The 57,671-nt window shown below is 35.2% G+C and carries 34 protein-coding genes (1 of these 34 running past the window's edge); 8 read left to right on the plus strand and 26 right to left on the minus strand.

The window, feature by feature from the left end; all coding sequences use genetic code 11:
• The coding region (locus Q0505_RS09190; RefSeq protein WP_299211808.1) for a cupin-like domain-containing protein at window positions 1-593 on the plus strand (593 nt) is incomplete at its 5' end.
• A gap of 118 nt (window positions 594-711) precedes the next feature.
• Here Q0505_RS09190 and Q0505_RS09195 read toward each other — a convergent pair.
• Window positions 712-1,521 carry a S24 family peptidase gene (locus Q0505_RS09195; RefSeq protein WP_299211811.1) on the minus strand — a complete coding sequence of 270 codons (810 nt, stop codon included), beginning with the start codon at window positions 1,519-1,521 and terminating at the stop codon, window positions 712-714.
• Window positions 1,522-2,335: 814 nt separating this feature from the next.
• On the opposite strand from Q0505_RS09195, the gene Q0505_RS09200 reads away from it, so the two are divergent.
• The 5 genes from Q0505_RS09200 to Q0505_RS09220 all read left to right on the plus strand — a co-directional run bounded on the left by Q0505_RS09200 (window position 2,336) and on the right by Q0505_RS09220 (window position 9,998).
• The gene (locus tag Q0505_RS09200) at window positions 2,336-5,836 is read left to right on the plus strand and encodes a hypothetical protein (protein WP_299211814.1); all 3,501 of its coding nucleotides are present in this window, start codon (window positions 2,336-2,338) and stop codon (window positions 5,834-5,836) included.
• Window positions 5,837-5,997: 161 nt separating this feature from the next.
• Window positions 5,998-8,367 (plus strand): hypothetical protein, encoded by a 2,370-nt coding sequence (locus tag Q0505_RS09205; RefSeq protein ID WP_299211817.1) that lies wholly within the window; start codon window positions 5,998-6,000, stop codon window positions 8,365-8,367.
• A gap of 1 nt (window position 8,368) precedes the next feature.
• Entirely contained in the window at window positions 8,369-8,785 is a 417-nt protein-coding gene (locus Q0505_RS09210) for a hypothetical protein (RefSeq protein WP_299211820.1), read from the plus strand.
• A 346-nt stretch (window positions 8,786-9,131) separates the two neighbouring features.
• The gene (locus tag Q0505_RS09215; protein WP_299211823.1) at window positions 9,132-9,491 is read left to right on the plus strand and encodes a hypothetical protein; all 360 of its coding nucleotides are present in this window, start codon (window positions 9,132-9,134) and stop codon (window positions 9,489-9,491) included.
• A 156-nt stretch (window positions 9,492-9,647) separates the two neighbouring features.
• Complete coding sequence (locus Q0505_RS09220; protein ID WP_299211826.1) at window positions 9,648-9,998, plus strand: hypothetical protein; 351 nt, start codon at window positions 9,648-9,650, stop codon at window positions 9,996-9,998.
• Between the two features lie 223 nt (window positions 9,999-10,221).
• Here the strand turns inward: Q0505_RS09220 and Q0505_RS09225 are convergent, their stop codons facing one another.
• Entirely contained in the window at window positions 10,222-12,414 is a 2,193-nt protein-coding gene (locus Q0505_RS09225) for a T9SS type A sorting domain-containing protein (RefSeq protein ID WP_299211828.1), read from the minus strand.
• A gap of 755 nt (window positions 12,415-13,169) precedes the next feature.
• On the opposite strand from Q0505_RS09225, the gene Q0505_RS09230 reads away from it, so the two are divergent.
• Together Q0505_RS09230 and Q0505_RS09235 are read left to right on the plus strand one after the other, a co-directional pair.
• A complete protein-coding gene (locus Q0505_RS09230) occupies window positions 13,170-16,955 on the plus strand; it encodes a T9SS type A sorting domain-containing protein (protein WP_299211831.1) in 3,786 nt (1,261 codons plus the stop codon).
• A 377-nt stretch (window positions 16,956-17,332) separates the two neighbouring features.
• Entirely contained in the window at window positions 17,333-18,097 is a 765-nt protein-coding gene (locus Q0505_RS09235) for a patatin-like phospholipase family protein (RefSeq protein WP_299211834.1), read from the plus strand.
• A 194-nt stretch (window positions 18,098-18,291) separates the two neighbouring features.
• Here the strand turns inward: Q0505_RS09235 and Q0505_RS09240 are convergent, their stop codons facing one another.
• The 24 genes from Q0505_RS09240 to Q0505_RS09355 all read right to left on the minus strand — a co-directional run.
• Window positions 18,292-19,641, minus strand: coding sequence for an ATP-binding protein (locus tag Q0505_RS09240; protein WP_299211837.1), 1,350 nt, complete (start codon window positions 19,639-19,641; stop codon window positions 18,292-18,294).
• Between the two features lie 53 nt (window positions 19,642-19,694).
• Window positions 19,695-22,283 carry a hypothetical protein gene (locus Q0505_RS09245; RefSeq protein ID WP_299211842.1) on the minus strand — a complete coding sequence of 863 codons (2,589 nt, stop codon included), beginning with the start codon at window positions 22,281-22,283 and terminating at the stop codon, window positions 19,695-19,697.
• Window positions 22,284-22,441: 158 nt separating this feature from the next.
• The gene (locus tag Q0505_RS09250; RefSeq protein WP_299211845.1) at window positions 22,442-23,077 is read right to left on the minus strand and encodes a hypothetical protein; all 636 of its coding nucleotides are present in this window, start codon (window positions 23,075-23,077) and stop codon (window positions 22,442-22,444) included.
• Window positions 23,078-23,080: 3 nt separating this feature from the next.
• Entirely contained in the window at window positions 23,081-27,400 is a 4,320-nt protein-coding gene (locus Q0505_RS09255) for a DUF4157 domain-containing protein (RefSeq protein ID WP_299211849.1), read from the minus strand.
• 57 nt (window positions 27,401-27,457) lie between these two features.
• On the minus strand, window positions 27,458-28,189 hold the full coding sequence (locus tag Q0505_RS09260) for a hypothetical protein (protein WP_299211852.1): 732 nt from the start codon (window positions 28,187-28,189) through the stop codon (window positions 27,458-27,460).
• Between the two features lie 14 nt (window positions 28,190-28,203).
• Window positions 28,204-32,295 (minus strand): hypothetical protein, encoded by a 4,092-nt coding sequence (locus tag Q0505_RS09265; protein ID WP_299211855.1) that lies wholly within the window; start codon window positions 32,293-32,295, stop codon window positions 28,204-28,206.
• 112 nt (window positions 32,296-32,407) lie between these two features.
• Window positions 32,408-32,731: a hypothetical protein gene (locus tag Q0505_RS09270; protein ID WP_299211858.1), complete on the minus strand. Its 324-nt coding sequence runs from the start codon at window positions 32,729-32,731 to the stop codon at window positions 32,408-32,410.
• Window positions 32,732-32,742: 11 nt separating this feature from the next.
• Window positions 32,743-33,198 (minus strand): hypothetical protein, encoded by a 456-nt coding sequence (locus tag Q0505_RS09275; protein WP_299211861.1) that lies wholly within the window; start codon window positions 33,196-33,198, stop codon window positions 32,743-32,745.
• Window positions 33,199-33,211: 13 nt separating this feature from the next.
• Window positions 33,212-33,664, minus strand: a complete 453-nt coding sequence (locus tag Q0505_RS09280; protein ID WP_299211864.1) for a hypothetical protein — start codon at window positions 33,662-33,664, stop codon at window positions 33,212-33,214.
• A gap of 107 nt (window positions 33,665-33,771) precedes the next feature.
• Window positions 33,772-35,889 (minus strand): DUF4157 domain-containing protein, encoded by a 2,118-nt coding sequence (locus Q0505_RS09285; RefSeq protein WP_299211867.1) that lies wholly within the window; start codon window positions 35,887-35,889, stop codon window positions 33,772-33,774.
• A gap of 61 nt (window positions 35,890-35,950) precedes the next feature.
• Entirely contained in the window at window positions 35,951-37,789 is a 1,839-nt protein-coding gene (locus Q0505_RS09290; RefSeq protein WP_299211869.1) for a contractile injection system tape measure protein, read from the minus strand.
• Window position 37,790: 1 nt separating this feature from the next.
• A complete protein-coding gene (locus tag Q0505_RS09295; protein WP_299211872.1) occupies window positions 37,791-43,553 on the minus strand; it encodes a PKD domain-containing protein in 5,763 nt (1,920 codons plus the stop codon).
• An 11-nt stretch (window positions 43,554-43,564) separates the two neighbouring features.
• Window positions 43,565-46,561 carry a hypothetical protein gene (locus tag Q0505_RS09300; protein ID WP_299211875.1) on the minus strand — a complete coding sequence of 999 codons (2,997 nt, stop codon included), beginning with the start codon at window positions 46,559-46,561 and terminating at the stop codon, window positions 43,565-43,567.
• A complete protein-coding gene (locus Q0505_RS09305) occupies window positions 46,552-49,854 on the minus strand; it encodes a baseplate J/gp47 family protein (protein ID WP_299211878.1) in 3,303 nt (1,100 codons plus the stop codon). The genes Q0505_RS09300 and Q0505_RS09305 overlap by 10 nt, the downstream gene beginning before the upstream one ends.
• 6 nt (window positions 49,855-49,860) lie before the next feature.
• On the minus strand, window positions 49,861-50,274 hold the full coding sequence (locus Q0505_RS09310) for a GPW/gp25 family protein (protein ID WP_299211881.1): 414 nt from the start codon (window positions 50,272-50,274) through the stop codon (window positions 49,861-49,863).
• 3 nt (window positions 50,275-50,277) lie between these two features.
• Entirely contained in the window at window positions 50,278-50,568 is a 291-nt protein-coding gene (locus Q0505_RS09315) for a PAAR domain-containing protein (RefSeq protein ID WP_299211884.1), read from the minus strand.
• Window positions 50,569-50,631: 63 nt separating this feature from the next.
• Window positions 50,632-52,377 carry a type VI secretion system tip protein VgrG gene (gene vgrG, locus Q0505_RS09320; RefSeq protein ID WP_299211888.1) on the minus strand — a complete coding sequence of 582 codons (1,746 nt, stop codon included), beginning with the start codon at window positions 52,375-52,377 and terminating at the stop codon, window positions 50,632-50,634.
• Window positions 52,378-53,097, minus strand: coding sequence for a LysM peptidoglycan-binding domain-containing protein (locus Q0505_RS09325; RefSeq protein WP_299211891.1), 720 nt, complete (start codon window positions 53,095-53,097; stop codon window positions 52,378-52,380).
• 6 nt (window positions 53,098-53,103) lie between these two features.
• Window positions 53,104-53,268, minus strand: a complete 165-nt coding sequence (locus Q0505_RS09330) for a DUF5908 family protein (RefSeq protein ID WP_299211894.1) — start codon at window positions 53,266-53,268, stop codon at window positions 53,104-53,106.
• Window positions 53,269-53,272: 4 nt separating this feature from the next.
• On the minus strand, window positions 53,273-53,713 hold the full coding sequence (locus Q0505_RS09335) for a phage tail protein (RefSeq protein ID WP_299211897.1): 441 nt from the start codon (window positions 53,711-53,713) through the stop codon (window positions 53,273-53,275).
• A 1-nt stretch (window position 53,714) separates the two neighbouring features.
• Entirely contained in the window at window positions 53,715-54,155 is a 441-nt protein-coding gene (locus Q0505_RS09340; protein WP_299211901.1) for a phage tail protein, read from the minus strand.
• A gap of 63 nt (window positions 54,156-54,218) precedes the next feature.
• Window positions 54,219-56,363 (minus strand): phage tail sheath C-terminal domain-containing protein, encoded by a 2,145-nt coding sequence (locus tag Q0505_RS09345; protein ID WP_299211904.1) that lies wholly within the window; start codon window positions 56,361-56,363, stop codon window positions 54,219-54,221.
• A 24-nt stretch (window positions 56,364-56,387) separates the two neighbouring features.
• Window positions 56,388-57,428, minus strand: coding sequence for a hypothetical protein (locus tag Q0505_RS09350; RefSeq protein ID WP_299211907.1), 1,041 nt, complete (start codon window positions 57,426-57,428; stop codon window positions 56,388-56,390).
• 2 nt (window positions 57,429-57,430) lie between these two features.
• Window positions 57,431-57,671, minus strand: the 3' end of a protein-coding gene (locus tag Q0505_RS09355; protein WP_299211910.1) for a DUF4255 domain-containing protein. 332 nt of this gene lie beyond the right edge of the window; 241 of the gene's 573 nt are visible here — the last part of the coding sequence; its start codon lies off the right edge, out of view — the gene reads right to left on this strand; its stop codon occupies window positions 57,431-57,433.

The raw sequence follows: 57,671 nt of genomic DNA on the forward strand, positions 1-57,671 counted from the left end.
CTACCAATTATCGTATTTTTTTATATAATTTGATGAAAGAAGTACCTGCATTAAAACATGATTTTAAATTTCCTAAAATAGGACTTCGATTACTAAAGCAACTCCCCATGCTATTCTTTGGGGGAGAAAATAGTAAGGTATTTATGCATCATGATATTGATTGGGCAAATATCTTACACTTTCATTTTGAAGGGAAGAAACAATGTATTCTTTTTCCCCCTAGTGAGACCAAAAACTTATATAAAGTCCCTCACAGTTTGATCACAAGAGAAGATATAGATTTTGATCATCCCGATTATGAGAAGTTTCCTGTATTAAAAAAAGCAAAAGGCTATATATGTCATCTCAACCATGGAGAGACGTTGTATATGCCAGAGGGATACTGGCATTTTATGAAGTATGAGACGCCTGGATTCAGTATGAGTTTACGTGCGCTTCCGCGAAAGCCAAAACACCTCCGATATGCGCTGTACAATGTCTTTATTATGCGCTATTTTGATAACTTTATGCGTCATCGAAAAGGGCAAGCTTGGATTGATCAGAAAAATGAGGAGGCTATTAGAAATACGCACAAACTACATGGGTTGATATAGAGACTGTTGTAAAATATATGTGTAATTAGTACTTTTTGAGTATATGCTTCTGTCTGCCGAAAGGCAGGTTCGCGAAAGCGTACATAGAAATACATTAATAATTATAGTTCACATACAATTAATTTAAAAGCTTTTGTTGCAGATTTTCTTCTAGGTCTACCACTTTACTTTCTAACTCATGAAGACGATGGTAAATATCTACAGGTTCTGGCATTTGCTTGGATGCATACATTGTTACATACCATACTTCCATAATATCTTCGGCATTCATGGTGTAGGTAGGATAATTTCCATCAGTGTTATCACTCTTTAAAATAAGCTTTCCTCGCTCTGCAATTCTATTAATGGTACGTTTTAAGACAATGCCATCGTTTTTACTCACAATCACATACACACGACCGTCTTTAATATCGTTTAAGTCTTCTACATATTTGCCAAAAACAAGATCTCCATCAAAAAAAGTACGAACCATAGAGTTTCCATGTACTTCAAAACAACGGTAGGTGCCGTTGGTAAGATGTGGCATGTGAAAGGTAGGAAGTGTTTCGATATATTCTGTATCTCCATATCCATCTAGATAGCCTGCTCTTGCTTTTATAGGAACATATACAACATTCTCCTCGCCTGATTGATTTACGGCTACTACTTGAGGCATTCCAGAATATGTTTGAATTTTTGAAGTATTTTCTTTAAGCATGATATCGCTTTGCCCAAAGAGATAATCAGGATTGATTTTAAAGGTTTCTATAATGGACAATAGCACATCATAGCCAGGCTTTGTTTTTTTTCGAGAGCCATCAGACTGAGGTCTACCATTTACAATGCTGTCTACAGTTGTTCCGGTAACGCCAATCTCTTTTGAAAAGGAAAAATTGTTGAATCCAAAATGCCGGATAATGTTTTTTATCTTATCATTTATAGTTTCCATAGGGGCAGTTTTTTATTTTGCATTTTGCGAAAAAAATAACACAAATGTTTGTTTTAAGTTGCAAAATGTTTTATATTTGTACGGTAGTTAGCGCTAAATTACAAAAAAATGTCGAATAATTAAACATTTGTAAAATATATTTGACATTATACAATAAACAGATGGTAGCAAGAACCTAGGAGTTACGAGTGATTATTGTAGAATATATGAAAATGAAGAACACTTTTCAAGCACCACTTTAAGAAAAGCGTTTATAAGATCCTCAAGTGAGGATGGGTATGAACTTAATAACTTTTTAAAAGCTGTGAAAAAATTAATGATCCTTTAGTAAACTCTTTTTTAGGGACAGTATGCAAGGCATATTGACATCCCTTACATACTAACAGTCCTATTTGTATAAAGAGCGTATCTTTTAAGAACACGCTTTAAAAAAAGAACGATATTCCATAGTTTTCTAACATATGTGATGCTTTTTTTAAGAAGTTATTTTTATAAAAATAGAAAAAATCTAGGCGTATATTAAAACTTCATGTTGAGGTAATAATAAATTGACATTATACCTGTCAGCATGGGATTCCTATGCCCACATGTAACTGTAGCAAACGATAGACAATAAGCCTACAATAGGCTATCATCATCTGGTTTTAATACAACCCACTAGATCTGTATGGAGTGCTTTTAAATAAAAGCCTCTTGACCTTTACACAATGCTAACGCCTAGCATTTGTGATCATCTTACCAAACACCTCCAAAAAAACGAGACCATAATCTCAATAGGACACCTATGTCCAATTTTAACTTTAAATAATAAAAAATGAATAAGAAACCTTCAAAAGCAAACCTGTTTAGGTTTGTCACTTTAAGAAACCCGCAACTAGTAGATGAAAGTACCAATACGATAGGGTTTGTCTTTCATCCGGATACAACTCAAAGTAATTTTATTACAGTGGCAGAGACCAGTGATGAGGCATCAAAAAAATTAAATTTAAAGGCAGCTCATACAGCCTATACTGCTTTTCAAAATAAAAGCGAGATTCGGAATCAGAATCAAAGTTTGTATGATTTTTCGTCTTGGCTAATGCGTACTAAGAATGTGTTATCCTATGCTAGTATTTATGATAATAAAAAAACAGCCGTTGAGTTAACAGAAACTCAAGAGTTATTGATTTGGGAAAATCTTTTATATCAAGCTTTTGAAAATACAGCTACTCATGTGCGAAATGCCTTAATTCAAGTACTCGTTGCAAACCAATTTTTAAAGGCATTTGAAACGTTCAGGGCAGGGTCTACAGAAGAAATTACCTTTACTGAAGATCAAGTAGAAGAGTTTGTACGAAGAGCAAATGCAGTAGTTGTGATTCCAAGAGTTTTAACACAATTAGAGTCAATAAAATCTAATGGGATACACCGTAAACCTCTTAATAAAGAAGAGGCAAAAAGAGATAATACAGTAAAACGTGTCCTTTTAGAAAGAGAAGTTGAAAACTATAAACAAGTACGGTCAGAAATAGATAAAATAGAAACCTTATACGATAAAGAAAACAAACGTGCTTTTAAAGAAGCATTAGATCTATTTAACAAACGAGTAGATGATGTGATTGCTGATAATCCCAATAAAGGAGAACCTGAAGGAGACACCCCTGCGACAGATAGGAGTGCTGATTTAGTCGCTATGGATAGAGAAACATTTACATTTACACCCGTAGATCCAACAGGTGCTTATTTAACAACTAGGTTGTCAGATAAAGCCTTAGGATTTATGACTTCTCAAAAGCTAGTAGAAGAGCTTCCTTTGTATGACACTTTAGGGGAAGTTAACGAAGCCATAGGAAGACGCATTCAAGAGCGTAAGCAAGAAATAGGAACATTAACACCACTGTCACCTCAACCTAAAAACATCCGTATTGCAGGAAATGTTGTGCCTTTGGAAACAAGAGCAGAAGCACAAGACGGGGACTATGATTATAACTTTATACCACTACATGAGCAAACTAATGATGGAACTCGTAATATAATCTTACAAATTTTTGATCATGTGACAGGTTCTAATATTACAGGTGCTGATTATAGCATTTATTTTCCTCAGACAGAAGATAGTTTTCAAAGTGTATCTTTTGAAATACTGAATGATGGAGATTTTTTAACGATAGCATTATTTCCAGAAGGTATCGTTTTCCCAGAAGGGGCAACTTATTATTATTTAGAAGGGTCTTTAGAGGTTATAGGCGGGGAGTTTAATATAGATAGAAACATCTATGTTAATAGAGCTACTTATGGTTATTTTGATGAAGTAACTCCACAACCCAGCACAACACTCCCAGACAAAAAAGTCTTCGGTTTAACAAGTCTAGGAATTGCAGACTTTAGACGTGTAGAACAAGAAATCTTGTGTTATGTTCCTGGAGAAGTATCGCATATAGAAAATATTCTTGCACGCGAGTACAAAGAACGTAGTACCCGAAGCCTTACTAGTTTACAAACAGAGACAGAGACAACAAGTGAACGTGAAGTAGAAAATTTAACAGACACGACAACTACAGAACGTAGTGAGTTACAAACAGAAGTATCTGCGGTCATCAATGAAGACGAATCTCAAAACTATGGAGCTACTGCAAATTTTAGTTACAGTCCTAAAGCAACAGGAGTTTCTTTTAATCTTGGTGCCTATGCAGATTTTTCTTCCTCTACCTCTACGTCAAATTCAAATTCTCAAGCACAATCGTATGCGCAAGAAGTAACTGAGCGTGCTTTAGAGCGTGTGGTGCAAAAAGTAAGTACACGTCGTACGTCTATTATGTTACGAGAATTTGAAGAAAATAATGTGCACGGTTTTGATAATACGTTAGGTGATCAGCATATTACGGGTGTATACAGATGGGTTGACAAAATCTATAAAAACCAATTGGTGAATTATGGCAAACGACTCATTTATGAATTTACCGTTCCAGAACCATCACGTTTCTTTAAAGAGGCCATAAAAAAGCGTCTTGAGGATGGAGATACTAACACAAATGATATGGTGGAGCCTATACCACCAGTAACCTTAGAGAGTCAGAATATAAATAGCCCAGTAGATCTTGATGCTGAAAACTACCAAGATGCTGCAGCATTATATAATGCCGAGGTAAATGCATATCTGGCTCCTCTTTTAAGAATAGGAAAATCCTTTAGTCATAAATTTTTTGGAGAAGAAGCGCAAGGACATGATAGCTTTAATAGAAACGCTAAAGATTATGAAATGGAACTTCCTGAAGGCTATAGATGTAGTGCGGTAGATATACGGGGGAACATTATAAGAGAAGGAAACGGAGGTACTGCTAGTGCAGCTATTTACATAGGAGATAATAAATTTTCATTTGGTACGACTAGTAGTTGGAAAGATATTGAATATGATAATGCCCCTCTCAATAATCTGATCACAGGGGTACTTCCTATCTCTATCGCAACAGAAGACGTAGAACCTATTAATTTTAATATTGTAGCGCATTGTTACCTTAATTCTGAACCAAAGCAACAATGGCAGAACGAAACCTATAATGCCATTAAAACAGCGTATCAAGAGCGTCTTGCTGAGTATAAAGATGCGAAAGCTATTTTTGATGCGCCAGTAACTGAAACTACAGAGGATGTTAGATTTAACCCGTTGTTTAACAGAAGTCTTGAACAAAAAGAATTAAAGCGTCTTTGTATCGAGCTGATGGCAGAACAATGTGATCTGAATTTTGCTCAAGATCATTATCAGGGTATGAATCCAGAGACCTGTGTGAGTCCAGTAAATGCATCGCAAGCCTTACAAACACATGCAGAAACAGTGCGTTTCTTTGAGCAAGTGTTTGATTGGGATTTAATGGCTTATACCTTATATCCATACTTCTATGCAGCTAAAAAAGATTGGGTAAAATTATTCCAACAAAGAAATGGTTCTGATCCATTATTTCAAGCCTTTTTACAAGCAGGAATGGCACGTGTGGTTTTACCAATACGACCAGGATTTGAAGCCGCTGCCAACTGGTACTTAGAAACAGGCGAATTATGGACAGGTCAAGGCATGACCACAGATAATGAAACCTATCTTTCTATTATGGAAGATTTACAAAGTGTACCGGGAGAAGTAGAGTCTACTTGGGAAACCAGAGTCCCTACCTCTCTTACCATTGTACAAGCAAAATCTGCGATACTTGATGAAGGAGGACTTCCTTGTTTTGATCCTAAAGGAGAGCTTGAAAATACAATCTTAGAAAGTGAGCAGACTTTAAAGGGAGCTACAGGAACAGAAACTCCTCCTGAAGAAGGAGGCGGCGAAGCTACCTTTTAAGAGGTATTATTTAAAACCTTATCTCTTTTGCGAACGTTAGTAGTGGTTACGCTTTCGCGAAAGCTAACACAGTCCATATCCTATTATACAGGATATGGACTGCGATAAGGCTATGAGGCACGTGTATGCGGGTGGATATAAATAACAAAAAAACATAAAAAATGAGCAAATTTAAATTTGCAGACCAATTAGGGTTTAGTCCGCCCATTGTGTTTGAAGAGGATACAGGGTTTGAAGAGGGTTTTTTTACTTGGCCAATAGACTTTGAGGCTTTAGGAAAGGATTTGGCAAGTGGTACCCCAATTCCTTATTACTATAAAAATTATGAGGCAGATCGACAGACAATAGTAATAAAGGATGAAGTTGGCGGAGATCAGGAGATTGATTATGAAAGTCAAATTCCTATGAAGATAGATTCTTCTAGTGGAGAAAAGCGAAGCTTACAATTAGTAGGAAAATTAAATAAAAAATTAGGAACTGTTTCTATACGACAACATAAAGTGTTGTTTGATTTTAAATTAGAATTAGGGAAGTCAATTTCTTTTGTTAAGAAGATTAAATACGCACATCAAGATGAAGTAGCTATTGAGTTAACATCAGGTAGTTATGAAGATTACTCTGCTTTGTCTAATTATATAGGTGCTAGAGAGAATGAACAAGTTAGAAACAAGATCATTAATGCCTTTAATAAAGCTTTCAGAAGTACTTCTGAAGATGAAGAATTATTAAAATGGTTGTATCAGAGAGCTCCGAGATTTGTTATCAGTCAACGTGGAGATGAACAATTGGTTAAAGATTTAAAATTATTAACTGCATATGATTTAGACAGTTGGTTTATAGACACAGGTTCTGCAATATTAAATATCATGTATGGATTTAATGATCTGACAATTGCCTATAATGATTTTAAAAAACATCCAGAAGATGTACTTAGGATATATAATGCTCTAAGCGATGCTAAAAAAGTAGATTTTACAACTTTTATAACTTCTATAGCTAGCTTTATTAGCGGGGAAGCCTCTGTTGCAAAATTTCTTATAGGAAAAAATTATATAGTAGATAGTAATCTGTCTGTAACTGATAGTCAGAATACAGTGTTTTTACAACAATATACATATAGGGAAGGAGCAACAGTGACAACATCTGCTGGTGGCGTCGGATTTCCTGGGGGGAGTATGAGTATCGGAACTTCTAAAATTAGAGAGGTTGTGCAACAAATCCAAACAAAATTTAACCCTTTGGATCTTATAGCTTTAGAAGATGAAGTCACTGGTGATATACGTTTTGCATCTGCCTTAGAAGTAAAATTTTTTTCTAATGAAACAGAATGGAATACTATTATTACAGGAGTAGCTATAATCGCTACTGTAGTTGCAACACTAGTTTCTTTTGGAGTACTTGGGGCTGGTGCGACAGGAATAGTTGCAGTCATAGCTGTTACAGAAATTGCTGTTGGTCTAGGTGACCTTATTCTTATTTTTAGAAAAGCACGTTTAAAAGGAACAGAAGAAGGTGATTGGTTTATAGAAAATTGGGAAAAAATAAGTATCGCAACTGCTGTTGTGAGTATAAGCTCTGCGATACGTCAAGGTGTTATAAAAAATGGACCTAAAACATTAGCTAGATTGCGTAGATTAAAAGGTGCAAAAGCCGCTGCAATTAGGGAACGTATACGTGTATTACTTTTTAATGCAATCATTAATGTAGAGATCGCAAACTTTGGTAAAGTTTCTTTTAAAATAGTACCTTTTGAAAGCATACGGGCTATAAATGGCTTATCTATAACTATACAAAAAGCACAACGCTTATGGAATCTTAATGTTTTGGTATTAGATGCTATAGTAGATGGTAAATTAGTTTACGCATTATACTATAGAGGACAAGTTATAGCAAGTGGTGCGGCAAAAGAAATTAATGGTTTTATAAAGAATAAGATATTTACCCACGCTGCAAAAGATCAAGAGATTTTAAAGTTTTTGGATGAATTGTTGGAAATAGAGAAGTTAGGGTTAAGATTAGAAGCAGGAAATTGGTTTTGGAAAAACGCTTCAGGAGTTGAACTTAGATGGGCTAAACTTTCTGAGAAAGTGATTTTAGAAAATATTAATAAAGCTTTTAAAAGCCCACCTACTATTGGTGCAAAGTTTGAAGCAGAGGTTGCAAAGAAAATGTTTGAATTAGCAAAGCGTTTTGGAGATGAAATAACAGATTTTTCTAATAATGTAACACAATTAAAGCCTCAAAAAAGATTGAATGGGGATATTGATTTTGGAACAAAACAATATATTATTGAAGCAAAATCACAATTGCATAACAGTCATAATATTGAACAATTAAAGGTTCAAATGCAAAAATATTTACCTATCAATGAAACCACTTCTTTAAAATATATGAATCCTTTTAAGAAAAAAGTTGTTGTAGTATATGACAATTTAGGTACATTTAATTTTAATAATATTATTCTAAAAGAATTAAAAGACCAAGGAGTTATTTTTATTGAAGGGGTAAACAATCTTAAAAAACTTTATTAAAATGAATAATAAATATTTACTACTAAAGAATTACAAGGAAAAAGAAATTATTGTTAATTCAATTGAAAGCATTGCGGATAAATTAAATCTTAGAAAAGAGAAAGAGAATCTGTATTCTAGTTTAGCAGATTTAGATTTATATTTAGATGTCAATGATGAAGATTTTCATTTTTTAGGAATAAGAGTAATGAATTCTGAAGAATTTAAGAGAGATAAAGTAATTGTAGATGAGGAAGAATATTTTATTGCGCTATCTATAGATCACGAATCTTTTGAAGAACGATTTATACATATGTTTTTAAAAGAATTTTTGCCATTTTATCCAGAAATGATAATTGCTGATGAGTCAACCACACAATTTTATACTATTGAAGATTTACAAAATAATAATATTCCTTGGTTACAAAGATCGTTTTAGAATAATCAGAAAACAACAATGTATCTTATGATGCTAAATCATAGCTTTTTGTATTTTGGAATAGCTAGGGATGCCTTTTCTGGTTGTAGGAAATGAGGTTTTAGTTTGGTTTTACTCCATACGGCACCCGTCACAGACGGGCGCTAGCAGGGGATATTACTAGAATAAAAGAGGAAGTTGCTTTAATTTATGATGATCTAGTAAAGTCGGGAAAAGATTTTACTAAACCTCCGTTTAAATATAATTCCATGAATAGTGATAATACTTTTCAAGTATTAATTGAATTTGATAAATTAGGTAATTTAACAAATGCTTATCCTTCAATTTAAATATAAAAATGATAATTATGAAATTTAAAAAATATGATATAAACTCAGCAAATGTGCCAGAACATTTAAAGACATTCGATTATGGTGTCGATTATGATTCTTTAATTGAAAGTGAAAAAAGTTTATTTCAAATAAACTCATATAGGTGGACTGTTCAAGAAGTTCAAAATATATTGGATGAAATTAGCATATTAGAGGGTGAAGAGAGGTATGAATATCAAGTTGAAGGTGGGAACTTAGGTATTTCTATATATACAGATGAAGTATATTTTTTTGACTTAACAAATAAAAAAGAGGAAGAAGATTTTATATGGTCTACAGAAAGTTTTATTTTATTCTTAAATGAGTTTAAGGCTTTTTTAGAAGATAATCAATAAATTATCTAAGACAGTAAAATAGATAGTATTTATAGAAGACCTAATAAGATTAGAGATTAGTTAGGAGATGTAAAAATGACACACTAATATTTATGCTTTTTTATTGCTTTTAGCGAAATCGTATTCTAATATTTTGAAAGCATAAAAAGCAAGACTATGGAATTTCAATATATGCAACAATTAAAAGATAATCCTAACTTAAGACCTTCATTTCTTCCTGAAGAATCAATGAGTGAATTAGAAATTATTGACTTAAGAGATAAATATAATGATGGGAATGAGTTTCCTCTTGCTTTTGAAGAGTTTTTAAATATTTCTGGAAAAGTTTGCCATATAGGTATAGATACTGATTATGAAGGGATATTTGAAGATTTTATGGAACTTATAGAAGATTCAGGCTATATGATTGACAGACCTTTTTTTGTAATAGATAGATTAGATAGTCAATTTAGTGGTTTTTTCTTAGATGAAGAAAAAGAAGATCCAGACATATATATATATATATGATCCTTATGGAAAAAAACGCGGAGACTTCCCTTTATTTAGATCAGCAAATGGATTTACATTTTCAGGATTAGTTAACGAGAAAATTCGTCGTATAAAATTAAACCTTCCTGATTAAGGATTATTGAAAAGTAAAAAGACCGTCAGAAGTGATGGTCTTTTTATTTTTCGCAAACCTGCTTATCGATAGACAGGAGTGTAAATTATAAAATCTTTTAAAAGATGATCACTCCTTTATAATCTTCATCGTTTGTGACGAGTTTTGAACTTGATCTACAATGGATAAAAAGTAAATACCTGTTGTTAATTTTTCTAGATTTAGCGTAGTGCTATTAGTGGTCATCTGCTTGGTTTCAGAAAGCACTTTTTTACCATCTATGCTATATACAGTAAATACAACATCTCCTTGATAGTTTCCTGAGATTTGTAACAGGTCATTTACAGGATTTGGAAATATAGTCACAGATGTGACAGAGACTTCCTCTGTGTTTAACGCAGCTCCAGAAAAGTAAGCAAGTCCTCTATTAAAAACATCTTGCCCTATTTGTTCTCCTAAAATACGACCAGGAATATCATCTATAGGTGGGTGAATACCTCCCCAGATTCTAGATAAACTTGTTTGGTCTGAGGCATCTTTATACGTAGCCCATTGTAAGGTCATATTCACAGAAGGACCTTCTTCAAAAACAAGAAATTCATTTTGAGTTACCTCAAAGGTGCCAACACCTCCTGGAAAAAACGGATCGCCAGTCACTAGTGTTAGGATTTCTGCAGCCGCACGAGAAAAGGTAGAATGTCCAGAAATATATCCTGCAAATGGAGGCGTCACAAAGGTTGGACGTTGGTAAGGCCACCATCTGTTGGCATAAATCCAGTCAACACCTGCGACATCGGTATCTGGGTTATCTATATAATCAGGACCTTTCCAAACGTTCATTTTAAGATCGCCTACAAATTCATTATTGTCTCCCGCAAGCGGGTCTCCTACTTCAATCACTTCTATCAGTCCGTCAATAAGTGGAAGTCCGTGTGGGTCATAGCTTCCCAAAGTATTATCATCACTCTGTCCTTTACCTGCCATATACCGCAAGGCAGAAATAGGACGGATATAATCATAATAGCCTTTGATACCCCATGTATTTACAGCACTATCATGCATGGCAGCACCTAACAAGAAATAGGTTTTAACATCCCATTCTAAATCACTTAAGGTTTCTCCTTCGCCCCCAATCTTTTTCACCGTAAGCGGATTGTCATTTACATAATTCAAAATCGTAAACCAGTGTCCAGGAGGGGTTTCTGAGTCGGGACCATCTGCCCAAAATTCAGCAAGTACTCTCGCATAATCTCCTCGAGGTACCATTTGTGTTGGATAAGGCTGTCCAGTAGCAGGGTTTACATCGTGCCCGATACTAGCATCACCACCGTTTTCAAAATCGTAAAAAGCCTGATATTCTTCAAACGTAGTTGGATAGCTTTGTATGTTACCAATACTTGCTGGGGAGATATCTATCATTACTCCATCGGCAGGATCTAGATGTTTTGACCAAGAGGCCACCAAGCCAAATCCCCATTTATAAGGATCTTCTAAGGCATTGCCATCAGAATCTTGAATAAGTGAAGGTGCTCCTGGATCGTTATATACGTAATAATCAAAACCATTCACAGGGAAAATCTCTAAGTTTTCTTCGCTTAAAGCGAAAGGAGTTACTACTCCCCATTCTGGACTTAGGAAATCAGGGACACCTCCAGGAATTACGTTACCCGATTGATCTATGAAAAATTCAAAAGCCAGAGGTTGCCATCTGTTAGGGTCAATGTCATTAATGTCTTCGTACATATCTAATACTAATGGATCATTTACTGGAAGGTAAGAGGTGTTTCCATAATCAAAATCTTCATTAGATCCATCTTGTAATCCAAAAGCAATCATTTGCTCAGCCATATAGTTTCCTAAAGCGGCAAAAGACCCTGTGCTATAATCGGTGTCTGTAAAAGAAGCATCATAAGATAAAGAAGCAAATTTTGCTTCTAGTGCAGGTAACGTGTCATCTTCTCCTGGAGAGCCATCAAAGCGATGCATTAATAATCTGAATACCGCATAGCTGATTACCTCGTCTCTAGCAGCTTCAAGATCGGCTTCATTATCTGGAATAGCAATCCCATCAAAAGGTACTTGAAATCCTCCAAAAGACTTTCCTAAAAATAAAGGCACAGAGGTGTCGTCAAAAATAGACCAAGCATCATACATCAATACAGACGAATGAAAAAGATTACGAGCATGTACCGTAGGACGCGCAAAGTCATTACGGATCGCTTCTAAGAGTTCTTCACTCCACTCCCTCGCTATAGATTCTTGTGAATTTGCAGAAATAGTACCTAAACAAATAAGTAGCATGCAGAGTAATGTTCGTATCATAATGTGATTTTTTTAATAAAGAAATTCAATAGAATGATCAATACTTCATTTCTGAAGTTCATGTAAATGTATGAATTATCGCCAATTAATAGCAAATACCTCCTGTTAAAAAAGGATAGGAGTGATAAAATAAAATAGTTTTATACCCCTGATACATAAGCAGTAAGTTTTTTATAAAAAATAAATGACAAGATTTTATTTGTAGCATTTTTTCAAAAAAACGAATTGTTTTGTTGTAGATACTTCCTTTAATTTGGGAATCATACGGCTACTTCCAAGAAGCGTCATCTTATGGAAGTTATTTCGTAAACGACTTCTAATCAATGTTGCAAAAGAAAGTAAGGGGTAGTAGAAGTTTATGCTTTCGCGAAAGCGTACCCTTACAAAAAAATAAAAAAATTAATCATCCATGGAATATCTTAACTGATACCAAAAGCTGAGGTCATTCAATATTTAATTACTCAGCAAATATGAAGAGGTAGTATACAGTTTTTTTGCGCAGTACTATTTATAGTGTCATTTTATAAAGAAAGATATAATCTCTTTGTAATGATATTTATCATAGCTTTTTAAAGCACGCCATTTTTGATGTTTTGAAAAGGTGTTTTTTATGCTTGTTTTCCAGCGTCATTTTATGGGTTTTCCATAGAAATAAGGGTTCTGAGTTTTTTTAAGAATAATCTTGCTAGTATTGAACATGTTTTTCCTAATTTAACTAATAACTAATTTATTTTTAACAACTTATATCAACCAAAATGAAAAGAATTACGATCGCTATTTTGTGTCTATTTTGTGCGTTTACAGTGTACGCTCAAGACGGATCAATGTCACCTACCTCGTATGGTCAGGCAACATATATGAGAGAAATTCCAGCACTCTCTTCTATGGATAATATTATTTCAGCTGCTGGATTTGAACATGTGGCTCCTCCAAAACGAAGAGGATCCAATACCTTTATACCTGGGAAAGGATTACCTGCAGGACCAGATCCATTACTTCAAAAACAAGTAGCCGTACAACCCATACAAGGAAGAGCTCCTATTGCTTCTTTTGGAGCACATCAAGGAACGGTACTTAATGATCCTACGGGAGCTATTGGACCTAATCATTATGTATATGCATTTAACTCTGGTTTTGGGATCTTAGATCGCTCAGGAAATGTCTTATTGCCTGAAGCTTCTTTAGGTACCTTATTTCCTGGAGAAACTCTTGGAGATCCTGTCGTAGTATATGATCGCTATGCAGATCGTTTTATTATTATGGAGTTCAGTAATACTCCAAATGGTTTTTTAATCGCCGTAGGTCAAGGACCAGATCCTGTGAATGACGGATGGTTTACGTATCGTTTTAATACAGGTTCATTTCCAGATTATGAAAAACTATCTATATGGAGTGATGGATACTACATTACAGCCAATAAAGATCAAGGGTCTATTACGACAAGCGAGGTGGTATATGCCGTAGAAAGAGACGAAATGCTCGTTGGAAATCCTAATGCACAGTTAATAGGTTTTCCATTGCCGGGGGCTTCTAATAATGGATTTTATAGTCCAGGAGGGTTTAATGCCACAGGACCTACATTACCACCTGTTGGAGTACCGCATCCTATTGTATATATGCAAGATGATGGTTGGAGTGGTGTCTCACAGGATAATTTAAGTATTTGGGATATTAGTGTCAATTGGAATAGCCCTGCAAGTTCTTCGATTTCGAGTCCGCAACAAATTAATACAGCTCCTTTTGATGCCGTATTTAACGGAGGATCTTTTAATAACCTAGATGAACCAGGAGGAGGTCCTAATATTGACGCTATTCAGGCGACAATGATGTATATGACCAATTATAGACGTTTTGGCTCACATAATTCTGCGGTCATGAATTTTGTAGTTGATGTTAGCGGAAATGATACCAAAGCAGGAATACGATGGTATGAGCTCCGACAGACAGGAGACAACCAACCGTGGACTATTTATCAGGAAGGGACGTATTCTCAGCCTAATCATAGTACATTTTGTGCAAGTATAGGAATGGACTTTCAAGGAAATATAGGATTAGCATATACCATTGTAAGTAGTTCTGTATTTACTTCACTACGGTATACAGGAAGATTGGCATCAGATCCGTTAGGAACAATGACCGTAGCAGAGCAAAATATTGTAAACGGAAATGCGCAAACCAATAGACCTGACGGTCGTTATGGAGATTATGCTCAGCTTACGATAGATCCAACAGATGATTTGACGTTCTGGCATATAGGAGAGTATATGAATGGCAGTGCTTCTACGGTAAGAAAAAGCCATGTGGCGGCATTCCAAATTGGAAATGCGGTGCCAGATTCTGATCCTCCATCTACGCCTACAAGTTTAGTCGCTTCAAATACTGGAGCTACAAGTACAGATTTATCTTGGAATGCCTCTACAGATAACATAGGAGTTTCTGGATATGACGTGTATCGAAACGGAGCTGTTATTGGAACAGCTTCTAGTACGGCTTTTACAGCAACGGGTTTAACCCCATCTACAACGTATAGCTTTTTTGTGATTGCCAAAGATGCAGCAGGGAATCAATCAGGACAAAGTAATTCTGTAAGTGTGACTACAAGCGCAGTAACAGCGTGTAGTGGTGGTATCTCTTCATTCCCATATACAGAGAGTTTTGAAAGTTCTTTAGGTGTATGGACACAGGCAACAGGAGACGACTTAAACTGGACTCGAGATTCAGCAGGAACACCTTCTACAGGTACAGGTCCTGCGACTGGAGCAGATGGAGCTTTTTATCTATATGTTGAGGCATCAGGAGACGGGGTAGGTTTTCCAAATAAACAAGCTATTTTAAATTCGCCTTGTTTTAACTTAAGTAGTGCAAGTCAAGCCACATTTTCTTTCCAATATCACATGTTTGGATCTACCGATGCGGGAAGTATTGCGCTAGAAGCCAGTAATGATGATGGAAATTCGTGGACCTCTATTTGGAGTCAAACAGGGAATCAAGGAAACCAATGGAATCTTGTTGAATTAAATCTTGCAGCCTATGTAGGAAGCGGACTTCAATTGCGTTTCAATAGAATCACTGGAGGCACTTGGCAAGCAGATGTTGCTATAGATGCTTTTGAACTTACGACCTCTGGAGGCGCAGATACGCAAGCACCTAGTAATCCTACAAGTTTAACCGCTACAAATACCACCACGACCACGACAGATTTAAATTGGAATGCCTCTACAGATAATGTAGGAGTTACTGATTATGATGTATTGCAAAATGGTGTTGTGATTGGAAATACCGCAAATACATTTTTTGATGTTACAGGACTAACACCAGCGACAACCTATAATTTTACAGTAGTTGCAAATGATGCTGCTGGAAATCAATCAGGATCAAGTAATACCGCTTCTGTTACGACAGGGAGTGTTGGAGGAGTCGGATGTACAGGAGGCATCTCTTCATTTCCATATACAGAGAGTTTTGAAAGTTCTTTAGGTGCTTGGACACAAGGAACAGGCGATGATTTGAATTGGACACGAGATTCAGCGGGAACACCTTCTGCTAATACAGGACCTACAACTGGGGCTAATGGTACTTGGTATGTATATGTGGAGGCATCTGGGAATGGGACAGGTTTCCCAAATAAACGAGCGATTTTAAATTCGCCTTGTTTTGATCTGAATAGTGCTTCTCAAGCAACTTTCTCTTTTCAATATCACATGTTTGGATCTACCGATGCAGGATCTATTGCGTTAGAAGCAAGTGATGATAATGGTACGACGTGGACATCTATTTGGAGTCAAACCGGTAATCAAGGAAATCAATGGAATACTGTAAGTCTAGATCTTGCAGCGTATGTAGGAGACGGTCTTCAGTTACGTTTTAATAGAATTACGGGAGGTACTTGGCAAGCAGATGTTGCTATAGATGCGGTCTCTCTTACTACAGGCGGAACAAGCAATAATTGTGCTGCTGCTGCATTAACACTTACGATTAATCTTGATAATTATCCAGAAGAAACCGCTTGGACATTACAAACATCTGGAGGTGCTACTGTAGCGAGTAATAGTTATTCGACAGCAAATCCCGATGGTTCTACCGTTGTAGAAAATATAAACGGATTATCTTCTGGCGACTATACCTTTACAATCACTGATGCATTTGGTGATGGTATTTGTTGTGGATTTGGAAATGGATCTTACACACTAGAGAGTTCTGAAGGAGTGATTGCTTCTGGAGGAGATTTTGGAGCTTCTGATGTGACTAACTTCTGTGTTGATGCAAGCAAGTCACAAGCATTAAGAACACAACCACTAGCAGGAACGGATACGACGATGTTTACCATATATCCAAATCCAGCAGAAACGGTGCTTCATATTGATGTACAAGATCAAAGCATTGATAACATTAAAGTGTTTTCTATGTTAGGAATGTTGGTTACAGAAGTTAAAGATGGAGGTATTCAAAGTATTGATGTTTCCAACTATAAGACGGGAACCTATTTTATTAGAATTACATCTGGTGATACTATAATCACAAGAAGATTTATAAAGAAGTAATTTTTATATTAGGTAACAATTTTAATTAGCGTACAGGAAACCGTTGAAGCTTGCTTCAACGGTTTTTATGTTATATATAAATGAGATGTTTTAAAGATAAGACCTAAATAGGTTCTTTCATTCTTTTTACGCTTTCGCGAAAGCGTATTTTAAAAATCCTACAGAACTATTGTATCATCAAATGAGTCAATGTTCCATATCGCTATTTTATATATAATCATGTGTTAAGCTAAACAAATTGGTTTAGTTCTTCAAGTTTTGGTATAATTGTATTTTAGAGTTTTAAATATAAAATAGTACTAACTTTAAATAATGACAAGAGTCATAACACTTGGTGGTGAGATACACTATTTTGGTTTTTCAAAAAAGCAGCATACATGAAAACAGGCTTAGTGCTCTCTGGAGGAGGTATAAAAGGAGTTGCTCATATAGCAACACTCAAAGCGATTACAGAGCAGGGAATAAAAATTGATTATATCGCTGGAACGAGTGCAGGGGCTATTGTAGGAGCGCTTTATGCGGGAGGATATTCTTGGGAAGTAATATTAGAATTTTTCACAAAAACCTCTATTTTTAATTTAACTCGATTTGCTCTTAAAAAACCTGGTTTTATAGATACTATAAAGTTTGAAAATGATCTAAAGCTTTATTTTCCAGATGATTCTTTTGAAAAACTAAAGATTCCACTTACCATTACGGCTACAGAGATTGAGAGTGGTAACTCCAAGGTATTTAATAGCGGTCAACTTATATGTCCAATTCTTGCGTCTTCTGCTTTTCCAGGGGTTTTTACGCCTATCGAGATCGATGGGGTGTTTTACTTTGATGGAGGTGTGATAGACGACTTTCCAGTAGAATATTTGACAGAAACATGTGATTATATTATTGGATCGTACGCCAACCCGCTGAGTGAAATGTCTGTAGATTCTCTAAAATATTCATACCAAGTTCTTAACAGGGCTTATGAAATAAATCTTCATCATCACGTCTATAATAAATTTAATAACTGTGACATTTTTATCTGCGCACAAGAGCTTTCTCAATATGGTACATTTAGTATGCGTAGTGCAAAGAAAATATTTGAAATAGGGTATAAGGAAGCAAAAAAAGAGTTGCTTAAATATCAGGTTCAGGATAGGTAAAATGGCATAGCTTTGATTGAAATATTCATTTGGTATAATATAGATGAATCTTCAATTTTTGAAAAGGGATTGTTGCTGCGTACGCTTTCGCGAAAGCGTACTTTTAATGAATCTTATCAGATAGATGCATTTTTCACCTCAAGTTGATGTATGGTTGTGTACTTATTTTTAGACGAAATAACTGAATTATATAACTACACATTTAATGTTTTTCCTTCTTTTATATACTCTTTTTTAATTCCTTCAAGAATAATATCATAGGTAATTATAGTTGTGCCTTTTGCTATGGTTTTTAAACAAGCATATTGTATAATATTCACAATATTAGAACCTGTAATGGCAAATTTTCTAGCAATACTTTCTAAGGAAACTGCTTCTTCAAGCGTAATATTGTTTGGTAAGTTATTTCCCCATAATTGTAAACGTTCCTTATGCGTTGGAGTTTCAAACTCTATAATAGATTGAAACCTACGCGTGAAAGCAGTGTCAATATTGTTTTTAAAGTTAGATGCTAAAATCACGAGACCTGGATGTGCTTCTATACGTTGTAACAAATAAGATACTTCTTGGTTTGCATATTTATCGTGAGCATCTCTTACATTAGTACGTTTTCCAAAAATGGCATCGGCTTCATCAAAGAACAAAATCCAATTTTTATTGATAGCTCGATCAAATAGGCTTGATAAGTTTTTTTCTGTTTCTCCTATGTATTTAGATACGACCATAGATAAGTCTATCCTGTAGACATCTTTTTCTGTATATTTTCCGAGAAGTCCTGCGGTTAATGTTTTTCCGGTGCCTGGAGGTCCATAAAACATCACTCGATAGCCTGGCTTAATCTTACTTTTCATATTCCAGTCATGTAATAAAATGTCATTAAACTGTAACCAAGTTTCTATTTCTTGAATTTCTTGTATTGTTTTATCATTAAGGACTAAATCATCCCAAGATAACTCTGTTGTGATTAGACTTGCTGGAAAATTTTGACTTAGTGTTGGTTTAATCTCTAAACCTATGGTGAGTTTTGTAAGCGCTTCTTCTTGTATTAATAACTTCCCACTTAATTTAGGTTCTCCATTAGGAACCTGCTCTATGTATAATACGTTACTTTGAAGTAATGAGTTGGTAAGCTGTAATGAAGTAATGATTTCCAATCGTCTATCAATATCACTCCCAGCCAAAATATAGACCACGGTCTCTGCTGTAGGTAGTATCCCTCTATGATTTTTTCCTTTGATACCTCCAAATTCAGGAAATTCACCTCCATTAGGTAAAAATTCTGAAATAATGCTACTCAAGAAATGAGGAGAGATATGGGGCGCTAATGCAAGGCATATACATATAATCTCTTCAAGAGAAAGTGCTTCCTCTTTAATATACTGACCTAATATAGATGTGTTATCATCTAGATTTAATGTCGGAATAGGAAGCTCTTCATTTGTTAATTCTAAAGAAAGTCTATAAGATATATAGTCTTTTAAGAAACTAAATATAGGAGTTACAGATGCTGTAGTAGCTGTATTTTCAATTTCGGTGTCTATCATTTTCAGTATTGTTTTGATAATTAGTATTTATAATTTAGAAGCGGTGTACACTACTATTTTGGTGTATTGGATTTAGAGCTATTTACTTCGGTAATTACGCTATCTATATATTCATTGTCATCTAACATACTTTTTAAGTAGGTATAACTACTTTGCCCCATGTGCCTAGATAAGGTAGGTTCATAATAGGTCCATTTTTCAAAGAAGCCTACGGTGTTTGTTCCTGTTTTAGTCAGTATTTTATCATTGTAGGGAATTAATAAAGTGGCAAGTTGTTTTCTCTCTGTATCAGAATATTTACCAGACATAAAACTTTCAATATCATCTACCGTAATTTTATGGGGTAAAAAGACAGGGTAATATTTTATATTACCTTCTATAGCCTCAACATTTGAGTCTGATTGACGTCCCCAATTTGTAAAAAGGTCACTCAAGTATTTGGGAATTTTATTATAATTAAGAGCCGTTGATAAATTGACAACAACATTATCTTTTTCAGATTCATCTATGGTGTGAAGGTCAAAATCATCTTCAATAAATTTTTGTAAGAGATGGTTGAGGTATAAACTTTTACTATTTATGATATCGATAAAAACCACCTTTTTATTAGCAAATAGTGAATCTTTTGTTCTAGCTTTAAGGTAATTGTAAATATCAAGGTTACTTAGTAAGCCACTGTTGTCTATCACGCCTGCATCCATATAATGACCATATCCTTTAATTTTTGCAGCTGGACTCAACCCTGGGAATCTATTGGTCATAGATACTGCCTGATAGTAAGGCAACGTTTTATCTTTATGCTTATATAAATCTGCTAAGTTATCTGCATTAGGGAATATAGCATCAAAGGTATTATTGTCTTTTACAGACCATAATATACCTCTATTGGCTCTTACTCCTGCTGTATTCATAATAAGAGAAGGGAAATAGCCTTTACCACTTTCTTTATTTTTAAACGCCTTTGCCCAATAATGTCTATAAGCCATATCGTTTAAGGTATTTTTATTAGGGGTGCTTTCTATATGATTTTGATATTTAATCATAGAATAATATGACCTGTCTTGTAGCCCCAAGCCATTGGTTAATGGCCAGACTTTTCTATATAAGTCCAGTCCTAACGTAAATGTGAGATCTGCAGAGGCATAATCTTCTCTTGAGATGGCATCTATTTTTTCCCTTAATAAAGTATCATTTGTACCATATTCTGCATATAATCCAGTGTATACTGCTAGTCCTAGAGACCCTCCAGAAGCTCCAGATAACGATATGGTTTGATTTAAAAAGTGATGATTTGTTTCTTCTTGAATTTTTTGTAGCACATTAATCGTCCAAGCATTAGCTTTAAGACCCCCTCCGTACGATGAGACAAAGAAAACGCGATCATTTTCTATTTGTTTTATTGCTTTTATAAAATCTGTTTCAGATACTATTATTTCTGGATCAGTAATATTTGCTACGGTTTCTATTTCATGGGTTTTTTGCTCAGCAAAAAAGAAAGAATATACAGAGAGTACGGTAATAAATAAGATGCCTAAAAATGCTAGTTTATAGGTCTTGGTTTGATAATACCTTTTATCAGTATGCTGCACTGTCAAAGGACTATTTGCCACAAAAAAGTATTTGCCAATATTAGCAATCATCCAATAGTATGCGTATAAATAAACGAGTAAAATAGGAATGACATTTCCATGTAATGAATATCCTAATAAAGCCGCAATATTCCAATAGACAATAAATAAGATTGAGATGATAAAAAGAAGAACAAATACTTTTAGATAATGAACCGAATCCTGAAAGTAGATTAAGATTTTAATAAAAAACCGAAGCTTGTTTTTTTTGTCTAAATTATGATATACATCTGTTGTTTTTGACCGTACAAGTCTAAAGAAAACATAACAAAACATCATGCAATACGTACATAACATCATTAAGATAAATCCATATCTACTAAATATAGTATCACTTATTAAGATGAAGGTGAGGAGCAGTGCAGAGAGCAACGCCGCCAGAAAATAGTAGCGCGTAATTCTGGTATATAGCGCTGTTTTATCTACTATTTTATTTTTGACTATCCTATATTTTATAATAGTGTAAATGATAATAGGAAAGCAAAAGAAAATTCCAATAATCCAAGTAATTGCTTGTAAAGAAACCCCGAGATGATCATTAAATAAGAGATTAGGACGCACACTTTTGTAAATGAAAATTACCCAAACGGCATAAATAAAAATACCTAATGTATAGCGTAATACATTTGCTGCGACACTAATTTTATAATCTTTCTTACCAATGCTATAAATAAAGTAAGGGTATGACCATTTATATTTTTTAAAAAAGGTAATAGTTACTCTTTTATCTTCCCATGAAACAGCTCCTGTACTATTATTAAAGCCTCTTGAGTAATAGGTATATATAGGATAATGTGATAAAGTAAGTGCTAGGGCATTTACAAAAATGAAACATAGAAATAAAGAAAATTTATCTTCTTCAAGCATATATACCATCATGGTATATGCTTGATCCATCTTAAATAAGATAAGTAAGATTATCCCTATAACTAACAAACTGAGGAAGGAAGAATTCATAAAATCTTTTATAGACTTTCTTAATCCTCTAATAAAAGTGACTACGATTTCTGTCATGGTAATGCTTGTTATGGGTACTAGGTTTGTAAATAGCTTATAATAAATATATTAATTTTGTTAGTACGCTTTCACGAAAGCGTGTACCTTCATTTTTAAATTTATTTGATGATTCGCTCTTTAATACATGTTATTTTTTTGATTTATGGACATTATTATTAGCTATCTATTCGTAATGACTCATATAGATTTTTAAATTCTTTATAATCAAAATCTGGAAAAATTTTAGGCATATTTTCTTTAAAAATATCCACATTAGGTTGATGCTTTCCTGTTGAAATTTCTACAAGCGTATTTTGCCACCATCCAAAACCTCTAGATAGGCTCAATAATTCTAAATATCCTTCAAAGTCTACATGAAGGGGACTTACAGAACTGTCTGAATGTACTAAGTATAGCCCTTTTTTATCTTCTCTTCCTATATAAAAACCTACAAAACCATCACTATCATAAAATAGGTCTAATGGTCTAAACCCTTTCATATCTGGTGCCCAATCATTACCTCCTAAATCATCATCCCAAGCGTCAGTCATCATTTTTTCAAAAGGAATAATCTCAAAACTACCTTCGGCTTGGATATTAGATTCAGGTTTTGTTTTCCAAAATATTTTCCACCAATTCAAACATTTATAAAATCGAAGAATAGTTTTATCATCAATATTTTCAAATTTTGAAAAATCTATTTCTACTGCACGAAGCTTTCTATTGTCTACATCTAATGATTTGACATCACTAATAGGATTAAATATGTTATTGTATACCTCTATAAACCATTCTCTATCTTTTTTTTCCATGTTTTAAAAAATTATTTTTCTTCTAATTGTATCTAATGTAACTCTTCCTCCAGAACCTGAAATGTTTTCAAGAATTTTAGGATGCAATGTTTCAGCAGAATCAATTTCATCAAATGTGTCTGCATTCCTAGCTGTTATGATTGCATTTGCAGTTTTTTCACTTAACCCAGCATTTACAAAATCTTCTTTTGTTGAAGATGAATAGGCAATAGGGTAACTGATTACTCTCTCATTAGTAACCCTATAATCTTCTGGGCGGTCTCCTATTGGGTTAGGAATATCTGGAGTGCTAATATTATATCTTCCAGAAGATTTTTCTGCCCAGTTCCCATCAACATTCTCAAGTTCAACAGATTGCGCTCTAAGAGATGTTGGAACATATCTTTCTGCTCTTATAATTTCTATAATGGTATCTCTGTTTGCTTCAACATAATCATTTTCTGATGCTTCTACTTGAGTAATTAATGAGGTATTTATGCCTCTATTGTAACTTACCGTTACTACATATCTAAAAGCTTTGAATTCAGGATTACCTTCAGAAGGTAACGCCTCTTTTAAGGGAGCTTCTATTTCGTGTAAATGCCTAGCATTTCCAGAAGAGCTTAATGGAGTTAAATTTTTCCAATCGTCAGGACCGTGTAAATTAGCATTTAAAAGATGCCCATTTCTATAATATTTTTGGCCTCCAGTATTTTTTCTTTGCATAAGTACCTGATTCTCTTGGAAAGGTAAGTTACTAGATTCTGCACCCGTTGTTTTACTTTTTAAATATGTAATACTCATAGAACTTCCAAAACTTCCTATTTTATTACCCCAAACTATATTTTGCTCAGGAATTTCACTTACAGGAGCTGCGTCCATAAATGAGATAGTGACTCTACCCAGTTCATCTAGCTTTTGATCGACTTGAGTTCTATCTTCTTCTGAAACTTCCTCATCAGAGGTTAGACTTGTTACAATTCTATCTACTTCTCTCGCTTTTGCTAAAGCAGCATCTTTTGTTGCAATCATTTCTTCTGTTGGAGATTCAATTCTATTAAAATGTAACATGATAAAATCTTCAAAAACAGTTGGGGTACTTTCTATAATGATTTCATACCCGCCACTACTATTTTGTCTTATATATAATGTATGGTCTTCACCTGATGCTGTATCAATCTCTTCATCAATACCTGTAAATTCTCCACTATTTCTTTCTTCTACTTCTTCGGGTTCTCCTTCTCCCTCATCACTCCCACCTAACCCAAGGGCACTTAAAAAGGCAGTTCCAGCGGCCATAGCTTGCTCTATTAACCAATCAATACCTTCATTAATCATAGCTCGGGTATTCTCGATCATTTCTGCAATTTTCTCACTAATATCTCCTAAGCCTAGTTGTTTTGCTAAAAAAGAAATAGCGACTGGAATACCATCAGCAAGGGCAGTTTCTAAGAAATTGGCTGCGCTTTGTATACTTCCGCGAGCTATATCAGCAATACCCGCTACAAATGAATTGACGATTTCTAAGATTTCTCTTATTTTCTCTATAAAAGAAGTAATAGCATTAAAGGCTGTTTGAACACCTCTGATTACAGGCATAATACCTGTTACATCTAGGAAAGACAGTAACCATCCAATCGCTTGTTGGATTACCCTCTCCTGAATGAAGCCCATAATGCCTTCTTTTATGACATTCCATAAATTGCTTATTTGCCCTTGTATATATTCCCAAATAGCAATAGGACCACGTTCTATCACATCTCTTACAAATGCCCATACGCCCGTAAGGGTATCAAGAACAGATCGTATTTGCTCTACGCGTTCTGGTCCGATTCGTATCGCCAGACGTTCTAAAATATTATCTAGTGTGATTCCTAATACATCCATTGCCATACCTAGTAAGGATCGGATACTTAAATCGGATGGAATTTCAACACCCGCGTCTGCGAGTGTTCCAAATAACCAATTTTGTAATCCACTTAATAAGTGCGTACCTATATTGTTAAGGAATTGAATAAATCCATTTTTAAGTGCATCCATTAAATTAATCAGGAAGGCTACAGGATCATTTTTGATATCTTCAAAAGCAGACATTGCGTTTGCTATAATGTTAGCAATCATATCTGGCGGGATACCCATGATTTCTAAGATCAATTCAATGAGTATTTTAACGACTTTGACTATAAAGGTGAATAATTTGAGGATCGGTTCTCCAAATTGAGCTGTGATTCGTTCAAAAGCAGGAATAGGGTCTACTAGATCATCTATAGTAAATGAATTCCATACTTCTGTAAACAGTTCAATAATATAGGCTGGGGTCATCCCTAACTGGGCAATTAACGCTTCTATTTGTCCTGCAGCTCTTGGAATCACCCCAGATTCTCTTAATTCTTGATACTTTGCTTCACCACCTGGGACAAGTCCCATAAAACCTCTAATGATATTTTGAACAGATCTGAGAACTACTTCACCTGTAAGCGGGTTTTCTTGTATAATAACGGTAAGAAGTGTAAATCCAGGAATTTCGGCAGCATAGTCACTAAGCCATCCTAATAAAGCATTTTTTATAAGGTTAAGTACCTCTATAGCTACCGTACTAGCAAAGTCCCATAATCCTTCTAAAAATGTACCTGCTTGGGTCGCTAGTGAACTAAGACTTTCTAGGATATTTGGTAAATTTTCAGGTTGTATTGCATCCCAAGCAGTATCAATTAAAGTAGTAAGCTGCCCTAATAAAGAAGAAAAGGCGCCCATTTGAGTGTCTAGCCAATCTGCAGTTTCCTGTAAGGTGCCTCTTTCCCTCATCTGTTCAAGCTCGGTTTCTTTCCCGATGAGCATAAGGAAATCTTCTAGAATTTCTACCGTTTCAGCCTGTACCTCTTCATCACGTAAAGGATCATAATGAATTACTTTCTTAAGAAGTGACCACGCTTGGTTTTCTTCTAGGTAAGGCTCAGCAACATCAATAAGCGCCTCTTTTATCCAAGTAAGTAATTGATCTGTAAGAGAAGACACAAATCGTATAACTCGATTTAATAATGTATCGAATTTACGTGTTAAAATCTCTAGGGCATTGGTGTACGGAAATTCTAATTCGTTCCATGCTTCTCCTATTAAATCTAGTAGTGCTGTAGAGCTTAACCCTAACTCATTGAGTTGTCCGCGTATCCAATCAAAAGCTCTTTCCAGAATACCATACTCCTGAAGTTTATCAAAAATAGCAGGCCCAGCTACAGGAATTAATTCTAAGAGTCCTTGTACAAGGTTAATAGCTGTTCTATCTACCCTTTCGTTTGTAATTGGATTATATTCTATAACAACGGTGAATAGGGTATATCCAGGAATTCTTCTGGCAATATCTCTAATTTCATTAACGGCAAGACTTGGTAAATCACTAATGGCAAACCCTTGAACCATGACTGGGGCAGATGATATTTGTAATGGTTTACGTTGAATGTCAGCACCACCTTGTTGTACTGTATGTGTTAATTCATGCGCTAATAAATGTTTTCCAGAATCACTTTCTGGATTGTATTTTCCTTCATTAAAATAAATATCACTTCCATTGGTAAAGGCTTGTGCCCCTAATTGCTGATTCATTTGTACAGCAGTACTATCATTATGGACTCGAACCCCACTAAAATCTGCTCCAAAACCAGATTCCATTTCACTTCTAGTATTAGTATCCAATGGGCTTCCTCCTCCTTTTGAATTTTGTAATGTACTTTCTATAGGATGACTCGTATGACCTTCATCTCCAGAAGCTTGTTTTTGTAACGTCTGAACCTCTTCTTCCTCTTTTTCTTGAATTTCATCTTCTTCTTTCGTTTGTACGTCTTCGTTAGACATTTGCTGTATAATAGAAAGCGTAGGAGGTATATTATGAGAAGTTTCTTTGGTTAGTAATGTGTTTTCAGTAGATGATTCTTGAACCTGCTCTTGGTCAACTTTCATTTGGAGTTCACCTTTTTCAGAAGTATTTTCTTCGGTTTTTTGAACCTCTTCGTCCTCTACTTTTTGTAAGAGCGTATTTTCTTTAAGTTGTACACCAGGAACAATAGTATCTACAACAGGTTGCTGTTGTATTTCTGTTTCTTGAGCCTCTTGTTTTTGAACCTCTTCTTCTGCATTTTTTTGAATGGTAGGTTTTGCGGGAAAGAAAGGAGTAGGAGCCTCATTACTTTTTGCTAGAATCTGATCGGCAGCTTTATCGGCTTCTACTTCATATTTGTCTCCTGGCTTTCCTACATCTAGCTTAGGTTGTATAAAACTAGTGCTTTGTCCAGAGCTAAATAAGCTAAGGCTTTTGGACGGCGTACTATGTTTTTGTGCAACAGAAAACATTCTTAATTAGTATTGAGATTTATTTTTAGAAAACGTATTAATATAATTTTAAATTAGTTATTGATTTTTAAAAAAAAGAGGATCACTTGCTTTGTGAAATTCAAGACCTGTTATTCTTTCTTTTTCTAAAGCGTTTTTTAGTGCTTCTGAAAAGTAGAAAAAGCCATTAGCCCTAGATATTACAGCATATATGTCAAGTTCTTCATTCAAAACAATCTCTTTTTCTTGAATATCTGCTATGACGTAATGTGGAGGAGAATTTTCATTCCCTTTTCTTAATTCTAAGACATCTTCATATTTTGTTACATCTATTGTAGTTGAGGGATCGTATGCGTCAACAAATTTTGAACTTTTATAATCTATATGAATGCTATCTCTTGCAATCAAAAGAAAGTAATAATCAAATACTTCTCCTTTATAAGTAATATGTACGGAAGCGTAATGATGATTTGGGAGTTTAAAGTTTGACAATATTTTTTTTGCTTTTTCAGAAACAAAAAATCCAAAGATTGAGTTTATTTCTGCAGATCTCATAAAGTCATCTAATTGATCGCATATTTGAGGCGCAAAAAAAGCATAAAAATTAAATGTCTTTTTGGGGAGTTTTTGATAGGAAGAGAAATAATCATTATTCTCTGGGAAAAATAATTTTTTATTTAAATCATTTTTTGTCGAATCGTCTACTTTTGAATAGATTTTTCCAGAACTTAATTCATCGTATTTACCCGATGTGTCATTCTTTAATTCAGAAGGTTGAAATTCAAATTTATAATAAGTTACTTCTTTCATTTTTATAAAGTATTTTAAGGGTTTAATTGTTTTTTAAGTGATCCATAAAATTGATTAATATCTAATATACCATCGTCAGCATATTTTCCAGTTTTAAATAATTGATCTATTACCTGATCTGTAGTAAGTTTTCCAATTTCGGTATCTAATTTTTTAGACATTTTTTTTAGAAAATCTGCAGCAAGTTCATTTGAGGCATTTGGAAAATCAGCTTGAAATCTATCTAGTAAATCACTCTGACCTTTTGTATAATTAGGATGACTTGAATGTATTCCTTGAGGTGATGCTGTTGTTACGTCTTTGCCATTAACTTTTTTAGTTCTAACTTCACTACTATAAGTTCGCACTTTTTTACCATTTACATTGGCATGATTAATATCATAACCTCCGCTAACTCCTTTTTGTGTTACAGGATGTTTTAAATTTTCCATGGTAACTAAATGATGAATTTGTTCATCAGCATTTGTTGTTCCAGTAAATGAGGTATTAATTTTATTTCTATCTAAATAGTATTTTTCCCATTGGGTTCCTCTTGCCCATTCTGGCACAGGATCTTTTCCAATTATTTCTGCCTTACGCCACCCTTGACCTGGTGATTTTACTTTATAAGAGCCATCTGGCATTCTTTTCCATTGCGGTGTAGTTAAAGGACTATTTCTGTTATCTGCAACAACTTCTTTATTTGTTCTTAGAAGTCTAAATTTAGGATTAAAAGAAGCCCAAAGTTCTATATACTTTGATACCGATTTAAACCACATTTTATCAAAACCGAACTTAGCTAATATTTTATTTCTAAGATCATCAAATTTCTTTGCTCCTTTGCCTACCACTTTTTTCATATTAACGACCAGCTTAGACCCTTTTATCTTGGATACTCCCTTACGAATAGTTGTTTGTGCAAAACGACGCACCTTTGAAGCTCCCGCTAGCACTTTACGACCAGCTTTAGTACTTTTTATAACCGCTTTGGCAGCTTTTACGATACGTTTAAAGACCTTTGCCATTCCTAAAAGTATTTTGTCAATAAAGAACTCTACTACGATAACAGCTAATGCGGTAGCTAAGGATTCTCCTGCTTTTTTAGTATCTCCAGCCCAAGCAAATTTTACATAATCCCATATATGACCAACAGCTTTATAAACAGCTATAGCTCCAAAAATGACAATCATCGCTTTTACGATAATATCTACGGCAAGTGCAAGTCCAGCACCTCCTGTAAAAAATGCTACAACTCCAGCAGCTAATAGAGCGGCGACAAGTCCAGATATAATCCAAACCTTATATTTATCCCAAAAGATTCCTAAGCCAGTCATCATTTGTTGCCCCATAAATGCGAGCCGTTCTCCTACCCCTAATCGTCCTGTTTTAGTAATTAAAACCTCAGGGCTATTATCTATAATAGGTTGTGCTTTTTCGGTAGTTGGAGCGGGTTGTTCTGCTCCAGCTTCTTGATTAGGTTTGAGCATTTCTCCGAGATAATGATTCAGTTTTTGATCATCAGACATGCTTTTCCAATTGGGTCCAGAACCACTAGTATCTTCTGTTGTATTAGAAATATTTTGTTCTGTGCTTATAGATTCAGGTACTTGCTCCGAAGAAGTATCGGTTATACTGTTAATATCATAACCGCTAGCGTCTATAGCAGAGGCTTGAAACTCTTCTGTCGTAATGGCATTTGCTCCAGCACCACCTAACTCTTTGATCTCTCCATCCTGTAAACTTGAAAGTTGTGCTAATAATTCTGGGCTGAGTTCTACTGCTGGATTAGGTTCTAAAATAATATCATCTTCTGATAAATCTTTTTTTGATAGTATTGCTTGTAGCTGCTCAGGGATTTGTTTTGAAACTTCTTTTCCTTCAGCCACACTGGTTTGTCCAGGTTGAAGCCCCATGGCTTTTGACCAATTTTCTTCTTGCCCTTGTGGCACTTCAAAATTTGGCAATGGTTTTGAAGGATCTCCTCCAATAGATTCTTTAGCGAGGGCTCCAAAAAATGCTCCTGGTGCATACCATGCTCCTTCAACAAGATTCCATAAAAACGCTAATACTTTAAGTAATCCTACTGTAAGGAATTTTAACACATCTAGGAATAGATTAAACATTGCCTGATACGCAGCAAGTATTGCATCAAGAGCAGCGCCTAGTGCATCCAATAACGCGTTAACTGCTTTCTTGAGTCCTTCTGCTAGTTTGTTTACAACAGCTACTGCTTTGTTGACCGCTTTATCAATAGCTGCATTAAATTTATCTCGTAATTTTGGGAATGCAGCAAGAGCTACATTTACAAAAGCTTTTAAGGCTTCTCCAAAAGCTTTTATCAATCCTACAATAGCATCGCGAGCTAGGTCTATAAGTTTATTGGCTAGCTTTTTTGCAGCTTCTATAAGTCCTTTTACTAATTTTCTAAGACCATCAAATAGTGTATTTAAAGCTTTTTTAAGCTTATCAAAGAAATTGCTTACAGCATCGACAGCACGATCCCACCAACTCTTTTTCTTAGATGCTTTCTTGGCTTTTTCTTTCTTAGATTTTGCTTCTTTGTTGGCTGCTGTTACTTTTTTATCTCCTTCCTTTTTTGCTTTTTTGTATTCCTGATCTACTTTTTTATCAGTTTCTTTGGTTTTAGTATCAATATTTTCATCTACTTTTTTTCTTTTCTCAGTAGATTTATTACTGAACTCACTTTTAATATCTTCATTTTCTTTTTTCCAATCGGTACGTTGTTTACTTACTTCTCCTTTGGCTTTTTGTTGTGATGTTTCTTGTTCTTTTTTTACACGCTTGGTTTCTTTATCAATTTTCTTTTCGCTAAGGATATGTTCTTGTTCCTGATCTGTCTCCATTTTTGCAAATGCTTGATCTTGCTTCGCTTTTCCTTGAGCTACTTCTTGATCCATATATGTTTTTGCACTCGTGTCAAAGCTTTGAGCCACTTCTGAGGAGACTTTAGGAACCTCTTTTTCTAAGGCAGCATTCATTTCTATAGAAGATAGCTCTGTAGTAGGACTTAACATTTCAACTTCCATTTCTGGATAAATATCATCTTCACCTCGATATACGTTACTTTCTTTTAAGTTTTTAGATTGATCTTTATCTACGGTAGTGTTTGCAGCTTTTGTGTTTTCTTCATTTTTTGTTGGATTAGCTTGCCCAGTTAAGTCTACTTTTGGAGATGTGCCAGGATTGGTATCTACACTTTCTGATGTAGGTAGATTTTTGATACCACTCTTAATTTTAGACTTTTTATCATCATCACTACCAAATCGACCTATTCCAAAAAGCGCTTTTAATTTTTCTATAAGTGTACTAGGAGGTTGTACATTTTTTTCTTCAACATTTTCTCCTTCTTTTTTTCCTTTTGGAGCTGTATCAGGAAGCGTTTCTTTTTCTCCTTTTAAATTATTTTCTTCTTGCGCTGTTTGTTGTTTTTCTTTTTCAGCTGCTGCCTTTGATTTTAATGGAATTCCAGTAGGCTGCTCTATCTCAGGTAAAGATTCAGTGAGTTTATTTTGTTCACTTTCTTTTGCTTTTAGAGTATCTCGATCTGACTTTTTTACCGCTTTCGCGAAAGCAATAGGAGATTGACTCACGAGAGCATCTGCATATATTTTAGTGTTTTCAGTAGGAAGCTCAACCGCCTCTTTTTCGGCTTCATTTTCTTCTTTCTTATTACCGCCTTCTGTTGAAGCAGAAGATGGTGTTTGAGTAGCTGTTTTTCCCCCAGAAGCTCCTTTTGAGGCCTTACCTCCCTTGATAGGAGAACTAACATCTTTTTTAGAAGGGTTTATATCAGGAGCACTTTCCTTGGAGTGTGCTTCAGGTTTTACAGAATCTGCAACTGCTGGTTGCTGTACTTCAGTTTCTTTTGCATCAGTTTCTTGTGTTTGAATTTCTTCTTCCGATTGTTTTTGAATCGCAGGTGTTGGAGTAAAGAAAGAGGTTGAAGATTCATTATTGTTTATTCCCGTTTGATCTCCTTTTTTTTCTGACTCAAGCGTGTCATCTGCTTTTTCTATGTTGCGTTTAGGTTGGATAAAAGCATTAGCTCCTTTATTCGTTATAATCGAAGGAGAAGAAGCCGTAGTTGTTTTATTTGCAACAAACATGTATAATTTATGACTATATTTAAAGTTCTAGTTTTGTCTGTGTACGCTTTCGCGAAAGCGTACTATACATTACACAGATTAGATATTCAGGTGTATATATAAAGGGTGTTTTTTAATTGGCTAACTCCAAAATCTTTAAAAAAAGACTATCGATAACATTATTTTTAAAGTGTCCTATACTAATCTTGCTCACGCCTGCATTTTGAAGTGTTTTCAATACAAGTAGATCTTTTTGGCTTTGTAGAAGCCAAGCTAATTCTTCTTTATCAATATTTCCTTCTGCAAATAACAAAGCCCATTTTTTGAGTTTTTCTTTAGAGTGTGCTAGATATTTTTCCATATCTACAATGATATCTTTTCCTTGCTCTCCAAATTTTTCTTTGGCTTCTGTAATGATCTCTTCTTTGAGATCGTTGAATAGGTCTTCGAAATTCATACTATTATTTTTTATAGGTTACTTATAAAGTTTGTGACCGCATTCTCATTGGTGGGATCCTTTTTTTCTTCATATTGAATCAGGATATTAAATGCTTCTTCAATTTGTGGTTTTGCTTCTTCTATAAATGCAGCGTTAAGACTGCCTTTTTGCTTCCATAATGCGAGATAGCTTAATACTAGTTTATTGTCATTATTAAGCACTTCCCACATTTTTTGGGTAATCTCATTTTTACCTTTGCCTGTTTCATAAATGAGCATTTTTTGTAAGTCATTTTTTAAAGCAATCACTTCATTTTCATGTGATGAAAACGCAGTGTCAGATTTATCCATGAGGCTTAATGTCTGAAGCTTTATCTCAATGGTTTCCGTATTGGTGTAGTGGTCATACAAAGAGCTTGTACTTGTGCAACTGGTTATGGTTGTGACCGTACAGAGAAGAATGATGTAAATTTTTAGTGTTTTCATGAGTAGTATGGTTTTAATCTTTAGAAATAAATATTTTATTGGAGTAGTATTTGTTTTTGGCTAAAGATTCATCTAGCGGCAGTGATTCTGTAGGGTCATAGACAGCTTGAATTTCGTAAGGTTTATTTGGAAACTCATACCAGTCTTTTAATAAAAAATCTGTTGTAAATGTTTGCCCTGGTTGTAGCCATTCAAAGTCGTTATTTGTAGTTTTTTCACGGCTATAGAAAACGGTATTTTTAGCAATATTTTCTTCAGAATTATTTTTAGTAATACGAAGATATACTTCTCTATTATCTGTATTTTCATAACCTATAGACAATCTTTTAACTAACTTAACTGGAGCTAATCCTTGGTTTTTTATAGTAAAAAATAACTTCGGAGTGGTATAGCTATTTGTAGTTATATAATCAATATGTATATGTACATCTAGATTTTCTTGTATGCTATTATTCTGATCAGTCATATCTGTTGTTTTAGTATCCTTATCTGTTTTACTTTTAGAAGAGCATGCGATAATAAAAATGAGAATTATCGAAAATGCTAAAAACATATTCTTTTTTATATACATAATTAATTTGGTGGGTTTATTGCAACATATTGAGCTCTTAATGGAGCATTTGCTAGTCTTTGGGCTGGTGTTCCTCCATCTATTCTTCGTAATACTTCCCTCCTCACTGCAAAGAATTTCCTTCTAAATTTTCTTTGATTATTTACCGGCATGGCATTCCAATTAATGATACACCTTGTTGCATCATCTATAAATGCATCGTGATTTGCGTTTTGAGGATCAAGCGTATCATCAGGTAGATTAACACTTAGAATTTCTACGGATTCAGCCAAGAATTCGTGAGTAGGAACATCTGCTAGTCCTTGTTTTAATAATTTGACATGCTCCAGTTCATGTGCAATGTTTAATACAGCTCCTGCAAAAGGAAGTGTCATTCCAGATGGTCCTACTCTTATTCTAACGGGTTCATTAGGCCTATTATCTGTTGCAGCCAAAGCAGCTACTGTAGGGTCAAAAAATATTTGTAATAAATTATCATCGTCAACTAAATTATAATAGTCTATTAGTAATCGTATAGCTGAGTTAAAGTTGCCATTTGCTACAATTTGATCATAAAATTCTTCGGTTGTCTCATCACCAACTTTGCCATCTATAGTTAGACCTGCAAGGCTTTGTGCTTCTGCGATAAACTGTACTGTTTGTGCATCTATAATACCTGTTGCAGTTGCTCCTGTTAATCCTTGAATAGCTCTGATGCTTCTTTCATCTGTATATTTTCTTCTGGTATAACTGATGGCTTTTCTTACGTCACTTGCAGAAAGTCTATTTGGAACTAATATAGGACCCACTACAGCTGGAGCTGGTCTAGCTAATTCACCTTGAATCGTATTTCTTAATATCAAAGCACTTCCAAATGCAAAATCAGATAAATTAATAACTCTTAATCCTCCAGGTTCAAAATCAGTACGTGCAGGGATAATTCTGAAATTGGCAAAATCAAGTGTAATTGCAGCGGCATCAAATCGAAATGCAAGAGTATCTGGAGACGCTATATTATAAAAATCGAGAACTAGTTGAATAGCATGTTCATGTCTATTAACCCCAGCGGCGACTCGATTTTGAACCATTCTATCCAATGTAATTTGATTTACAATTCCATCATCATTAATCCCTTGAGCTGTTTGAAAGTTAGAGATCGCGGTAGCTGTAAGCGGGCCTAAAGCTCCGTCTACTGCCGTTCCAGTAATAATCTGTAAAACCCTAACACTTTTTCTATCAAAAGTAGCTCTTCCGCTTGCTATAGCAGCCCTTTCTTCGGCAGGAGTTAATGCTCTGCGCTGTACAGCCTTACTCCTTTGATTAGAAATAGAAGAAGAATCGTTTTTTTGGGTATTCTCTTTTCTTGGTGCGGCAGCACCCTGCTGTATGGTATGGGTAAGCTCATGTGCTAGTAAATGTTTTCCTTCTTTGGACTCAGGATCGTATTTACCTTTATTAAAATATACGTCATTTCCATGTGTAAACGCTTGCGCGCCTATACCTTGACTCATTTGTGCTGCTTCACTGTCATTATGAATATTTACGTTACTAAAATCGGCACCAAAGCCAGACTCCATTTCAGTTTGTGTAGTAGAGTCCATTTTAGAACCACCACTTCCTTTACGTAGTTTCCCTTCTATATTTGAGTTTGTTGTAGGGGTATTTGCTTTTTTTGTTTGTACTTCCTCTTCTTCCATAGCTTGGACAGGCTCTTCTTCTTTCATAGCTTGGACAGGCTCTTCTTCTTCCATGGCTTGAACGGGTTCTTCTTCTTCCATGGCTTGGACGGGTTCTTCTTCTTCCATGGCTTGGACGGGTTCTTCCTCCTCCATAGCTTGGACGGGTTCTTCCTCTTCCATTTTTTGAACAGGTGCTTCTTCTTCCGCGTTTTCCATCTTTTGTACTAAAGGGGTTACGCTCGCCGCGAGTGGTTTTTGTTGTACTTCTTCTTCACCTTCCATTTTCTGAACCGCATCTCCACCTCCCGTTTTGTTGACGACCTGATCTGCCATACGATCTGCTTCTACTTCATATTTGTCTCCAGGGGTACCCATAGCCAATTTTGGCTGTACTTTTGGTTTAAAAAATGAATCTCCGCCTACGACTTGATTTGGCGGTAATTTTGATTGTCTCCGTCTCATAATCCTTTGCTGTTTATAGTCTGCGTTTCCCTTTTATAGTTTTGATGTATTGATTGGTATATTACCAATTGGTATACACCAAATGATCCAACCATGGGAGTCTACATATCCCAATACCCCACGGAAGTTTATCTACCAAAATATCTTGTGTTTTTCGTTCGATGACAATTTTGGGATTGTCTTCTTTAAAACTTAATGTACCTGCTCTTTGTAAAAACTCATGGCGTATTAAATCTGGAGATGCGTTATTAAGCACTCCCCAGTTTTCAATAACAGATTCTAGTAACTCTTCTGCTTGTTGCTTTATCGTATCAGATAATTGAATGTGTCTTTGTATGGACGATTTTACAGGAATACCACAAAGAAATTTTTCAAACAACATCTGACTTTCTAATTGTTGCTCTTTTTTTGTTGCTAGATAATGTAATGCATGAACAGCCATTTCTGGATCTGTTAGGGTATTTGTGTCATCTAAAATCTGACAATTATAAAAAAATTGCTTTAAGTAAGGGTGTAGAATGATAAGCCCAGCATTGAGGACATAATAGGAACCTGTATTGCTAAGAAATACCTCTTCTTGTTGTGAGGTGATTTCTTTTATAGAGGTATCTATAGTAGAGGGATCCCTAGATTCTTGGTCGAATTGAGTTATAAATTCTTCATATTGCTGCGCTACCTTTTCTTGTGATGTATCTATATGCCAATCTGTCTCTTCTTTTTCTTTTGGAATTTCTGAGAGATTTTTAGTCGCATCATTCTTATCGTTAGAAGAAGTGGTTCTTTTTTCTTTAAGTGTAGTGATTTCTTTTTCAGTAGTTTCACTTTCCTTGACAGTTGTTTTTTCTTGATCTTTTTCTATGTGTTTTGAAGTAATCTTATTAGGGACAGGTGCTTCATCACTTCTTTGTTCTTTCGGTTGTGTTTCCTTTTGTTTTTTGAAACTTGGTGAGGCACTAGTAACTGACTGTAAAATAGCGTTTGCTTCTTTAGAGAGTCCTAGGGTATCAAACACTGTGATCAATTGTGACACTAGTGTTTCTTTCTGTTGAGGGGTGTTATTGCCTTTTTTTTGTAAGACAGCAACGGTCTCTGTTTTTGTGATTTTAAATCCCTGTTGAATGAGGGTTAAGACCGCTTTCGCGAAAGCGTACACACGCACATCTTGAATGGAAGTACTTTTTATAAGAACCGAAGAAAGTTTTTCTATAAGAACGGTTATATTTTTGGATTGTAAATAGCTAATGACCTCATTCCATATAAAGTCTCTGGATATTGTACTTAATGATGTAAGTGAGTTTATAAAATCATCCTGAAGTATAGCACCCTCTTTTGTATGTTTAAAAGTAGCGGTAAGCAGGATTTGTAACTCTTGATCTGTAAATTGCTGGATGCATCTTTTTTTACAAACAGGTTTTTGGAGTAATTGTATATATGTGTTTGAAAATGAGTTGCTAGAAGCTATTTCTGTCATTTCTTCTCCTGTGAATTGGATAGATTCACTTGATGTCTTCCACCATGGGGTATATCCATTTTCTATGAAAAATAACAAGGATCGCGCTTGATGCTCTTGCGTATTTATGAGTATGACCTCATCTGTTGCTTGAGAAGACGATTTTAAAATAGCATCTATCTTTTGAACCAGTTTTTCTTTCGTATCTTTTTTTAAGGCGTTAAAATTATCCTGACTATTAACTTTAATATCCAGTGTGAGTTGTGGGATTTGTACAATCTCGGCGGGTAATTGTTGTTCTATGCTTTTAAAATAATTTTCTAGATACGGAAGAATATCATTCTTTAAGAACATTCCAAGACGATCCTTGAGGTCATTACCAACAGCTGTACTATTGGTATCAACCTCAAGGAATACCTTGTTTATGATATGTTCTTGTTCTAGGATCATCCTATATAGGTGCTATAAGTGCTATAAAATCTTCTATACGTTGTCTTGTGTAATCGGCTAATGATTCATTTTCCAAACATTGCATTAAGAACTCTCTTAGAGTACCTTCAAGCTTGTCTGGTTCTGGATCGCCTACATCAAATTTTGTATTTTGAAGTGTACCGAGAGCTGTTTTAATAGCATCCATAATTGGATTTAAAGTAGCCATATCTGCTTCTGTTAAATCTTTTTGACAGTGAAGAATATGAATTATGAGTCTAATTTGTACCCTCAAGTATTTTGTAAAAAATTCAATGGCATCAGGTTTACTTTCTTGCAATAATCTATTAGCTGTCTCTTCAATAGTGTTAGATAACATTTCGTCTAGCTGTCCATTATTATCACCTGCAATATATTTGCTTATTTCTGCAATAACGGTTCCGTAGGCTTGTTTGGTAGGACGAACTACAAAATCACCAATTTCTCCATCTGGGATAGGATCATTTTGTATCGTTATCCCATCAGTTCTAATCCCTATGTCTACTACCTCATTACAATTTCTAGGTTCTCCATTACTTAGGATTACAATGACTTCTGTTACATCCGTTGTAAAATCATCACAACTATTACCAGAGACTGTTAATACTGCATTTACAGAAAAGGTGTTGGATTCTATTTGTTCTGCAGTTAGCGTAAATGGCACAGAAGGATTTTCTTCTTCAACTTTTGGTCTTCCTTCAAATTCCCAGATTAATGTTGTACCAGGATACAAACTTGTATTGTAATTTACAGCTGTAAATGTGATGGTAATTTCTTCCTGACCATCAACTAGTTGAATGTTTGTAGGTGACCAATTAAAATTGATGTTTACAGGCTTTCTTCGTACAATTAAGGTTTCTGAAACAGTAGGATCTTCATTTACAACAAATCGGATAGGTGTATTAAACCTATTGAAAGCAGTAGTAAGTCGTATTGTTTTTGCTGTACGGTTAATAGAAATACCTGTGGCGTTACCTTCTACTGAAATATCTGTATTTGGAGATAGTGTATATTCAGTTACAACAGAACTTGTTCCAGCCTCAAAACAAACGTCATTATTCCCTAAATTAAACGTAATATCTGGATCTGTAATTTCTATAGTTATTGTTTCTGTTGGCACTGTCACCGCTTCGCAAGAAGAAGTAGTTAGGACAAGTGATACACCAAAAGATACAGGTCCTGATGGATTGGCTGGTATGGTGTATTGATGTGAGGGATTTAACTCATTGGAGTTTGTTCCGTCTCCAAAATTCCAATTAGGTGTCACTTCCGTTTGTTGTTGATCTGTAAGTTCTTCAACAGAGAAATTTACTGTGACTGTTGTGGTTCCTCTTTCTACAGAAATTGGATTTGGAGACCAATTTATAACAGCATTTGTAGGACGCTCTCTTACGATTAATTCTTGTCCATCTATTACTTCACCGTCTATAACAAATCGTATAGGTGTTCCGTAGGAATTAAATTGGTTGTACTGTATGTTTATAGTGTCAGTTAATACCGAAACTCCTGGAATATTACCTTCAACGGTCATAGGAGCAATAGGAGTGACCTGAAACCCTACATCTACAAATCCTATTTCTTGATCAATACATACTTCATTTTGATCTAGTTCAAGTGTATGATTTACATCCGTAATGGTGATATCTATATTTTTTCTAATCTGTACAAAGCCACACGGACCGCCTTCTATAGCGAGTACAACTGGGAATGTATGTGTTCCAGGTTCTAAATTTGAGGTGTTATATTCATGGGTTGTATCAATTTCACTAGAGAATTCTCCATCTCCAAAATCCCAGTTAAAGCCTAATTCTTCTTTTTGCTCATCTGTTAAACCTATCACTTCAAAAGTGATAAGAACTGTCTCTGTTCCTTCAGGCACAGATGGGTTTTCTGGTTCACAGGTAAAGTTTGCAAAATCCCCTTTATTTAAGATGGTTATCACAGGAGTGGCCTGCGCTTCTCCGTTTACCGAGAATGTAATAGGCGTATTGTATGAAGAAAATAGTATAGGATTTATTAGTATGACACCATCAGGATCAATGCTGATTCCGTCTATCTCTCCATTTACCGTAACTGTAGCATTTTGGGGTTGTACATTAAACGGTATTCTTAACTCTCGACCATCTTCCTCAGGATCTACACAACGTGGTAAATCATCTACAGTTAAACTTACAACAGGGTCTTGAAATGTAATTCCTTCTAGGATTACTTCACTAGGACAAAGTTCATTAGTCACAGTAAGTCTTGGGAATACGGTATTATTTGGTACAATAGGAAGTGTGTAGGTGTGACTTACAATACCATCTGAATCGGGTCTTTCTTGAACAATTGGAGACTCATCTCCAAAATCCCAAGCAAATACACTATTTGCATTAACAGCAGTTCCAGATACTTCAAAAAATACTTCTACTTCAGTTCTTGCATCATTATAGATGAAATTTTCTTCTACGACCGTAACAATAGGTTGAGGTTTTTGATACACAGTAATAACCGCAGTTGTTTCCTCATCATTAACGGTAAATCTAAGGGCTGTTCCGTATAAACTTGGATCAAGAATCGTAGCGTCAAATACGTAAGCCCCTTCATCATTTTGAACGACTCCGCCAGAGATCTCTCCTTCTACAATCGCTTTTACTTCTCCATCTGTAGGAGATACTGTAAATGGAATTGGAGTCGTACTATCATCCAAACAAATAAATGGTGTAGGAAGACTTAAAGATACAGGCTCTTTAGGAACAATAAAATTAATTGATGCACAATCAGAACAGCACAAGTACGGCAATGCAAAATCTGCAATGACTGTATTTCTTGTTGTTAAATTTCTTGTGATAATTTCATTTTCGTTAAAAAAGATCTTTTTATTCGTTTTTACAATTGCTGGGTCAGTAAATTGTATATAATTTTCTTCTTTTCTAATTTTTTGATCTAGTATATCTATAATAAGTTTTGTGTCTTTAGCTGTAGCTCTACATTTTTTTGATACACCAGCGATACGCCAGATATTATTGAAAAAATCAGCGAGATTGGATACTGTTCTTTCAAGAGTTTCTCCAATCAGCACGATTTGATTTCTTATAATTCTAGTTTCTCTAGTAAGTTCGTTAAGAAATATAAACTGTGTACTTATTCTATCATCCCAAAGTTTGATAATACCTACGTTGTTATTAAAAGGATTATCAGTACGTTTATCTATAGTGCGATCACCGATAGTTCTATCAATGGGGGTGTCATTAATAGGTTTGTCAATAATAATATCATCTACCCTTGGTTGTTCTACAAAGTTTAACTCCAAACGTACGGGTTGATAGGCAGATCTGTCTTCTGCATCTTCTGTTAAGTATGCCATCACAAAAGTACCTCCTACAGGAACACCCGCGTAATGTCTAAGACCAGGATGTTTTTTAACAAACTCAGAGAGTTGTAGCTGTTTTATAATTTCTTGCTTTCTTGTTTCAATTTCATTGAGAAGAATCGTTAGCTTTTCTCCAGAACAGCATACAAATGAAAGTTGATTGATTAAGAGTCCTAAAATATCTTTTAATGTATCGTCTAGATCAATTGTTTGATAGGTGACTTTTAGAGCTCTTACAAGTCCACACACCTCTTCTAACGTTAGTTCATACGTATCAATATTGCCCGTATCAATTTCAGAAATAGATTGTGGTATTCTTTCAGAAAGGATATAGGTGACAGATAAAAGGTCAACAACATCATTGTATATAAAATCACGAACCTCTGGTTTGGCAATCCATTCATCAGTAGAAAGGAATGCTTCTAATTTTGATTTTGTAGCATTTTTAATATCATTTGCAGAGCCTTTTTTATTTTCTTCAATGGCCTCCTTCATGTAACGACCTATTGTTTTCTCTTCTACCGTGAGGCTTTCATCAATTATATTTTTTTCATAGGATGTGCGTATTTGCTTAGCCACACGTAATTGTTCGTCAGTAGATAAAATACGTTGACTATCAACTTTAACAGTCTCTCTAGCGTTGACTTCTGAGACCTTATCTTTGATGATATCTTCGTTAGTTATTACTCTACCAATAACTTTTCTACCTTGTGTATATTCAACTTCTTTTATGTTTCCTCCCACTTTGTCAGTTGTAAATCCTGAGAAGAAACTAGCCATAGACGCCAGAATGCATTCCTGTTCAGTCGTCCATGCTTTTAATAGTACACTGAGGTCTTCAAACTCACAACGATACTCTCCTAATTCAATGTCTTTAGTAGTTGGATTGATAGACAATGCTTTTACATCAAAGCTTAACCCATATTCCTCTTTCAAAAAAAGCACTCGATCTAATGCATCTCTATATGATTTCCCTTGGATTCCTTCTATTCTTAAAAAGTTATAATTATCTATATCATAGAGAAGGGGTTTCTGAATAGATAATGAAGAGGAAAGATTTGTTGTATGATAACTTAAATTGGAAGTTTGTATAAAATTTTGAAATTTATCAAAACTCCAATGATTTAAAAACTTGTCGGTTACTTGGTAGTAAAAAGGGATTGTTTTACGACTCAATGCACCTTCTAGTGTTGATGGTGTTATTTTTATTTCCTCCCCTTTTTCTACCTTTAGGTAATTATTTACTATATAGGATACCCTGCTTAATAAACTTTGTACACTTTTTAGGTTTGTGTCTTCATGACCAACGATAGGAGATTTGTAGAAACGATGTCTTAACGATTTGTAATGTGTTTGACTCTCTTTTAATCTTCCTAATAATAAATGCTTAGGGAATGATCCAATGGAAGGGCAACAGTGTACATTAAGGTGCAAGAGTAATTTTTTGATTTCTGTATAGGTATCTACCAGATCTTTTAACACGTCGTATCGATATTGAAAATCAGTAGGAACCGCAGAAGGGCTTATGTCAAAAAGTGATGAAATACTTGATGATATACTACTTTTTCCAAACTTTTGTAAGATGGCATCTAACCCAAGACCTAGGTCAGCCAATGTATCATTATCCTTTATAAGCTTATAATAATTTTGCTTTAAAGTTATATAATCTTTTGTATTGTTATATGTAAGGATATCTCTTCGCACCCCTATTTCTGGTAAGGCAAGGTAATATTCATACCAGTCATGTTTGTTGTAAACAGGATCATATCCTGTAATGGTCTTTGCATCATCACTAGATACTAGTAATACACGTAACCTAGCCACTTGCTCTATGCCCTGATTATCACAATCTAAAGCAGTACATAAATCACCTTGTTTAGGGTAGTTTTCTAAATATAATAACACAACCTTATCGTCCAATGTTGCTTGTGATAAAGTGTTTAAGTTAGCGTACGAAGTATTTGTGAGATCTATGTCTTCTCCTGGAAAAATCTCTAAGAGTTCTATTTGATCTTCACCACTAAAAAAAGGAGTGTATTTTGCATTACTATCCTCAAAATTTCTATAATGAGTATAGGTTTTAAAAGCATCTTGTACAAGCTGAAAACCTTGACTAATCACTTGTCCTTCAACAGGTTTTTTAGGCTCTACGAGCGCCAGTAAATCACCATCAGTAGTGACGCCGTATCCTTTGGTTATATAAATTTCTCTCTTAGAGGTATTGTATGTTACATCAAAGCCACATACAATGCCAACACCACTTAAACTTATCCTAGATAAGTGATCTTGATCTTCAAAATATTCTAAGAATTGATTTAGTTGTCCTTTTGTCAGGACTTGATTATCACTAAATTTACTATACTGAGTCGTTATGGTAGTTAGCTTTGTGTTCATCCTAATATTTTTTATAGTGTTCCTATATTTGTTTGTCCTAATATAATTTTACCTTCTAATTCATCACTTTCATCATCACAGTCTAAAAGGCGCCCTACAGGATAAATCGTATTTAGATCTCCTATAGCTTTTATGAGTCCTTCCAGTTCTGCGGGTTGTTTATCTTCTAATGATGTCTTTGCAAAAAGGTAGGCTTTGTAGTGCTTCTCAAAGGCTACGAGATCATTTGTTTGACCTTCGAGACTCTGTAAATATTCCATCTTTCTTTTTTCAATAAGAATAGATATTTGTGTTTTTTGTGCTTCCAGAGCAGCTATTTGTGCTGCCATATCTGTAGCAGGAGGTATTTCGTTTTCTAATTGTGATATCTCTTCGTCTATTTGTTGTAAAGCAGTAGTTTCTTCATTTTCTAATTGTTGTAGATATTGCTCTTTGATATTTTCTAAGTCATTTTCACGATGCCCTATCCAGCAGATTTTAGGAAGTATATGTGCTGGCAACTCTTCTTTTATGATATTTTCCATGTAATTTCTAAAATCGGGATTAGAAAATCGATACGTATATCCAGGAATCACAATACTCACTCGATATGAATAAGGATCAATACCGCAATCATCTTCACAATTATCAGTACAAATAGGGAGGAAGGGTGGTTTAAATTCTTCTTCAATTTCTTCTGATACTTCAACTTCTTCTTCGCTTTCTCCTAAAATTTCTTCTTCTTCTTCTTCTGGAAATTCAGGACGTAACAAAATATGCTCTACAAGAAAAATACCTTCTTCTGTAAATTTGAACTTCATAAAATAAATAATACTCAAAATGGCATTCTTAATTTCAGTAGCTGTATTGTAATATTTAAACTGTTTTGCTACGATATAATCCTTACTGTTTTCAGGTTGTTCAAGGTTAATAACATCAAAAGAATACTTGCCACTGTCAGAGATGTGAATTCGTATATTTCCTACAATAGCCTCATCTATAATACCATCTATATCTAAGTCCTGCACATCTTTTTCAGGAGTTTGTATGATTTGTAACACGGCAAAATATAATTCCTTATTAGCTTCCGAGATCGTTTTGTACTCTTCAGTTGCAGACAAGATTATATTTTTATTCTCATCCTTTATTCGCCATCTAAAAACAGTTTTTAAATCTGCGTTTTCCAATGAATATACATCTACAAAAGAAGTACTTAGCGTCCTTCTATTATAGTTTTTTATGCCTACCAAGCGAGAGATTCTTTTTTGAACACCAGAAATATTATCAGTGTTCCATAAGTTCTTTTTTGGTTGATGGTAGTAATTAAAAGCACAACCTCTTTCTGAACTTATAGCGATATAATCATTTAAAAACTCTTTTTTATTTGTTAGCACAATTTCATCGGTAGCGGTGCCAAACAACGCTTTCATTAAGAAGCTATAGTCTCCAAATTTTTCTGCAAAACGAGCTAATAAATGATCTATTATTTTATTTCTACGCGCTATAGTATCATCTTGTTGCCCAAAAAGAAGGGTTGTTAATTCGTCATTATTTGCATCTGTAGGGAGTGTAGGATATTCTTTTACGAGATCATCAAAATCTTTAATATCTTCTATCACTTGCGTGAAATACGTTTTATCCAGCCCCCCGTTGATAGACAGTAATTGTCTTACATTGCCTAGATGCTTAAAATAACTAGCGAGTATCTTATCAAAGAAAAGAAGATATCCTTTTAATTGTTTCGCTTGTGATTTTCTTTCGTTGGTCGCTCTTGCAGAAAGACCAGATTGACCTATGCCATAGGTCTCTGGAAAATCATTTTGTATGGTTGTATAACTTTCAGGAGCGAGATAAGTGCTCTCAGGAAAATCAAGATCTCTTTCATCTTTAGGCACTTCATTTTCACGTTGCGCATCTTCTTTTAATTGCTCTATGTAAAGAGCAACCTGTGTCTGATTGATATTTAACGGAAGTACTCCTTTGTTATAACTAAAAACACTTTGATCACATAAAATAGGCTTTGTGTCTTCAGGAATACAGATTAACCATTCATTTTCTAACGCCTCACCAGTCCCACAATTTCCTATAGAAATATCATTTATGTGCTTCACACCTTCTATATTCATGATCAATTTCATAAGATCAGATAAGCGAACTTCACTACGTAGATCGGCTTCTTTTAATTCTTGAGAATCAATAAATCCGTTATCTAGTATAAATGGACCATCAAAAATCTCATCTGGTGTATACCCTTTATCAAGCATTTGCTTAATAGAGTAAAAGCGGAGCGTTGTAGAAAAATATTCATTGATAGCCGTTAAAATCTTTGCATGTATCAACTCCTCATCCGCTTCTGTCATCACTTCTACACTAGCACACACTGAAATGGGTTTTGTAGGAACTGGTTTTATGTCTATAAGATCCTCACATAGATTTCTGTTCTTATGATATTTTTCAAGAATAATATCTTTGATCTTTTGAATTTCTATGTCCTTTTCTTCTTTGGTTAACGTATCGTCAATTCCTTCAAAGTCAACTAAAAGCGTGTATAGTCCTTTTAAATCATATTGTCTTTGAAACTCATCAGCTAGCCCAGAAAATATGGTTTCTTCATACGATAGAATATCATTTTTACAATCGGCATATACAGTCTGTTTAGCAATTCGTAGCCAGCAGTTTCTAACCCCCTCTAGATCAATAAATAATTTTCTATAATCGTCTTCTGTAACTGCTTTCGTAGGAAAGATATCTGAAGCTCTGTAAAATTGAGTTGAGAGTTGCTCACTATTATTTTCTGATGCTAATAAGTTTTGAATAGGAAGATCAATACGCATTCCTAAATCGGTAATGGCATAACACAACATCTCTAGCATGGTAATACCAGGATCATGAGAATTGAAATCAGTCCATAGACTTCCTCCTAACTCTTCTATATATTGAATCCCTAATTTCCGTAAATAATGAAAATCTAAGTCGTCATTTGTGGCAACATTCTTTGGGATGGCGGTATGTGTATTTGTTACTGACATATTAGTTTTTCTTGTGCTTTTTTGTCTTTACAAGGCGTCAAGACAGTACTTATGTTATGTGACTTTGCAGACACCAAAATAGATCTTGGATTAGAAGGTGTTACCACATTCCCCATGACGACACCGTCCTTTTGGACCACCACATTTTGTAAATAATCTACATAAGACAGTTTTTCTATATAATCAATTAAAATACTCTTGTGTAAATCAATTCCGAAACCCACTTCTTGGTTGGTGTCAAATGCCCATGGCGAAAGAAATTTTATAATATCTTCTTCCAATTGCTTCATATAAAAGCGCTCATCATATCCTTTTAAAAATTCAACTTCCAATGTGACAGCAACCTCTTCATATTTTGGATTCATCACATCTGCAGTGACTTGTGATGTGTTATGCTGATTGATAAAGGATTTGATCTTAGTAATCAATCCTTTACTTACGCGAGGCTGATAGATATCAAAAACATTTTTGTTGACACTATCGGGTATTACCACTAACGTCACGTGTCCAGCAGCTACATAGTTGTCTTTGGTCGTATCATTCTCATCTTTTATAAGCGTGTGATTTAAACACTTTACTTTAAAAACCTCTGGAAATTCTTGAAGTATTAAATGTTCATAATCCCATAGCGTAATAGCTCTATTTTTATGTCTCAAACGCTCACTAATTCTTCGATAGAAGCGTGTATCAGATTCTTCAGGGATACCGTTAAAAGAAGAATAAGGTTGAGTGACTCCCTTAACTTGTGGAATACGAGTAATCAATTTTTTGATGGTGCCTGCCTCTAATCCATTTTCAAGATGTGATAATTCATTTCCCCGATCTTCAAAAGTGGCGCGTACCGCTTGTGTATGGATATTAATCGCTTTACATACCGCATCATACGCTTTATGCATTTTTGCACGTATCCAAATATATCCTTCTGGTAGTCGGGTATTATCTTGTGTTGCCTGTCTAGGAATGGCAAACTTAATAATCCCAGAATTTAAGAAGTTATCTGTGTTATTAGAAAGAATATCATTCGTAAGGCTCTTCCATTTGTTATCACATAAAACAGCCCATTGGATTTCTTCTCGTTCTGCAAAAGAAGCTACTTGAGGATTTTCACTTCCTTCCAATACTTGAATAAGAAGCGCTATGTTTTGTTGTACTTGCGCATCTTTTAACCCAATAAACAACTCTCCACCATCACAATACCTCGGAACGAGATATGAATGAATATTTGCAGTATCATACACATCTTTTATTCCTTTTTGATACTTTTTTACTTTCAAGTAATTATGTTCTTCACACTGACCAAAAGGATGGATATGAAAGAGTTTAATTCTTTCCTGCGTATAGGTTTCTTTTTGATTTAATACGGTAATTGGAGTGACTTCATCTATAGGCAATATCTGTGATTGTATTTGTCTAGTTTCTTCGGCAGTATAGCTTATGGTAATATTTTCGGCTATAGGTGTGTAAGGTGGGTTAGGAATATTCCCCTCTGTCGTTGTGATGCTTATCACTGGAGCGCCATCTTCAATAGTAGCAGAACTTGTCACATTTCCTATTAAGGCAGAAGCATATAGTTTAGGAAATAAGTCATGTAAAAAAGAAGTGTTCAAACGTAAACGTATAGGTCCAGTCTTGTCTATCTCAAAGTTTTGATTATCTATAGTAACTTCACATTGATAGGTTATTGGAGTATCTGCTGCATCCTCCAAAGGATCTCCTGTAGTTTCAAACAGTATCTGAGCGCTATTACCAACAGGAGTCCAGTTTTCTTTATGTAAAACTTCTCTTGTGGCGGTAAAATAGGTTTCATCTGTTACAATACGACCCTCTCCAGTTTCGCCAGGAATCGCATTTTGTTTGTAGGCATCGTACCACACGGCAAAATCTTCTGGTGTATTTTTCCATGAAAAATGAACGGTAATATTTTTCCACGCTTTCGCGAAAGCTTCCTCATAATCAATGTAAAAATTAGACGCTTTGATCGGTTGTGGCGTAAAGGGGAAAAAGGGCTTGTTCGCTTTTAAAAGTCCGTTGTCATTTTCTATGTGAACAGACGAAGCTTCTTGTACATCTATTTCTACTTTTATACTGCTAAGAATTCTATTTACGGTCGCACGGTGAAACGAGACCCCTTCTGTTTTTGACGTGTCTATTAAAAAACGAACGACAGGAAATGTTGTATTGTATTTTTCTAATAAAAACACATCGTCATACGGTACAAAAGCAGGAATATCTTTAGATAATTGAAAAGCAAGTATAAGTCGATTATTAGACTCCACCCTTGTACTCATATTTGTAATCGTATCGGTCGCTGTTTTTAGACCCATTGGTCCAATCCATTCTTCTAATCCACTTCCGTATATGGAGATAATATCTTCAAGAATAGCAGTGTTAAAATCGGTTAGTTGATGACCAGTTTCAATAGTTTCTGCTGCAAAATTTAAAGTGATTTGTACCGTTCGAGTTCCTTCTTTTAATAATAAGAGGGGAGAGGCAACTGCAAAACCTATTTCTGCATCTGGAAGTTCTGTAAACTTTTTTTCTTGAGACGTATATCCAAAAGGTAACCAATACGGCTCCTCTTCAGGAAGTGGTTCTTCAAACCCGTCTAAAGTATTAGCAACCGGACTAGCTTTGATCTCTTGAAGCGATACATCCTGATAAATCGTTTTTAAAGACGCGACTTTTGCCTGGTTTGCGATAAGCTCCTCATCGGTAGTATAAATCCGCTGATTGCCATTTACATCTTGCTTTCCATTTAATTCGGTGTCATCAGTAATTAATTGTTCAACAGTTTTTTTAGCAAGCTCAAAAATAACGTGCACATTATCTGGTGTTGCAGCGAGTTTATCTACTTGTAAAATCCCTTTATAATAAAAATCTAAATGTCTCTTGGTAATTCCATTAAACCGCTCTTTAGATTGTTCTAATAATTTTAAAAAACTAACAAAAAGGGTAAGGTGTGGTGTTAATGTTCCTTCTTCTTCAAAAGAGGCAAGAACTTTTGTGATATTTTCTTTTTGACGTTTATAAAGTCTGCTTGCGCGAAAAGGAATAACGGTATCTTGAAAATCAAAACAATTAAAAAAATCTTGCCAATCTCCTTTTGCAGCATCACTGTTTGTAGTGTCAAAATAATTAACGTGCTTGGCAAAATTATAGGTAAAAAGTATCCAATCTTCAATATCAAAATCGTTCAATTCAAAAAGAGAAGGGCGTAGCTGTTCTACAAATCGCTCTCCCTGATCTGTGCCATTTCTTTTTAATACGTTATCTATGTCATTACACTTGCCCATCTTCTTTTATGATATATCGGTTCCTTCTTCTTTATAGAATGGGAATACTACATTAGTTCTTGAATTGGTAGCTCTTACTATATAATCTATAGCAATCACGAGCTTTCCTTCTAAAGGATCTGTTTCTGAAATGTCTATTTGAAGTACATCTATTCTAGGCTCATGATAGAGGATCGCTGTTTTGATAAGGTCTACGGTATAGGTAATTAATGTTCTATTCAATGATTCAAACAATAGCTCTTCTAGATTACAACCGTATTCTGGAAACATGACGCGTTCCCCTAATCGTGTTGTCAATAAAATATGCAGACTACTTTTGATGTCTTCTTCATTAGAAATCATCTTAGTTTGTTTTTGCGCTTTTATAAACGCTGGCGGGAATGCCCATCCAGTTCCTAAAAATGAATTTTTACTATCCATCAGTTATCCTATTAATACGGTTACTTCTCCTAATACAATACTTCCTCCATGTGCTGTGGAGTCTCCTAATCTAGCGGCAGGCATACCACCTATAAGCACCGTAGTAGATCCTGCCACTATACTATCAGGAGGTCCTACACAAGTCGCCATATCACCCACTCTTGCCGCAGGAAGATTCCCAATGAGTACCGTAGGTTCTCCAGCTGGAAGAATTGGCCCTCCTACGTGAGGTACAACTCCTGTGACCATTGGACAAACATGCATATCTGTTATTCTTGCAGCGGGTGCTCCCATATTTTTTATGTTTTGTAATTAGACTAGCTCAGTGTACGCTTTCGCGAAAGCGTACATTGGCTATTAATTTATTTGTACTAATGATCCTTTTAAAACAGCAATGGCACTTGTTGAAACCTCGGCGCCAGCAGATCCTTCTGCTTTAAACTCTGCATTGGCAGTGATGCCTACATTGGTGCCTTCTATGGTCACATCTCCAGAGGCCTTTATGGCAATATCTCCTGCGCTTTCCATGGAAATTCCATTACTATCTATTGTGATTACATTAGAGTTGTCATCTTCTATGACTATTGTCCCTGCATCTTCATCTAGAGCAATCATCTTTCCAGCAGGAGTTGAGATCGTAATCGATTTTTTATCATCATCAAAAACAACTTTCATTTCGCTTCTTGTCACAAATCCTTTTTCGTGATTATCATCACTCGCGGTAAACGGTGCTGGCTTTGCGCTACTATGTAACATCCCCAACACAACAGCATCATTAGGGTCTTCATTAATAAATCCTATAATGACCTCATCTCCAATTTCGGGTCTAAAAAAAGCTCCTCTATTCTCGCCAGCATCTAGTGATGCGACGCGACACCAAATCCCTTGCTCTTCACTATTGATGATAGGAATCTGAACCAAGATGCGCTCTTCTCCATCAGGATCTTCTTCTAATTGAGATACTACGCCCACTTGTAATCCTGCAATGGCTGGTAATAGTCCAGAAGCAGATGGCGCACTGATGTCAAAGGTTTCTGAAAACCACTCAGGATTTAATCCAAATTGTGCATTTACCGTCCAATTTCCTTCTGAAATCGTATGACTTACCCCAGTGATATAGGCATTCCCATTAAACCGATCACCCACACCTTCTAGCTTTAAAATGGTATTAGGTTTTACAGAAGCAATCCCTTGAAATTTGACACGCCCACGAATTTTAGCGAGTTGTTGGAATAACCATGCACCATCTGCCCAATCTTGCAACTCTGTATCTGTCACAGCACCTCCGTGTCGCAACTCCATGGTTTCTAATCCTATGATCGCATTCAAATCACTAGTAGAGATATTTCCATTTAACGAAATAGAAGGGTCTGTACCATCAATTTCTAATAGTTCTTGGTCTGCATGATTCCAACCGTAAGACGATACTTTTTTGACTTGGTGTCTTGCATCGATCTCTGCATCAAAATCAAGCATCGATCCACCATACGTGATGGTTTCAATTTCTGATTGCCCTACATCTGGTTTTGCAATGGTGACCTTCCCATCATCTACAAAACATAATTTACCGTTGGCTTGCGCTCTAGCGACCATAAAATCCCAATCAGAAGCGTTGTATTGTACGAGTTCAGGATGTAAATAATTGGTAGCTTCTACCTCCTTCTCTAAGGAGTATTTTCCTAATAATTCTTCAAAAATTTCACTGTCTTTACTTTCGTAGAAATAGTTACTTTTCTTACCTATTGTCATTTTTACAGCTTCATCTTTGCACTCAATAATGAGATGTGATACTAGCGATCTAATTTTGAGATTATGCTTTATGATGATTCCTTTAAAAATAGTTTCTTCATCAGAGTGATATCCTGCGGTAATCTCAATACTTTTTCCTGGAATTAATAGGTCTTCATTACTCAATGCAAAATCTCTCTCTGAAGCTTCGCCATCGATCAACACAATTTTTGCCATAGGAATTCTGTTCACTTCCTTCTGTACCATAATGCTTTTGACTTGGTAGATATTAGAAAGTTCCTGTCCTTCTGTTAAGATCTTAAAAGTGACAAGATCTGGACTTTGTGATGTTTGTATGACGCCGCTATTATTCATTTATGAGGTTTTTGTCAATGGTGGAAAAACCAACTCTTGACCAGGGGTTAATTTTCTGAAATTATGGAGGTTATTCACTTTGGCTACTTCTAGATAATACTTCGGATCACCATAAATTCTATGCGTCATTAAAGACAGGGTATCTCCTGCTTTTACAGTACGATAGTGTGTTAAATCTGGTGACTGATTATTTTCTTTTGACGTTCTTTTCTCGTGATCTTCAAAAGAGATAAATTTCGCTTTAGCTATTGCTCGGATAGGTGTGCCATCAGGTTTAAAAAGTTTATACTCTATGGATAATTCTGTAAGAACTCCTTTGTATAATAGCGCACCCCAGCTTACAGTGAGGTAATTAGGCTTGTGCTTTTCCCCATTGTAATCATATACCGTTTTTTTAAAGTTTGCGATATCTTCTATAATCCCTTTCCCTTGATCTTTATATACCGTGTCGTCAGAACTAGCTTCTGGATCGTCTCCATAATGAATAATGACGCCCGTTCTATCAAAAAGAAATTCTAGATCTAACTCAGAAGGTAAAGACCTTGTGTATTTAGGAGCATCATTGCTTGTGCCCTGTGCTTGGTCTTTTTTATATTCTGCCTTAAAGGATTCTGAATATTTTTCAGGATTCAATAAAGCGGTATACTTAGAGATCTCTTCATTAAATTTTTCATCCTTGTAGCATCGTATTACAAGCTTTTGTAACTTTCCTTCGTTCATGAGTTCTTAGCGTTCTTTTTGTTCCTTCAATTTTTCCATAACTTCTTCAATACAAGCTGCAATGATGGCTGCCGAGTCTTCGCTGGCAGCTCCAGAGCTTGATACACTGTTTGCATTTGCTCCTTCGTCTACATTTATTTTGATGTAGAGTTCTTTAATTTCTATAGGCATTTTATTATAGGATATTGAAATAGTTATAGGATAGCTCTAGTGTTTCAATAACAATCTTGTTCTCCTCGGCATTAAAATCACCAACATCCCATTTTACAGGATACGCATGTGCAATTTTCCAAGTTTGTAAAGGCTCATGTTTTTCATCCAGCAAACTTACTGTGAGATCTATAGGTTTGATTACGTATTTTTCTAACGCATCTCTGCACCATGCAATCACACCTGAGTCTATAAGTAATCCTCTTTTGAGTACTAAGTTTGGATACTTGGTACGCACTGGTATTTTATGCTTGAATCTATTTTCTCCTCCTTCAGCAACCTCTTCGGTTTCTAGATCTACAGAGAGTCCAGAAACCGATTGAAATTGGTGATCATTTTCTTTGTTCGAAATTCCAGAGAATTCAACTTTGAAATGAAACCCTATAGGTGGATAATAGGTTGCCATATTATACTAATGCAAGTTTCTCGTGAACAAACTCTGCGGTCTCTATAGCGATCTCGTTTCCATCGGCTTTAAAGTCTGTAGATTGTATTTTTGTGATATACGCATTTTCTGCTTTCCACGTGATAACAGGCTCGTGTTTTTCATCTAGCATACTAATGGTAAGATCACCACGATATTCTTCCTCACCTTCTTGAAAGTAAACCGTTTTGACCCACTGGCTATAGAACTCTTTACTCTTGTCTGCAAAAGTTCCTCTTTTTACAGTGATGTTACTATACTTTTCTAAGCCTGGCTGTTTTGTTTTATAGTATACATTGTCAGCACCTGCTCTGTATTCGATCATTTCTCGCTCAAAATCTAATCCAGAGACTTCTGTACAATTAAACTCTGTGTCTCCAAAAGTTACTTTAAAGTGAAACTTTGGTAATGGATATGTTGCCATGATATGTTGTTTTTTTAAATTATTTTGAATGTTTTAATTTCGCTTTAAGCGAAATAGATGTTACTATGCTTCCTGCATTTTATGAGAGAATTTCAGAATAATAAATTCTGCTGGTCGTACCACTGCCATTCCGATTTCAATAATCATATTTCCTTCTAGAATGTCTTGCGCGGTCATTGTTTCTCCCAATCCAACACTTACATAAAATGCTTTGTCTGTAGTAGGACCTGCAAGGGCACCTGCTCTCCATTGCTGTGTCAGGAAGTTGTCTATCATTGCTTTTACACGTACCCACGTATTTTTATCATTAGGTTCAAAAACAAATTGTTCTGTTGCTTTTTTAATAGACTCTTCCGCCATATTAAAGAAACGTCTTACAGATATATAACGCCACTCGTTGTCATTTCCCGCAAGGGTTCTAGCACCCCATACCAAGTTTCCTTTTCCAACAAATGCTCTAATGGCATTAATGGATTTACCAGCTACAGCATCTACATTTAATCCTTCTTGATCGTCATGAGAAACTTGAACTGTAGGTTCTATAACATAGTTTAAACTTACATTTGCCGGTGCTTTCCAAACCCCTCTGTCTGCATCTACTCTGGCATATATTCCTGCCATAGCACTACTTGGAGGTAATTCTAACGGAAGATTCCCGATTTCTGTTAATATTTGATTGTATGCTTCATTGTCTGACACTTCTAGAGAAGCCAAACTTCTACCGTGTAATTCACCGTTGTTGGTGTCTAAGTTGATGTTTTGGTCACCTACAGCAGCTTCGTCAAGAATAGCATCTCTTAATGATGTCCACGCTGCTAAGATTCCATCCAAAATAGTCGCATCTGTACTTTGAACAGGTGTGATTTCTGCTGGAGAAGCTGGCATGGTAACGGTAATTAGTTTTGTAATTTCAGCAACAATATTTGATGTGTTATTTTCTACAACATTGGTTACCTTAGTTAAGTTACCTTCATCGATAAACTTCTTTAGATTTGTTGTTAGTTTTGTCAATTCAGTGGTTACCGATTCTATTTTATCCGTATCTTCAAAAAGCAAATTAAAGGCAGCTAGTTGTGCTTGAATGTCAGCAACATCTGCTGCTGCTCCTAACTCATCAGAAAGTGCAGAAATGGCAGCATTGGCTTCAACATTGGCACTTTCTTTAACAGATACAAGAGCATCTAAATCGGTTACTAAGCTAGTTAGTCTACTATGTAAGGTTAGCGGTCTTGCTCCTGAGTAATCTTTTGCTTCAGAATTTCTTTCTCCTAAATTAAGACCTTCGTTTGCAGTATTGATATTATATAGGTAATTTGTCACATCAGCCAAAGAACCTGCTAAATCTGGCACAGCTTTGCTGCTTACACTAACTATAGCACTAGGAATATCAGAATCGATATCGTTTATATTGTCTGTGATCACATTCATCGCCTGAGGATCACCTTTGTCAATATGATTAATGACGATATCTCTATTTTTAAACACATAGTTTAAGCTAGTACTTAAGAAAGGATAATATGCAGCGCCATATTTCAAGAAATCTTTTTCAGAACTAATCTTATTTCTTAAGCTCGTAATATTGGCATCTGTAGGACTGTTTGGATCATACCCTCTTGTGTCGATAATGGTAAATCTATCCTGTAACTCCTTACATTGTTTTAAGGCTTCATTGTAGAGTGTATAAAACTCATCATCTGTACTCAAGGCTGTTGCATCTGGAAAAAGAATTAATGTCGGTTCATCTACTTTTCTAATAGCTGCTAGTCCAGTATTAAAATCATTTGAATTGTTAATAGAAGTTACCTTCGTATCTGCTGTATCTAGATCATCACCATAACGTCCTACAGAAACGATATAACAGGGTCCACCTCCATTTGCAAAATACATTTGCATAGAATAATAGAGTAAGAATGGTTCACGGTCTGAAGGTTGGTCTACCACAATAGCACGCTGATTGATATCATCTACAAGCGTATCTGTTACGGTTACTTTAATCGTTTTTTCTGGTTTGGCTCCTCCAAAGTATGTTTCATACTCTAGCATAGATGTAATACGAGTAGGCACTCCTTTTAAGTCTCCCTTTATCTTATTGGTTGCCTTTTCCGTGTAACCAATAAAAGCTGGAATTGCCGTTTCAACTTGAGCTACCGATGGAGGAAACTTTACAATCTCCTCTATGTAGACTCCTGGTGTTTTGTACGTTGTCATAATTTTAATTGTTTAATTTTTGTTTTAAATAAATATTTCTGAATAGTAGTCGTCGTCTTCTTTTTTTACAGTAGTCACTGTAGGGTTAGGAAAGACATAGTCTTCTGGATTTGTATCTACCGGATCCAGACCGTCAGCATCAAAATCTTCTGTTTTAATTTCTATAAAACCATTTTTTGCAGACCATTTTGTGCTATTTGTAGTAAGCATTGCATTGTCTGATAAACTGATATATCTCCAAAAGGTTTTTTTATTTATAAAACTTAGGGTAAACTCAGGAGTCGTTTCTAGTGTGTATTGTAGGATATTTTTTGGATCGGTTTCGTCAAATTCTAGGAGGTTATTGTCATCATCTCCTTTAATAGATAAACGTATATATCCTATAATCCCTTTCTTCTTTTTTTCTTGAATGAGTTCGTTAAGTGCTTTTTTAATATGGTTCTCCTTTTGAGTTTCCGTTAGCGTCTCATCTACTTCAATGTGTTCAATTACATTTATAATAGAAAATTGCTCTATAGTGGTGCTTGGTAAAAATGCATCTTCGGTTGCTATGGTTCTTAGCAAATCTCTTGTTTCAGAATTTTTTAATAAAAAACGTTTATCAATGAGACCTCCGTTATTTTCAAAAATATTTTCAAAAGCGACTATCTGATCATCTGGGACTACATTAGAAAATAAGTAACATCTGTTTTTAGAAATATCTATTACGTCTGTATAATTATGGAAATAAGAATCTTTAGCACGTACTTCAAAAGTGAATACAGCAGTATCATTAAAAGGGATTATAGGAGTGTATTTGTCTCCGTCTTCCTGTGTTTCTACTAATACTCTAAAACCCTGTTTGTGAGGTCGTAATAAGACACGATGATTCTTACATATACTTTGTGTGGTTTTACTGGGGGTCACTTTTAAATACTCATGCACGTCATAAGGGATCAGTGCTTTTTCCTTTTCTATAGCACTTAACTCATTGTCGTCTTCATCTATAGGAAGAAACTTATGGTCTCCGCTATCTAAGAAGTAGCCGTGATGTATGTTAATATTAAAAAGTGCTTTATAAAACATGTTTATTTATTTTTTAAGCCATTATTTAGTCCTGTAATTACTGCGCCTTTCTCAAAGACAAAGTCTCTATAAATTTCTAGTAAAGTGATCTTATAGATGGCAGACGGATATTGTTTGCCACCAAGGGTTCCCCATATAAAATTGAGTTCTTCAAAAGTGGGTGTATAGAGGTCTACGATAAATTTAAAATCACCAACATTCACCATGTCATCTACACGTTCAAAATTGGTATTGTCTTGAGTG

The organism is uncultured Dokdonia sp. (genome assembly GCF_937910895.1).
GTDB lineage: Bacteria > Bacteroidota > Bacteroidia > Flavobacteriales > Flavobacteriaceae > Dokdonia.

What these genes read in the sequence shown, in the direction of transcription:
- Q0505_RS09195 (WP_299211811.1), bottom strand. Translation starts at nt 1,521, where the DNA reads ATGGAAACTATAAATGATAAGATAAAAAACATTATCCGGCATTTTGGA.
- Q0505_RS09200 (WP_299211814.1), top strand. Translation starts at nt 2,336, where the DNA reads ATGAATAAGAAACCTTCAAAAGCAAACCTGTTTAGGTTTGTCACTTTA.
- Q0505_RS09205 (WP_299211817.1), top strand. Translation starts at nt 5,998, where the DNA reads ATGAGCAAATTTAAATTTGCAGACCAATTAGGGTTTAGTCCGCCCATT.
- Q0505_RS09210 (WP_299211820.1), top strand. Translation starts at nt 8,369, where the DNA reads ATGAATAATAAATATTTACTACTAAAGAATTACAAGGAAAAAGAAATT.
- Q0505_RS09215 (WP_299211823.1), top strand. Translation starts at nt 9,132, where the DNA reads ATGAAATTTAAAAAATATGATATAAACTCAGCAAATGTGCCAGAACAT.
- Q0505_RS09220 (WP_299211826.1), top strand. Translation starts at nt 9,648, where the DNA reads ATGGAATTTCAATATATGCAACAATTAAAAGATAATCCTAACTTAAGA.
- Q0505_RS09225 (WP_299211828.1), bottom strand. Translation starts at nt 12,414, where the DNA reads ATGATACGAACATTACTCTGCATGCTACTTATTTGTTTAGGTACTATT.
- Q0505_RS09230 (WP_299211831.1), top strand. Translation starts at nt 13,170, where the DNA reads ATGAAAAGAATTACGATCGCTATTTTGTGTCTATTTTGTGCGTTTACA.
- Q0505_RS09235 (WP_299211834.1), top strand. Translation starts at nt 17,333, where the DNA reads ATGAAAACAGGCTTAGTGCTCTCTGGAGGAGGTATAAAAGGAGTTGCT.
- Q0505_RS09240 (WP_299211837.1), bottom strand. Translation starts at nt 19,641, where the DNA reads ATGATAGACACCGAAATTGAAAATACAGCTACTACAGCATCTGTAACT.
- Q0505_RS09245 (WP_299211842.1), bottom strand. Translation starts at nt 22,283, where the DNA reads ATGACAGAAATCGTAGTCACTTTTATTAGAGGATTAAGAAAGTCTATA.
- Q0505_RS09250 (WP_299211845.1), bottom strand. Translation starts at nt 23,077, where the DNA reads ATGGAAAAAAAAGATAGAGAATGGTTTATAGAGGTATACAATAACATA.
- Q0505_RS09255 (WP_299211849.1), bottom strand. Translation starts at nt 27,400, where the DNA reads ATGTTTTCTGTTGCACAAAAACATAGTACGCCGTCCAAAAGCCTTAGC.
- Q0505_RS09260 (WP_299211852.1), bottom strand. Translation starts at nt 28,189, where the DNA reads ATGAAAGAAGTAACTTATTATAAATTTGAATTTCAACCTTCTGAATTA.
- Q0505_RS09265 (WP_299211855.1), bottom strand. Translation starts at nt 32,295, where the DNA reads ATGTTTGTTGCAAATAAAACAACTACGGCTTCTTCTCCTTCGATTATA.
- Q0505_RS09270 (WP_299211858.1), bottom strand. Translation starts at nt 32,731, where the DNA reads ATGAATTTCGAAGACCTATTCAACGATCTCAAAGAAGAGATCATTACA.
- Q0505_RS09275 (WP_299211861.1), bottom strand. Translation starts at nt 33,198, where the DNA reads ATGAAAACACTAAAAATTTACATCATTCTTCTCTGTACGGTCACAACC.
- Q0505_RS09280 (WP_299211864.1), bottom strand. Translation starts at nt 33,664, where the DNA reads ATGACTGATCAGAATAATAGCATACAAGAAAATCTAGATGTACATATA.
- Q0505_RS09285 (WP_299211867.1), bottom strand. Translation starts at nt 35,889, where the DNA reads ATGAGACGGAGACAATCAAAATTACCGCCAAATCAAGTCGTAGGCGGA.
- Q0505_RS09290 (WP_299211869.1), bottom strand. Translation starts at nt 37,789, where the DNA reads ATGATCCTAGAACAAGAACATATCATAAACAAGGTATTCCTTGAGGTT.
- Q0505_RS09295 (WP_299211872.1), bottom strand. Translation starts at nt 43,553, where the DNA reads ATGAACACAAAGCTAACTACCATAACGACTCAGTATAGTAAATTTAGT.
- Q0505_RS09300 (WP_299211875.1), bottom strand. Translation starts at nt 46,561, where the DNA reads ATGTCAGTAACAAATACACATACCGCCATCCCAAAGAATGTTGCCACA.
- Q0505_RS09305 (WP_299211878.1), bottom strand. Translation starts at nt 49,854, where the DNA reads ATGGGCAAGTGTAATGACATAGATAACGTATTAAAAAGAAATGGCACA.
- Q0505_RS09310 (WP_299211881.1), bottom strand. Translation starts at nt 50,274, where the DNA reads ATGGATAGTAAAAATTCATTTTTAGGAACTGGATGGGCATTCCCGCCA.
- Q0505_RS09315 (WP_299211884.1), bottom strand. Translation starts at nt 50,568, where the DNA reads ATGGGAGCACCCGCTGCAAGAATAACAGATATGCATGTTTGTCCAATG.
- vgrG (WP_299211888.1), bottom strand. Translation starts at nt 52,377, where the DNA reads ATGAATAATAGCGGCGTCATACAAACATCACAAAGTCCAGATCTTGTC.
- Q0505_RS09325 (WP_299211891.1), bottom strand. Translation starts at nt 53,097, where the DNA reads ATGAACGAAGGAAAGTTACAAAAGCTTGTAATACGATGCTACAAGGAT.
- Q0505_RS09330 (WP_299211894.1), bottom strand. Translation starts at nt 53,268, where the DNA reads ATGCCTATAGAAATTAAAGAACTCTACATCAAAATAAATGTAGACGAA.
- Q0505_RS09335 (WP_299211897.1), bottom strand. Translation starts at nt 53,713, where the DNA reads ATGGCAACCTATTATCCACCTATAGGGTTTCATTTCAAAGTTGAATTC.
- Q0505_RS09340 (WP_299211901.1), bottom strand. Translation starts at nt 54,155, where the DNA reads ATGGCAACATATCCATTACCAAAGTTTCACTTTAAAGTAACTTTTGGA.
- Q0505_RS09345 (WP_299211904.1), bottom strand. Translation starts at nt 56,363, where the DNA reads ATGACAACGTACAAAACACCAGGAGTCTACATAGAGGAGATTGTAAAG.
- Q0505_RS09350 (WP_299211907.1), bottom strand. Translation starts at nt 57,428, where the DNA reads ATGTTTTATAAAGCACTTTTTAATATTAACATACATCACGGCTACTTC.